The sequence below is a fragment of the Nocardia sp. IBHARD005 genome (assembly GCF_052814245.1).
In genome coordinates this window covers 1,713,367-1,771,037 of sequence record NZ_CP199935.1, presented here as the reverse complement: position 1 = coordinate 1,771,037, position 57,671 = coordinate 1,713,367, and the positions used below count along the sequence as shown (strand labels likewise).

Below are 57,671 nucleotides of genomic sequence, written 5' to 3'. Positions count from 1 at the left end.
GCCGGGCTGCCCCTGGCCCGGCTGGCCGTCGCCCTCGGCAGTCATCACGGCAGCCCGACCGCAGTCGCCGTGCTCGAAGACGCCACCCCGCAGCGGGCCGAAGCGAGCGCGCGCATTCTGCGCGCGGCGGCGGGCGGCGCCGAGGTGATCGTGGTGGCCGCGGAGTCGGGAACCATCCCGCGAACCACGAGCGGAAAACCCCGTCGGCGCGCCCTGTGGCAGTGGTTCGTATTCCGGCAAACAACCTCGTAGACAGGCGATTTCGACCGATCCTGGCAGTAGCCTCGGTGAGGTGGAAGAACGATCAGAAGCCGAAGTCAGAGCCACCATCCGCGATTTCGTGAAGGCGCTCGCGCCAGCCCCGCGTACCGATGATGTCACCGGCGCGCACCTCGTCGACGATCTGGGCTACCACTCGCTCGGGTTGGTCGAGCTGGCGTTCGCTCTAGAGGACGCCTTCGACCTACCCCCGATCGACGAGCAGAGTGCGAGCAGCATTCGCACCGTCACCGATATCGAGGACTACTGCGTCGGGCAGCTCGTCGAGCTCGACGCGCTGGTCCCCGGAAGTCGATGAGCAGAAAGGCCGGACCGTGACCACTCCCGCACGCCCCACCGCCTCGGTCGAGGCGATCGAACGTTTCACCGAGCTCGCCGATTACGTCATTCCCTTCACCATTCGCGCGGTCGGCGAACTCGGGGTGGCCGATCAGCTGCGCGACGGCAGCAAGACCATCGAGGAACTCGCCGTCGCCACCAACAGTCATTCGCCGTCGCTGTATCGCGCGCTGCTCGCGCTGGCCAGCAAGGGCATCTTCACCGAGGTTGAGCCCGGCCGTTTCGGGCTGACCCCGATGGCGGAGCTGCTGCGCAGCGACACCATGCTGTCGCTGCGGGACGGTTACCGTCTGCTCAGCGCCGATATTCAGGCCTGGGCCCGGTTCGACTACAGCCTGCGCACCGGCACCGCCGCGTTCGACCTGGTGCACGAGCAGGGGTACTGGGACTACCTGGCCACCCATTCGGCCTACAGCCGCCGCTTCGACCGCGCCATGCAGACCTTCACCAAGCTCGAGGCACGCGCGATCATCGCCGCCTACCCGTGGACCGGCGTGGAGACGGTGGTCGACATCGGCGGCGGCAACGGCGCGTTCCTGAGCTTCCTTTTGCGCACCTACCGCACCATGCGCGGCACCCTGTTCGATCAGCCGCACGTGGTCTCCGGGGCCGACGCGGTGCTGGCAGCGGCGCGCGTCGAGGACCGCTGCACCGTCGTCGCCGGCAGCGCCTTCGAGTCGATTCCCGCTGGGGCGCAGGTCTACACGATGAAGCGGGTGCTCTACGACTTCGACAACGACGAAGCCGTCACCATCCTGCGCAATGTGCGCGCGGCCATGACCGACGATAGCCGGTTCCTGCTGTGCGATCCGGTGCTGGAGCCCGGCGACCGTTCCGATATCAGCACCACCTACGGGCGGATCTACGACCTGCTCATGCTGGCGATGGTCTCGGGTCACGCGCGCAGCGTCGACGAGCTCGCCAAGCTGTTCTCCGAGGCGGGCCTGCAGTTGACCAGAGTTGTTCCGACCCATGTGTTTCCGATCGTGGAGGCACGGCCGGTCTGAGAGGGGAAGCTTTCGTGACGACCGTTCCCGAGCTCGACGATCTGGCGATCATTCGCGTAGACGGCGCCGAGATCGATTGCACAGCAGTCGAAACCTCCATCGTAGTCGGCGTCGAGGAGATCGCGGCACTGGGCTGCTGTCTCGTGCAGCCGGTGTTCGGTGGCGGGCTCGTGCTGCTCGCCGAGATCGCGGCGCCGCTGTCGTCGGCCGCATCGCGGGCGGTGGCACGCGCCATCCGGGGCGCGATGATCGCGGGGCATCGGATCGCCCCGGAGCACGTCGTGTTGCTGGCGGCGGGCGAGCTGGCGCGCCGCGACGGCGGGTCGATCATTCGCGCGGAGGCGGTAAACCGGTATCGGCGTGCGGATTTCGCGCCGATCCACACCGACGCCGGTGCGCAGGCGTCGGCGGGGGTCGCGCTCGCACCTGCCGCGCCGGACGAAGCACAGAGCCTGGGCGAACGGACCGGCGGACCGCCGATGGACATCGACGCGGTGCGTGCCGATGTCGCCGAGCGCTGCGCGGTCAATCTCACCAAAGCGCGTGCGGCCGAGGATCTTACGCGGTTCGGCGTGGACTCCGTCGGCGTGATGAGCCTGGTCGGCTACTGGCGTATCCGGGGCTGGGACGTCCGGTTCGCCGAGCTGATCGAGGATCCGACGCTGGCCGCCTGGTCCAGGCTGCTCACCGGCCGAGGGGGCGAACCGACCGATCAGTCACGATTGCTCGACCCGACTGCCATGCACACCGGCAACGGGCCGCTCCCCCGAGCTGCCGACTCGACGGCTCCTTTCCCGCTGACCCCGGTGCAGTACGCCTACTGGCTCGGCCGCGCCGACGACCAGCCGCTGGGCGGGGTCAGCGCGCACTACTACGTCGAATTCGACGGTCCCGCGCTGGATCCCGACCGGCTCGAGCGCGCTGTGCGGGCACTACTTGCCCGTCAGCCGGGCCTGCGCACCCGCGTGCTCGACGACGGCACCCAGCAGGTGCTCGACCGATCGCCGTGGCCCGGCCTCACGGTCGCGGATCTGCGCGAGCACGACGACGACGCGCGTGTGGCCGAGCTGCTGTCCCTCCGCGCCGACCTGGCGCACCGTCGCCTCGATGTCGATGCGGCGGAACTGATCGATCTGCGACTATCACTGGTACCCAACGGATCTCGGCTGCACCTGAATGTCGACCTAATCGCCGCTGACGTCCTGAGTATCCGCATCATGCTCACCGAGCTCGCCGCGCTCTACTCCGAACCCGAGGCCGCGCTCGCGCCCTTGCCAGTCGACGTGGCCGGGTACCTGGCCACGCGGGAGGCCCAGCGTGCGGTGGCCCGCGCCGCCGACCAGCAGCACTGGGCCGGCCGGCTCGACGATCTCCCGGGCCCGCCGGATCTGCCGCTGGCCTGCGACCCGGGAACGATCCGCCCGGTCCGCTTCCGCAGGCACAGCGTCCACATCGCCGCCTCCGCCCGCAATCGCTTGGCCGAGCGCGGAATCGAGCGCGGCGTGACCCTGCCGATGGTGCTGATCACCGCGTACGCGGAGGTCCTCGCCGCCTGGAGCGGCAGGCAGCGCTTCCTGCTCAATATTCCGCTGTTCGATCGCGCCGCCGACCAGTCGGGCCTGGACGCCCTGATCGGCGACTTCACCAATCTGCTGCTGCTCGACGCCGACATGTCCGGGCCGGTCGGTTTCGCGGAGCGAGTCGCCGCAATACAGGCGCGTTTTCGCGCCGACGCCGCGCACTCGGAGTACTCGGGCGTGGACGTGCTACGCGATCTGCGCCGGCTCCGGCCCGATACCGCCCTGCCCGCTCCGGTAGTGTTCACCGGCGCGGTCGGCATGGGCGACCTGTTCGGCCCCGATGTGCGGACGCGGCTCGGCGATCCGGGCTGGTCGATTTCCCAGACGCCCCAGATCTGGCTCGACCACCAGGTGCTCGACGCCGCCGGCGGACTGGTCGTGAACTTCGACGCGGTCGAGGGACTCTTCGACGACGGTGTCATCGAAGGCATGGCCGAGACTTACGAGCAGCTGATCACCTTGCTGACCGGACCCGACGATCTCGCCTGGGCCGCGCAGGTCCCCGCGCTCGTGCCCGCTGACACGCAAGCGACCCGCACCGCCGTCAACGAGACGACCGCACCGATGTCGGCAAAGGTGTTGCACGAGAACTTCTTCGACCATGCCCGCCGCGCGCCGGATCGTCCCGCCTTGCTGTGGGGGCTCGACGGCGAACCCGGCAGCGGGCGCTGGACTTACGGCGAGCTGGCCGGGCGTGCGCTGCACCTGGCCGGCGCGATCGCGGCTCAGGCCGAACCCGGTGCGATGGTGGCGGTGCAGCTGTCGAAGGGCCCGGATCAGATCGTTGCCGTACTCGGTGTGCTCGCGGCCGGCTGCGCCTACGTGCCGATCGGTATCGATCAGCCGATCCGGCGCCGGGATGCGGTGCTGCAAGCCGCGGGCGTACGCACCATCGTGGACGCGGAATTCGAGGTGTCCGGCGCGACGCCGCTGCCCGCACCGCGAGCGGTCGCCACTGCCGAAACTGCCTATGTCATCTTCACTTCCGGCTCGACGGGCACGCCCAAGGGCGTGCAGGAAACGCACCGCGCGGCCATGAACACCATCGAGGACATCAACGAACGATTCGCGGTCGGCCCGGAGGATCGGGTGCTCGCGGTCTCAGCGCTGGATTTCGATCTCTCGGTTTATGACGTGTTCGGCGTACTCGGCGCGGGCGGCGCATTGGTGCTGATCGACGAATCCGAGCGACGCGAGGCCCGGCGCTGGTGGGATCTCGCCCAGGCGCACGGCGTCACGATCTGGAACACCGTGCCCGCCCTGCTCGAGATGCTGCTCGAGGGAGCGCCCGCAGATGTGCCCACCCCCGCACTGCCCGCCGCCCTGCGGCTGGCCATGGTCTCCGGCGACTGGGTGCCGCTGGAGCTACCGCACCGCCTCGCCGAGGGCGGGGCGGGGCGCTGCCGCCTGATCGCGATGGGCGGGGCCACCGAGGCCGCGATCTGGTCCAACGCCTTCGACGCGACGGGCGGTGCGCCGCCCGGGTGGCGTTCGATCCCCTATGGTCTGCCGCTGCGCAATCAGCGGTTCCGTGTCGTCGACGAGCAGGGCCGTGACCGCCCCGATCAGGTACCGGGCGAGTTGTGGATCGGCGGCGTGGGTGTCGCGCAGGGTTATCGCGGTGATCCGGCGCGCACCGCCGAGAAGTTCGTCACCATCGCGGGCGAACGCTGGTATCGCACCGGCGATCTCGGCCGCTATCGGCCGGGCGGCCTGCTGGAATTCCTCGGCCGGACCGACCATCAGGTGAAGGTGCGCGGGCATCGCATCGAGCTCGGCGAGATCGAATCCGCGCTGCTGTCACATCCGGCGGTGACCGCCGCCGTCGCCGTCGCCTTCGGTCCAGGTTCGGCGAATGGGCAAGCCACACGCGGCAATACCGGCACGCAGCTGGCCGCGTTCGTAGTCGCCGGCGACAAGCTCGACGCCGACGGCTTGCGCGAATACGCGCGGGCGCGACTGGCGCCGTATGCCGTGCCCGCGGTGCTGCGCGTGGTCGACGAGCTACCGCTGACCGCCAACGGCAAGGTCGACCGTGGCGGGCTAATCGCCCGCGCGGCCGCCCGTGGGCTCGCCGCCCAGCCCACCAGCACCGCACCGCACGGAGTGGTCGAGATGCAGGTCGCCGCGAGCTGGGCCGAGGTACTGGGCCTCGAATCGGCTTCGCGCGAGGACCATTTCGTCTCCCTCGGCGGTGACAGCCTGACCGCCACCCGCGTGGTCAGCCTGCTGCGCACCCGTGGCTACCCGAACGCCGGTGTCGGTGCGCTGTTCGCCGCGCCGGTGCTGCACGAATTCGCCGCCACACTGCGGGCCGAATCCGTAACCGAAAGCGCGCAACGCGAGCCGGCCCGGCTGATCCCCGGCGACCCCGCGACCCGGTTCGATCCGTTCCCCGCCACCGAGGTGCAGCGCGCGTACTGGCTGGGCCGCTCCCCGGAATTCGTACTCGGCGGCGTCGGCTGCCACTGGTACACCGAATACGACGGCACCGACGTCGACGTGCTGCGGCTGGAACTGGCCTGGAACCGGCTCATCGAGCGCCACGCCATGCTGCGCGCGGTCTTCGACGACGAGGGCGGACAACGGATCCTGCGCGATACCCAATGGTTCGCGATCCCCGAGATCGAGGCCGAAAGCGCCGACGGCGCAGCCGAACTGGAGTCTCTACGGGCCGAGATGTCCGAGCAGGTTTTCAACCCGGGATGCTGGCCGCTGTTCGACATCCGCGCGGTGCGCTACGGGACGCGCACCCGCATCGGCATCAGCTTCGACAATCTCGTCACCGACGCGATGAGCATCGCCATCCTCTACCGCGAACTCGACACCCTCTATCGTGACTCCCGGGCCGCCCTCGACCCGATCGAGATCAGCTTCCGCGACTACGTGCTCGGCGTGCGCCCCGACCCGGACCGGGAACAGGCCGCACGCGACTACTGGCAGCGCCGGGTACCCGAACTGCCGCCGCCACCGGATCTGCCGCTCGCCGCCGACCCGGCCGAAATCGGCATACCGCGCTTCACCCGCCGGGAAACCTTCGTACCCGCCGCGCAGTGGCAGCGGATCTGCGCCACTGCGCGCAGGCACGGGCTCACCCCCTCCTCGGTGCTGGCCACGGCCTTTGCCGAGGTGCTCGCAGCCTGGAGCGGGCAACCGCGAATGACGTTGACCGTCACGTTGTTCGATCGCCGACCCGTGCATCCCGACGTCAACGCCGTAGTCGGCGACTTCACCTCGCTGCTGCTGCTGGAATGCGCGCCCGCTCCCGGCGACGACTGGGCCGGGCGGGCCCGGCGCCTGCAAACCCAGATGGCCGCCGACCTCGAGCACAGCGATATCCCGGCCACCTGGGTGCTGCGCGAGCAGGCCCGCCGCTCCGGCGTCGCGGCCGCGGGCGCTCCGATCGTGTTCACCTCCACCATCGGCATGGGCACCGGATGGAGTCTGGACCGGGCCTTCGGGGACCGCGTCTGGGGCCTGTCGCAGACCCCGCAGGTCTGGCTCGACCATCAGGCGACGGAGGTCGACGGCGGCCTGTCACTGGTGTGGGACGCGGTCGAGGACCTGTTCGCGCCCGGCATGCTCGACGAGATGTTCGCCGAGGAGCAGCGAATCCTGTTGTGGCTGGCCGAGTCCGAGCACTGGGGCGGGTCCGGCCCGGCAACCTCGGCACGCGCGGTCGCCGGCACCCGCGCGGCCGATCGTGCTGCCGCGGCCCCGGCCGCCGCGGCAGGCGGCGGTCCACCCGAGGGCCCGCTCGAGGAACAGCTCGCGGCCCTGTTCGCCGATATTCTCGAGCTCTCGGCGGTCGGACGCGACGACAATTTCGTGGTCCTCGGCGGCGACAGTCTGGCCGCGACCCGGCTCATGCGCCGGGTCCGCGAAGCCACCGCCGCCGAGGTGCCGTTGCGCGCGTTCTTCGTCGCGCCGACGGTGCGCGGTCTGGCCGAGGCGGTACAGGCCCGGGCGGGTGTCTGGATGGACGAGGCCGAGGTGGAGGAAGGGACGCTGTGAGCATCGAGGACTTCGTCGACGAATTCGCCGCACTCGGGGTACGGCTGTGGGTCGAGGACGCGGCACTGCGGTTTCGCGCGCCCAAGGGAGTGATGACCGCCGAGCGCAAGCAGGCGATCACCGCCCGGCGGGCCGAACTCCTGGAATACCTTGCCGCGGAATCGGTTCTGTCGATTAACCCGACGCCGACCGCCCGCTTCGAACCGTTTCCGCTGACCGATGTGCAGGCCGCCTATCTGCTGGGCCGGCACGCGAGCCTGGATTACGGCAAGGTCGCCTGCCACGCGTATATGGAGATCGAGTACGAGGATCTCGACCCGGTTCGTTTCCAGCGGGCCTGGCGCACGGCAGTGCACCGGCACGACATGCTGCGCGCGGTGGTGCACACCGACGGCTATCAGCGGGTGCTGCCCGAGGTGCCGGATTACGAGATCGCCGTGGTCGACGTGCGCGGCCTGGACCCCGAACAGCAGCGGCGCGCCAGCGCGGACACCGCGGCGGAGATGTCACATCGCATGCACGACCCGCAGCAGTGGCCGCTGTTCGAACTGCGCATCGTGCGCGGCGAGCGCCGCTCGGTACTACATCTGTCGATCGATCTGCTGATCGCCGACTTCGTCAGCTTCCGCGCCCTGCTCGCCGAAACCGATCGGCTGCACCGGGATCCGTCCGCCGCTCTGCCCGCGCCGCCGGTCACCTTCCGTGATTACGTGCTCACCGAGCGCGGCATGCGCGACGGGCCGGGCTACCGGCGCGATCGCGACTACTGGTTCGAACGCATCGGTGAACTCTCCGGCGCACCGGAGCTGCCCATGCTGCCCGGGGCTGCCACCGATGACGCACCCGTGCGTTTTCAGCGCACCCAGTTGCGCCTATCCCCCGAGTCGTGGACCCAATTGCGCAACGCGGCAGCGCAACACGGCGTGACCGCCGCGGGTGTGGTGCTCGCCGCGTTCGCCGAGGTGATCGGGCGCTGGAGCCGGACACCGCGGTTCACCCTCGATCTCACGCTGCTCAACCGGCTGCCGCTGCATCCGGCCATCGGCGATGTGGTGGGCGATTTCACCTCGCTGAGCCTGCTGGAGGTGGGCCGCGAGGCCACCGTGCCGTTCGCCGAACGCGCCGTGGGTCTGCAGCAACGACTCTGGGCCGATCTCGACCACCGGAGCTTCTCAGGTGTGGAGGTGATGCGCGAGATCGCCCGCCGGCGCGGCCGCGGCGCGGCGCTTATGCCCATCGTGTTCACCAGTACCATCGGGCTTGCCACCGAAAGCCCTTCGGGTGCGGGCGAACCGGAAGGTCAGCTGCTCGACGGCATCACCCAGACGCCGCAGGTCTGGATCGACTGCCAGGCCATGGAGCGCGCCGACGCCCTCGAGGTCAACTGGGACTTCCGCCAGGGGTTGTTCCCGGACGGGCTCGTCGAGGAGATGTTCGGCGCATTCGCCGCACTGCTCGATGCGCTGCGCACCCGGCCGGACAGCTGGTCCACTCCCAGCCCTACGGCGTTGCCCCAGGCCCAACTGCGACGACGGGCCGACACCAACGACACCGTCGCCGCGGTGCCGGAGGGACTGCTGTGGCAGGACTTCCTGGCCCGCGTGCAGGAACAGCCCGACCGCCCGGCGATTTTCACCCCCGACGACCGCGCGACCTACGGTGAACTCGCCGCCCGCGCCTTCGCGGTGGCACAGGCTTTGCGCGCCAGAGATATTCGCCCCGGCGAGCTGGTCGGCGTGCGGATCGGCAAGGGCGTCGACCAGATCGCCGCGGTGCTCGGCGTGCTGCTGGCGGGTGCGGCCTACCTCCCGATCGATCGTGCGCAGCCGGTGCTGCGGGCGGCCGACATCCTCGACACGGCCGACGTGCGCGTCCTGCTGATCTCCGGCAGCCCACCGGAACCCGAATTGCCCGAGCAGCTCGAAAAATTCGACATCTCGGCGCTGGCCCCCGCCGCAGAGCTGCCGGAATCCGCACTCCGGGTCGTCGACCCGCGCACGCTCGCGTACACGATCTTCACCTCTGGCTCCAGCGGCAAGCCCAAGGGTGTGATGATCTCGCACCGGGCCGCGCTCAACACCGTCGCCGATATCAACCGCCGCTTCGGCGTCGGTCCCGGCGACCGCGTGCTCGGACTCGCCCAGCTCGGTTTCGACCTGTCGGTGTACGACATCATCGGACCGCTCTCGGTCGGCGGCGCCCTGGTGCTGCCCGCCCCCGATCGCGGGGCCGATCCCGCGCACTGGGCCGACCTGGTCGCCGAATTCCAGGTGACCGTGTGGGATTCGGTGCCCGCCCAGCTGCAGATCCTGCAGCACTACCTCCGCGCCGAGCCCCAGGTGCGCCTGGATACGCTACGGCTGGCGATGCTCAGCGGCGACTGGATCCCGGTCGGCCTGCCCGACGCGATCCGCGACCGCCTGCCCGAGTTGACCGTGGTCGGGCTGGGCGGTGCGACCGAGGTCTCGATCTGGTCGGTCTCCTATCCGATCGACGTCATACCCCCGGAGTGGCCGAGCATCCCCTACGGCGCGCCGCTGACCAATCAGAGCCTGCACATTCTCCATCCCCGGCTGGCCGACGCCCCCGACCTGGTCACCGGTGAGCTGTACATCGGCGGCATCGGCGTCGCCGAGGGCTATCTCGGCGATCCGGTGCGCACCGCGGCGCGGTTCGTGCCGCATCCGCGCACCGGCGAACGGCTCTATCGCACCGGCGATCTGGCCCGCTGGCTGCCAGACGGGCTGACCCAGTTCATCGGCCGCGCCGACAACCAGGTGAAGATCCGCGGCCATCGGATCGAGCCTGCCGAGGTGGTGACCGAGCTGGCCGAGGTGCCGGCGGTGGCCGACGCCGCGGTGGTCGTCACCGGCGAGCAGCTCGATCGCAAGCTGGTGGCGTTCGCCGTGGCCACAAAAGTGCCAGGCCAGCCGGCGGATTCGAGCCGTGACGAGCTTGACGCCGCACTGGTCCAGGCGCGGATCGGGCGCGGGATCGATGCGGCGGGCCTGGTCACGCTGACCGACCTGCTCGACCGCGCCGCCCTGCTGTCCATGCTGGCCGCCCTGGTCCGAACCGGGGTCGTGCACGCCGAAAGGATGACCGCCGACGGCGGCCCGCCACCCGCGTCCCGGCACGCCCGGCTGCTGCGCCGCTGGCTGCAGGCGCTGCGCGCCGCCGGAGTCGTGTCCGAGAACGCCGATCGCACGGGCAGTTCGGCGGAAGAACTCGGCGCCGAACTCGCGCAGCTGTGGGCGCGGATCGAAGACCAGCGTGCCGCGGTCGACTACGGGCGCGAGCTCGTCGACTACTTCCGCCGCAGCTGTGAGCACGCGGTCGCACTGCTACGCGAGGAAAGCGATCCGGTGGCGCTGTTGTTTCCCGAAGGGGACGTGACCACGGCCTGGGCCGCCTACAACGACAATCCTGCGGTCCGCTACGCGAATCGAGCCGCCGCGGCCTGGATCGCCAGGCTCGCCGCCCGCCGTGACCGGCCATTGCGGGTCTTGGAGGTCGGCGGCGGCGTCGGTGGCACGACCGCGGAACTCCTTGCCGCGCTGACCGATCGAGATGTCGACTACACCTTCACCGACGTCTCGCAGTTCTACCTCGCGCGCGCCGAGGAGCAGTTCGGCGCCGAGCCGGCGCCGGGCGTGCGGCTGCGCGCCGCCCTGCTGGATCTGGAGCGCGACACACGGACCCAGGGATTCGCTCCGAACTCCTTCGATGTCGTGGTCTGCGGCGATGTGCTGCACGCGCTGCGTGACGTCGACGCCGCGCTCGGCCGGATCCGGGAACTGCTCGTACCCGGTGGCCGGCTGGTGCTGCTCGAGGCCGTGCGGGAACACCTGCAGGCATTGACCTCACTGGAGTTCATGCTGCGCCTCGATCCGGGCAGCGCCGACTTCGAGGACTCCCGGCGCGGCCGCGACCGCACCTTCCTGCCGGTCACCGAGTGGCGCGAGCTGCTGACGGCGGCGGGCGCGGACGCGGTGTGCCTGGCGCCGACCGAGGACGACCCGATGGCCCGCGTCGGCATCGCGGCTCTCACCGCGCGCTTCAAAGCCGATATCGCGGAGTTGGATCCGGCGTGGTTGGCCGAGCAGGTGGCCCAGCGCCTGCCCCGCGCCATGGTGCCGGCGCGCATCGAGATCGTCGACGCGCTGCCGCTCACCGGCAACGGCAAGATCGACCAGGCGCGGTTGCACGAATGGGCTGGCGCCGCAGCCGAACCCGCCGCCACCGTGGACACGCCGCCGGTCGGCGAACTGGAAACCGAGCTGGCCTCGATCTGGGCGGCAGCGCTCGGGCTGGACGCGGTGGGCCGCGGCACCGACTTCTTCACCCTGGGCGGCGATTCCCTACTGGCCGCGCAGATCGCGGGCAAACTGCGCGATCGTGTCGCCGTGGCGGCGGGCACACCGTTCGACGAGCTGCTGCGGCTCATGCTGGAAGGCCCGACGGTCGCCGAGCTCGCGACCGAACTCACCGCGGGTGCGAGCCAAGGCCCGGCGGCGAGCGCGGAGTCGGCGGAGATGTGCGCGATGGTCGAGCTGGATGTGACGTCCACGGGCCCGGTGCGGCTGTTCGTGCACGACGGCACGGGACTGCTCGGCGGCTATCAGGGCGCGGTCATGGCAGTGCGGGGCACCGGCACCGCCCTGGGTCTGGGGTTGACGGATTCGTCTGGGCCACAGGGGCTTCCGACGGCGGGGCTGATCGACCGCGCGGCGCTGGACTATGTGCGGCTGCTCGACGGCAGCCTGCCGCCGGGTCGGCCGGTGGACATCATCGGCTGCGCGGCCGGTGCGCCGGTGGCCACCGAGGTCGCCCGGCTGCTCGGCGAGCGCGGCGGCGAGGTACGCACGCTCGTCCTGGTCGAGCCGGAACCCGTTGTTCTGGAACAGGTGCTGGGCTTGGCAGCGGACGCATCCGAGGAGCAGTTGGCCGCCCTGCTCGCCGAGCTGGCACCCGAATCCACCCTGCACACCGGGGCTTTGCGCGAGCGCTACGCGCACGGTGCCGCGGCCGCCGACGCCTACGTCCCCGACGCGTACGCCGGTGACATGGTGCTCGTAGTGCGCGAGCCGTCGGCCGCCGAGCGCTGGAGCGAGGCCTGCCTCGGTGAGCTACGCGTCATCGAGGCAGACCCCGCGCTGACGGTCCCGGAACTACTCGACGACCTTGCCGCGCTGACCGATCCGAGTCCGGCGGAACCGCGATGACCGACGTGCGCGATGAGTCCGGCATCCGGGTCTCCCCAGGCATCCCACGCCACATGACGGTCGCGGTGCTCGGCGCCACCGGCGCGGTCGGGCGCGAGGTCTGTGGTGCGCTCTCGCGGGCCGGGCTGCCGGTGCGCGCCGCCGCCCGCAGCATCGGCACCGCCGACCTGCCGGCCTGCATCGAGGCACGGCCAGTCGACATCGCGGATCCGTGTGCGCTGCAGGCATTCTGCGCCGGATCACGTCTGGTGGTGAACTGCGCCGCTCCGTCCTCGCGCACCAGCGAGCCGGTGGCGCTCGCAGCGGCGCGATGCGGCGTGGACCTCGTCGACGCGGGCGATCACGATGTCTCGGTCCGGGGAGCGGCGGTCGTGGTCCGGGCGGCGGGCATGGCGCCCGGGCTCTCGGAGTTGCTGGTGCGCCGGGCCGCATCCGGGCTGGGTGCGGTCGCGCGGGTCGTCACGCATCTGGGCGGGCTCGACCGGTTCGCCGCAGGCGGTGCCGCGGACTATCTCGCCGGGATCGGACGCGACTCGGGTGCGGGGTTGGCGTGGCGATGCGGGGCCAGCGCGCCCAGCCCGTCGGGTGTGCACCGCGCCGTCGACCTGCCGCCGTTTCGTGAGCGCGTCGACGTGCACCCCTTCCTCAGCGCCGATCTCGTCCGGACGTTGCGCGCGCTGGGCATTCCCGAAGCAGACGCCTACGCCGTGTTCCCCGGCGAGGCCGTACGGTCACTGCTCAGCCGTCTGGGCGCGCGGATCACCGACCCGCGCCCGGAGGACGTGGCGGCACTTCTGCGCGCCGCCGAGCTGGACCTCGCGGGCCGACGGCCCTACCACGTGCTACGGGCCGAAGCCCGCAGTCCCGCCGGAGAATCCCGGAATACGCTGCGGCACACCGTTGTCGTCCGGATCCCGTCGGCGACCGTCGCCACCGCGGCGACGGTCGCCCAGACCGCCGCCGCCGTCCTGGCCGGCCGGGTACCGCCCGGCTGCCACCACGCCTCCGACGTACTCGATCCGCACACCGACCTGGACGCGGCGGTTGCGCACGCGGGCGGCACCATCTGGGAGTCGACCGAGCAGATCACCCTGGACGACACCGACCCGGACGCCGATGCCGTCGAGGAGGGCATGCTGTGACCGATCCGCTGCGAATCCTGGTGTGCGGCACCACCTTCGGACAGGTCTACCTCGACGCCATCGCGTCGGACCCGGAATCCTTCGCGCTCGCAGGCGTGCTGGCGACCGGCAGCGGTCGTTCGCGCCGCATCGCCGACGAGCGCGGCGTCCCGCTCTACACCGCGGTGGACCAGCTGCCCGCCGACATCGATGCCGCCTGCGTGGTGGTGCGCTCCGGACTGCTCGGCGGCCCCGGCACCCGGCTGGCCGAAGCGCTCCTAGAACGCGAAGTACATGTGCTGCAAGAACATCCGGTGCACCACGACGAACTGGCCGATTGTCTACGCCTGGCCCGCAAACACGGCGTGCAGTACCGCCTCAACACCTTCTATGAGCACCTCGAGCCGACCCGCAGGTTCCGTGGCGCGGCCGCGGAACTGCTGCAGCGCCGCGAACCGCTGTTCATCGACGCCGCCGCCGGTTTCCCGGTCGCCTTCGGGTTGCTGGATCTGATCGGCGGGCTGCTCGGCGGGGTCCGACCGTGGTGGTTCGGGCCGCTGGCCACGCCGCCCGAACAGCACACCGGCCGACCCGGATTGCGGGTGCTGACCGGATCGATCGCGGGCGTGCCGGTGTCGCTGCGAATCCAGCATCAGCTGGATCCGGTGCACCCGGACAATCCGGCCGAGCTGCTGCACGGTCTCAGCCTGACGGTCGAGGGCGGAACCTTGCATCTGGTCACCACGCACGGCCCGACCGTGTGGGCCAGCCGCCCGCGACTGCCCGCAGCCGCCGCACCCGGAATCCCGTGCGCCGCCGACCCGCCCGCCGCGACCGCGGTGCTGGGCCCGGACCGCACACCGAGTTTCAGCGACTGCGTGGCCACGCTCTGGCCGGAGGCGGTCCGGCACGCGCTGCACGACCTGCGCACCGCGGTCGTCGAGGAACACGACGTAATGCGCCGGGGCCGTTATCATTTGAGCCTCTGCCAAGCCTGGCAGGACCTGGCCAAACGACTCGGCCCGCCGGAGCTCGTCAGCTTGGATTCCGGCGCGGAATTGACCGCCACCGACCTGCGCGCGGTGTTCGACGCCGGAACGGGGCAGCCGTGACGGCGCACGCCGCTGCCGCCACGCACGCGAATTGGCTGCGTGGACTCGAGGATCCCGCCCCGCGCGGCCGGCTGGTGTGCTTCCCGCACGCGGGCGGTTCGGCGGCTTTCTTCCACCCGTGGCGTCGGCATTTGCCCGAGGGGCTCGGGCTGCTCGCCGTCCAGTACCCCGGCCGCGCGGATCGCATCCGGGAACCCTGCGCCACCGACGTTGCCCAGCTGGCCGTTCCTATCACCCGTGCGCTCGATATGTTGCCCGATCCGCTGGTCCTGTTCGGGCACAGCATGGGTGCGACCATCGCCCACGAGGTCGCGCGGCGGATCGGGCGCCCCATCACACTCGCGGTGTCCGGCCGGCCCGGTCCAGCCCGGGCGCGCCGCACCGCCTGGCATCGCACCGACGACGCGACACTGTGGGACCGGGTCCGCGAACTCGGTGGTCTGCCAACCGAAATCGCAGATCTGGCGGAACTGCGCGATCTCATGCTCCCGATCCTGCGCGCCGACTACCGGCTCAGCGAGCGGCATAGCTATCTGCCCACCCCGCCGCTGCCCGGCCGGGTCGTCGCCATGATCGGCGATCGCGACCCCGAGGTCACCGCCGCCGAGGCCCGCGAGTGGGAGTCGAGCACCACCGGCGGCTTCGACCAGCGCACCTACGAGGGCGACCACTTCTACCTCGTACCGCACCGGGACACGGTGGTGCGGGATCTCGCCGCGCTCGTCCTGGCACCGTGAATCCAGAAAGGTAGCGCCTCATGTCCACCACCGAAGCCGGCCCCGCGTCGGTCGGCCAGCGCCAACTGTGGCTGATGGACCACTATCTCGGCGCGGGCGGCGCGCTGAACTGCCCGATCATCCTGCGGATCAGCGGCGACCTCGACCGAGACCGGCTCGCCGGCGCACTCGAGCAGGTCATCGCACGGCACGAGGCGCTGCGCACCACCTTCACCGGGCGCGGACGCTGGTTGGCCCGGAAAGTCGCCGCGCCCTTCGCGATCGAGCTACCCGTCGTCGACCTGACCGACAGCGCCGATCCAGAGGCCGCAGTCATCGAAGCGCTGCGTGCGGAGCTGGCCACCCGATTCGACGTTACCGAGCAGACCCTGCGCGCCCGGCTGTGGCGGCTGGGCCCGCGCACCCATGTGCTGTGCCTCAACCAGCACCACCTGATCACCGACGCCTGGTCCTGTGGCATCGTCAGCCGGGAACTGGGACAGTCCTATTCGGGCCGGGACCTGCCCGAGGTCAGTGCCGCGTTCTCCGATTTCGTGCGCGCGGAGACCGAGGAGCTCAGCGGCGACCGGCTGGCCCGGCTACAGGAGTATTGGCGCACCCAACTCGACGGCCTCAGCGTGCCGCGCCTCCCCGAGCGCGACCCGAACCGCACGCGCAGTATCGCTTTCGCCCGCACCCGTCTGAACCGCCAGACCAGGGCGGGCATCACCACCACCGCCCGGGCGCACCGAACCACGCCGTTCGCGGTGCTACTGGGCGCGTTCATGTCGGTCCTGCACGCCCACACCGGGCAGCGTGATCTCGCGGTCGCCTCCCTGCTGGCCAACCGCGCCCCCGGCGCAATGGACACCACCGTCGGCTACCTCGCGAATATGGTGCTGCTGCGCGTGCGTTTCCCGCAGGCCCGCAGCACCGGCGAGGTGGTCGAGGCCGCGCGCAAGACCGTGGTCGGTGCGCTGGTGCATCAGGCGCTGCCCTATCAAATGTTGCCCCTCAACACGATTCGCGCTCAAGCCGTGCGCGATGTGGTGTTCCAGGTCTTCGCCGAGGCTACCCATCAGACCACGCTCGGCGTCTCCGATCTCACCGTCGAGCCGGTGGATCCGCCCGCCGGCATGGGCGCCCGCTTCGACCTCGACTTCGTCGTGATGCCGCATCGCGACGGCGGCTTCGAGGTGGTCGTCGGCTACGCCAGCGACCGTTTCGAGGACGCCTGGGTCCGCGGCTTCGTCGACCGCTTCGCCGAGGTCGCGGCGGGGCTGGCCGAATCACTCTCGGGGACAATGCTGCCGGGCTGACCCACCTCCTCCGGCGCCACCGCCCGCAGTGACGCGGCGGCCTTCACCAGGATCTCGTCGAACTCGTCGTCCGGATCGGAGTCGAGCACGATGGCCCCGCCCGTCCCGATCGTCAGGCGGCCTTCGGTCAGCACGATGGTGCGGATGACGATGTCGAGGTCGGCCGCCCCGCCCGGCTCCAGGAAACCCAGGGTGCCCGAGTAGACCCCGCGCGCCCGGTCCTCGAGCTGGCCGATGATCTCCATGGTGCGTTCCTTCGGCGCGCCGGTCATGGAACCGCCCGGGAAGCAGGCGCGCACCGCGTCGAGCGCGGTGTGCCCGGTGCGCAGGCGGCTGCGGACCGTCGAAACCAGTTGGTGCACAGTGGCATAGGTCTCGACATGCATGAGCTTGGGCACCTCGACACTGCCGGCCACCGAGACCCGGCCCAGGTCGTTGCGGACCAGATCGACGATCATCAGGTTCTCCGCGCGAGTCTTCGCCGACGCCGCCAGTTCGGTGCGCAGGTGAGCGTCCCGGACCGGGTCGGCGGCCCGCGGCGCGGTGCCCTTGATCGGTTTGGACTCGACGATGCCGTCGCGGTCCACGCGCAGGAACCGCTCCGGTGAGGAGCTCAGCACATGCACGTCACCGGCGCGCAGATACGCCGAGTAGGGCGCCGGGTTGAGCCGTCGCAGGCGGCGGTAGACCGTCAACGGGTCACCCTGGAAGGGCAATTCGAGTTCGGCGGTCAAGCAGATCTCGTAGCTCTCCCCTACCCGCAGTGCCTGCTGGCACTGCGCGATCTCCTTGACGTAGTGCTCGCGCGAGCGGTTCAGCCACGGCTCAGGGTCCACGGCCGCGGTGGGCAGCGCGACGGGATCGGCCGGGCTGCTGGAGGTTTCGACGACGGCGGTCGCTTCTTCGACCCACGCCCGCACCTGGGCACAGTGCTGGGGATCGCCGTCACACAGGCCAAGCACCCACCAGGCATCGGCCTGATGGTCCACCGCCAGCAGTCGGCTCGCCGACATCCACACCGCGTCCGGCGTCGCCGCGGCGTGCCGATTCGGGGAGCCGGACTCGGCCTTCATCTCGTAGCCGAACCAGCCGACGTAACCCCCAGCAGGCGTGACCGGCAGGGACGGATCCACCACCCCAGCCCGGTCCGCGAGCCGCATGCGCAACGCGTCGAAGATCGAGGCGTGCTCGACCGTGGTGCCGTCGGTTTTTTGGCACTGCAGAGCATTTCGTCCGGCCTCTGCGGTGAGCACCTCACCGCAGGGACCACCGGCGTCGCCGAGAAAACTCCACCGTGACAGGCCCGGCTCCACCCGGCTGCTGTCGAGCCAGAAGGCGAACGGCCGCGACCCGAACAACTCCTCGAACAAACGCTCGGCGCTCGGCCCGGCCGAACCGGTGCGGGCCCGGTTGGCGTGCACCCGCCAGCCGGTGTGATTCGCCTGGTCTGCGGCATTCCCGTTCATCGCCAGATGCCGGAAGTTCTCCAGCAGCCGGGCGCCGTATTCGGTGGCCACCGATTCCGGGTGGAACTGCACGCCCCACCAGGGTCTGCCGCGGTGCCGCAGCGCCATGATGACGCCGTCGGCGCCGCGCGCGGTGACCTCCAGCTCGTCCGGCACCGGATCGGCGACGCACAGCGAGTGGTAGCGCACCGCGGTAAACCCTTGCGGCAGTCCGTGAAACAGGCCCGTGCCGTCGTGGGTGACGCTTTCCAGATAGCCGTGGCGCGGCTGCGGCGCGGGCTGGACGGACGCGCCGGTCACCATGCCGAGCACCTGATGACCCAGGCACACCCCGAGCACCGGCAGACCGAGCTCGCGCACCAGATCGGGCCCGGCGCCGACGTCGCGTGCGGTCTGCGGCCGGCCCGGCCCCGGCGAGAGCACCACCGCGTCGTAGTCGGCCGCGTCCACCGCGCGCAGGGCCGGATCGTCGTTGCTGAACACCGCGGGCTCGACGCCGTAGGTCGAGGCGATGAGCTGAAAGAGGTTGTAGGTGTATGAATCGTGATTGTCGATCAGTAAGACGCGCATTCGACGGGCCCTCCCTCGATGTCGGTTCCGCACAGCTCAGGCTCGGACCTGGGCGAACCCGGACAGTCCCAGCTTGTCCAAACCCTCGCGAACCCGATCGGTGAGCAACCCGACCCGCCCCAGCGCGACAATGACCCTGGAGAAGATCGCCTTGCGGTAGAGCACCATCACCTCGTCGTGTTCGGCATAGGAAACGCCTTCGGCCGCAACCACATCCAGGCGCTCCCAGATATCGGTGAGCAGGAACCGCCGGCGCGTGGACTCAGCCGCATCCAGTACCAGTTCCTCCCGGTCGGCCAGTTCGGCGGTGGTCAGCTCGCGATAGAGCTGTTCCAGCGACAGCACCCCGACCGATACATGCCGGGCCTCGTCGCGCGCCACCAGCCGTGCGATCTGCCGGATCAACCCATCATGAAAAGTCCGGTCCGCCAACCGGAACGAGGCGAGCGCGAGCGCCTCGACCATGATCTGCATGCCGAGCGCGGTGATATCCCAGCGAGAGTCGTCGAGGATGTCGCCGAGCAGGGACTCGAGCGGGCCGGACAGCGGATACGGCTCGGGCACGTGCTCGCGAAGGTAGCGGGCGAAAACGTCGACGTGCCGGGCCTCGTCGACGACCTGGGTCGCCAGGCAGAGCTTGGTGTCCATGTCCGGCACCAGCTCCACCAGCCGGCCCGCGACGATCAGCGCGCCCTGCTCACCGTGCAGGAACTGGCTGACCAGCCATGACTGCACCTCCCAGCGGAACACATCCCACATCCCGCGTCCGCGCGCGGCCAGTGGCGAGTTCTCGAAACCCGCCATGGCGAAGGCGGAGTCGTCGGGCAACGGCCGACCGAACTCGACCTGCTGGGTCCAGTCCACGTCGTTGACGGCGCTCCACTGCGATTGCTGGGCGTTCTCATAGAGGGTGCGCAACTGCGGATGGTGTGGTTCGTAGTCCACCAGCAGCCGGGACGAGGAGCCGTCGTCGAAGGTCAGTCCGGCCATGATCTCGACCCTACGGCGCGCTGCGGCCGGCATCGAGGCTCCGGCACCGAATTCCCGGATGCGCCGGGCGAGCTCGGGAAAGCCGATGTCAGGGGTGGATATCGTGGCGTTCATGACCGCACGCACCGGTATCACGATCGATCCGTCCGCGTTCTTCGACACGGTGCGGACACCCGGATTCCGCACCGACCCCTACCCCTTCTACGCCGCGCTGCGCGAGCAGCTGCCGGTGGTGCGGGTGGAGTCCGGGGGTTGGCTGGTGACGCGCTACGCCGATGTCCTCACCGTGCTGCGCGACCCGGCGCTGAGCACCGATCCGCGACGTTCGGGGTTGCACGAGAAGTACGCGAGCGAGCGCACCGAGGGCACCCTCGGCGAGCAGGCGTTCAGCCACTTCCAGTTCCTGGATCCGCCCGCGCACGACCGGGTGCGGGCCGAATTCGCCGTGCCGTTCGGGCCCGGCGAGATCAAAGCCCTTGCGCCGCTGGTGCAGCGGCACACGCACCGGCTGCTCGACGAGATGGCGCGGGCGGGCGGAACCGTCGATCTGGTCACCGTATTGGCCGAACCGCTGCCGATCGCGGTGATTCTCGATGTTCTCGGGCTACCACAAGCCGACGCGGCCGACGTGGCGGCGTGGGCCCAGCATCTGATCGCCAACGACGATCCGGATCTACTGGTCGCACCGGAACGCCGCGTCGCCGCCGCGACGGCCGCCACCGAGTTCGGCCGCTATTTGGCCCGGCACGCGGTCTCCGGCGCGGGGCGGTCCGGAAACGGTTTGCTGCGTATGGTTCTCGACGCGCACCGTGGGGGGCGGCTGAGCCTCAACGACGTGCTGGTGAATCTGATGTTCGTGGTGGTCGCCTCGCTGGAGACCAGCGCCGGATTGATCGGGAACGGGGTCGCGGCGCTGCTGGATGCGCCCGAGGCGCGGGGAAGGCTGGCCCGCGAACCGGAACTCGCCGCCCCGGCGGTCGAGGAGCTGCTGCGGCTGGACAGTCCGATTCAGTACACGCCGCGGTTCACCGTCGCCGACTACCGGATCGGCGAGACCATCGTGCCTGCCGGTTCGCATCTCATGGCGATGGTCGGGGCAGCCAATCATGATCCCGAGATCTTCACCGCCCCAGACACTTTGGATATCGATCGGCGCGGCCGCCGGCACGTGGGGTTCGGCGGCGGCGTGCACTATTGCATGGGCGCCGCACTGGCCCGGATGGAAGGGTGCACGGTGTTCCCGGCGCTGTTCGCGCGCTTCCCCGAGCTGCGGGCGGCCGGTGCGCCGCAGCGACGGGAAATGTTCACGCTGCGGTCGCTGTCGAGCCTGCCCGTGCACCTGGGTCAATAACGGCTGGGACCGATCGTGGCGGCCACGCGCGGGCCGTAGGGCGCGTGTTCGAGCCAGCTGCCCAGGCGCGGCACCAGCGGTGCGAGCAGCGCCGCGCCGGATTGGGCGAGTCGTTCCGCGGCCGACGCCGGGCGCATATGGCGCAGCGCCGCACCGGCAGCCGCGCAGTTGAATTCGGCCGCAGCCCCGCGGATTCGGGAGTAATCGAGGACCGCGGCCTGGGCGCGCCCAGGGGTGCGGGCCGCCATTGCGCAGGCCACCGCGCAGGCCGCGGCATCGGCATCGGCGATTGCGCTGTTCATGCCGCGCGCGCCGAACGGCGCGAACAGGTGCCCCGCCTCACCGACCAGCAGCACTCGGCCGCTGGGATCGGCCATGGACGCGGCCACCCGTTGCAGGAACGGGTATCGGGCGCGCCACAGCACCCGATCAGGGCCGTCGTTGTCCAGAACCAGTGGTAGCCAGCGGGATACCTCGTCCATCCCCGACCACTGATCCGGATCGTCGTCGGCCGAGCACTGCAGGTCGACCTGGCAGCCGCCCGCGAACGGCACGATCAGCACGTGCCTACCGTCCAGTTTCGGATGGTGGTAGTGGAAGATCCGCTCTTTGCGCGCCGGTTCGCCCGCCACATCGATCACCACGTGGTGGCTGTCGGAGCGCGCGCCGAGCAGGGCGATACCCAGGCTCTCGCGCACCTCGGAGCGGGAACCGTCCGCGGCGACGAGGTAGCTGCTGCGCCAGCAGCGTCCGTCGGCACTGCGCGCCACCACCCCGGTCGACTCTGGCTGCACGGCAATGACATTCACGCCGTAGACCACCTCGATCCCCGCTGCGGCCACCGCTTCGCGCAGGATCGCCTCCGTGTCGACCTGGCGCAGGCTGGTGAACGGCGGCAGCCCGTCCTCCGCCGCCGTGGGCAGCTCCTCGGAGTACACCGTGCGTCCCCGGTACATCGTGGTCCGGCGCTGCCACACCAGCCCACGCTCGCCCAATCGCCGCCCGAGCCCCGCGCTGGCCCGCTCGAGCAGCCGCAGCGAATCCCGGTGCAGGAACAGCGCGCGGCTGCCGGGCCTGGCCCGGTCCTCCGGATCCCGTTCCAGCACAACCACATCGACGCCGAGCGCGTGCGCGGCCAGCGCGGTGCTCAGGCCGCCGGGGCCCGCGCCAACGACGACCAACTGGCGGCTCACCGGTCGGCCAGCTTCCGTAAACGGTGCCGATCGACCTTCCCGACACTGGTGCGCGGGAAGGCGTGCAGCAATTCCAGACGCTCGGGCAGCTTGTATCCGGCCACGCCGCGGGACACCAGAAAGCCGGTGAGCTCCCGGAGTTCGAGGCCGGGCTCGCGCGCCACCACCCAGGCACAGACACGTTCGCCCAGGCTCGCGTCGGTCATGCCGGTGACGATCGCGTCGAGGACGCCGGGATGGGCGAGCAGCTGTTCCTCCAGCTCGTCCGGCGCGATCTTGTCGCCGCCGCGATTGATCACGTCGTCGGCGCGGCCGGTGATCACCAGATGCCCGGAAGGCGAGCGGCGCACCAGGTCACCGGTGCGCAGGTAGCCGTCGGCGGTGAACGCGGTGACGTTGTAGGCGTCGGCGCGGTAGTACCCCCGAATGGTGTAGGGCCCACGCACCAGCAACCGGCCGATCTCGCCGTCGGGCACGTCGCGGTCGGCGTCGTCGACCACGCGGACCTCGTCGCCGGGTGAGATCGGCCGGCCCTGCGCGATCAGCAGCTGTTCGGCGGTGTCGCCGGGACCCGATTGGCTGAGCAGGCCCTCGGCCATGCCGAAGGACTGCTGCAACCGGCAACCCAGCGCCGAGCCGATGATTTTCGCCGCCTCGGCGGTCATTTTCGCGCCGCCCACCTGCACCAGGCGCAGGCTGCCGAGCTCGCCGGTCGCGGCCGCCTGCGCCCACACCATCGCCAGCGGCGGAACCAATCCGGTCACCGTCACGCGTTCGCGCGCGATTGACTCGAACGCGTCCTCCGGGCTCGGGGTCGGCGGAATGACCACGGTGCCACCGGCATCCAGGGTGCCGAGCACGCCGGGGCAGGCCAGGGCGTAGTTGTGCGCGATGGGCAGCGCGGCGAGGTACACATCGGCGGGGCCGAGCTCGGCGTTGGCGGCGCTGGTGCGCAGGTTGTAGATGTAGTCGCGGTGGGTGCGCGCGATGAGTTTGGGGCGGCCGGTGGTGCCGCCGGAGAGTAGGAACAGCGCGACGTCTTCCGGCTTGGCCATGTCCTGCGGTGGCGGCCCGTCGAGGTCGGCCAGGCGGGGCAATTCCATGGAATCATCGGCCGCGATGGCGACCAGCTCGACGGTGTCGATCAATTCCCGTGCGAGCGTTCGATGGTCGAATCCGGCGACCTCGCCGGCGGTGATGTAGGCGCGGGCCTCGGATACGGCGATCAAATGGTCCAGGTCGACCTTGCGATGAGGCGGCAGCGCCAGTACGGGATGTGCACCCAGGCGGCAGAGCGCGAGGATGAGCAGGATCAGGTCGGCGGAATTGGGTAGGTGCACGACCACCCGATCCTCTGCCCGCACACCGAATTCCCGCAGGCCACCGGCCATTCGGCCGACGCGTTCTGCGAGTTCGGGGTAGCCGATGCGCTGGTCGCCGTCCACGATTGCAGGGTGCGCATGACCGGCTGCCGCCCAGCGCGCCGGCAGACTCCCCAGGGTTTCCGTGCCCCAATATCCGGCATCGATATAGCGCTTTTGGAACTCCACCGGCCAGGGCGTGCAGCCTGCCAACATCATTCGTCTCCTCGATCTCGAATATGCCGTCGAATCAGATGAAATATCGAGCCCCCCGCTACGCTCCGAGAGTATGCCAAGCTCACGCGGCCCGGACGATTCCGCGAATGCCATTGCCGCACTGGCCGATCGCGCCGCGGCGCCCGACCGGCGCGACCGGCCCGCGTACTACCTCGACGGCCGTCACTGCACGCACGGCGAGCTACATTCGCTCGCGGCCCGGATGGCCGGTGTGCTCGCCGGGCGCGGGGTGCGGGCGGGTACACGGGTGCTACTGTGCGCGCACGACAGCATCGGCTGGATCGCGACGTTCCTGGCGATCGGCCGGCTCGGCGCGGTAGCGATCCTGGTCAATCCCGGGCTCGCCGAACCCGAGCTGCAGGCGCTCGTAGCGTCGGTGCGGCCGCTGCTGACCGTGGGGCGCGGCGCCGGCGGGCTTGCCATCGGACTGGACGAACTCGAACACGACGCTGCCACGGCCCCGGAAGCCCCTGCGGCTCGAGTTGATTCGACGACTCCGCTGTACGTCCAGTTCACCTCGGGAACCACCGGTGCGCCCAAGGGCGCGGTGCACTGCCACGGCGATCTCGCGCACCATTTCGAAGCCGTCGGCCGCCGGATGCTGCGGATCGAGCCCGACGATGTCACCTTCTCGGTGTCAAAGCTGTTCTTCGCCTACGGTTTCGGCAATTCACTGATCTATCCGCTCTACTCCGGTTCGGCCGCGGTGCTGCTCGCGGCGAAGCCGGGTCCCGCCCAGGTCGCCGAGGCCGCCGACCGCTACGGCGTCACGGTGCTGCACGCAGTGCCGTCCGCGCTCGCGCATCTGGTCGCCGAAGCCGATGCCGCTGCCTTCCAGCGGGTTCGGGTCGTCGTCTCGGCGGGCGAACGCCTGTCAACCGCGCTCGGCGAGCGCGGTCGCGCCCTGTTCGGCGTGCCCGTTCTCGACGAACTCGGCTCCACCGAAGTCGGCGGGGCTTGGTGTGCGAATACGTTGTCCGACAACATGCCCGGCACCGTCGGCCGCCCGCTGCACGGCTACCGCATCGAAGTCCGCGACCGCGACGGCCACCCGGTTCCCGACGACACTGAAGGTCAGCTGCACGTCAGCGGACCGACTTTGCTCACCGAATATCTGGACCGCCCCGAGGCCACCGCCGCGGCACTGAAGGCGGGCTGGCTGGCCACCCGTGACACGGGCATCCGCCGGGCTGACGGCCGCTTCGTGCACACCGGCCGGGTGGACGACATCGAAATCGTCGGCGGTATCAACATCGCACCCGCCGAAATCGAGGACCTGCTCACCGGCCACCCCGGCGTCCGGGAGGCCGCCGTCGCCGCCTTCCCGGATCCCCGCGGCGCCACCCGCCTGCGTGCCTTCGTCGTCACGGCCACCCAGGACCGAACCGCCCTTGCGGACGAACTCACCGCCCTGGTCCGCAGCCGCCTCGCCCCCTTCAAAGTCCCCCGCACCATCACCTTCGTCGACGCCCTCCCCCGCACCCCCACCGGGAAATTGCGTCGGCACGTGGTGCGAACCGGGGATTGGTGATGGTCTGCCCCGGCTTTTCCGGAGTCGCGTTGCTAGATTCTTGTGCCACCCTGATGTGAAGGAGTGGTATGGGACGGCATGGGTATCCGCCGGAGTTTCGGCGCAGGGTCCTGAATCTCGTCGAGGCCGGGCGTCCAGTCGCTGACGTCGCGCCTGGCCTGGTTCACTGAGCACGACGCCGCGGCGACCGACTTCGCCTACGAAGACAACGCCATGCTGACGACGTTCTTCACCACCTTGCCCGACCCGACCACCACGACCCAATAGCGCCGCCGTTGGTGACTGTGGCCCGGACCGATCAACGCCGTCGTCACGCCGTGGGGTCGGCCTGGGCCTGCCCTCCGTCGATTCGCACGTGCTCGAAGGCACTGCGCGCGAACAACTTCAGAGTGTCGGTACCCCGTGCCACACTGGCTTTCGAGGTAGTGAGCGAGACCGGCCACGTCGACAACGGCCGGTCAACACGGGAGGTCGCTGTGCTGTTGTTGGTCAACCAGAACACCGAGTTGTCAACCGCGGAACAGCGGTTCGCCGAATGGGTGCGGTGGAGCCCTGCTCAGCCGGGGGTGGCGTTGCTCAACGTCGACGTTCCCCACCGTGGTCGCAGCCGCCAGCTCGACGCACTGATCTGGACCAGGCAACGCTGCATCGCGTTGGAGATCAAGGGGTTCCGCAGCCGACAGCACGGCACACTCGTCGTGCCGCCGAACGGGCCCTGGTTGATGGACGACGGGCAGATCGCCGACATCTACGGCAACAGCTACAACCACAACCCCATCAGCCAAGTCCGCACCAACACCCTGGCGATGAAGAACTGGGCAAGCCAGGTGACTCACCGAGGATGCTTCGTCTACGGCCTGGTCGTGGTGATGTTGCTACCCGGACAGCAGGTTCTGTCGTTGGACGTCCACGCTCACCCGGAGAAGACCGACATCGTTGTCGAGGACTTCGATGTGTTCCGCTACTACCTACACCGCCTGGAAAACCACAAAGTGCAGTGGAGTGCCGACCAGGTCAACACGATGCTGATCCGCCTGGGCGTCGCACATCTCTACGGCGGCCGCCGCGACGTGATCGCCACCGCGCTCGGCGAATCGACCCGCACCCACCTCGCAGGTGTCTCCGATCCGTTCTAGCCTCTATGTCACGGGAATAGGCCATTTCCGGAACACTGAACTCTTGGATGGCGTTCCACACCGTCGCGGCTGCCGATTCAGGTTGGCGAACAGCTCGCGGTTGGCGGAGCGGGCGGCGGTGAGCTCCTGGTCGCGTTTGTCGAGTTGTCGGTGGAGTTCGACTGCTTGTTGCTCGAGCTGTGTGATTCGGCGTTGGAGTTCGTCGATGTCGGTCGGGGCGCCAAGCCCGGACTCGCGCCATGCTTGTTCGCCGAGCATTTCGGACAGCTTGCGTTCCAGCTGCTTGTTGTGGGCGGCGAGTCGGTCGTTTCGGTGACTGGCGTTGATCAAGTCCGCCTTCAGTGAATCCAGCGTCACCCCAGCCTGATTCGTGTCGGATGAGATCGAGGTCTGGGCGGTATGCAGCATGGCCAGCAGGTCGGGGTGCCGGTAGAGGTAGCTGCGGTCCACGCCCGCAGGTCGCGCCACGGCGGACACGCTGGTGTCGCCACGTCGCTGCGAATCACGTTGATCGTCTTGACGACTCGTTGATGCCTCCGTACTGAGTCATCCTGTCGGCCTTGCGCTTTCGCGGTCACCATCAGGCGCTCCCATCCGGTCTGATATCGGGTGAAGTTGAGCGGATCTGAGGAAGTCCGAGGTTCGTCATGCGAGTTCGAGCGCTGCGGACGACCGTGATCGCTTCCTCAACACCGGCTCGGTCCTGGTCGGGAAGTTCGTCGAGGTCGGTCTCGATACGGGAGATCAGACGGCGGACGCGGGCAATCTCCTCGTCGGAGGGCATCGCCTCGGCCTTGGCCCAGGCATCGACGGTGAGGCTGCGTAGCCGTTCCCGGCTTGCGCAGCAGTGCGTCGAGATGGTTCTGCAAGTCTGGAAGGTAGGACACGTCGGTGCTGACCTCACGCAGGACAACGACTTCGGTGGGCTATTCGACGCGGTGGTGTGCAGCATGATGCTTCCGCACGACCCCCAACTGGCGAACCGCGATGCGTACGTGCGTCCAATCGGCCAAACCAGGCGGGACCGTGGTCATTTCGGTCAACCACCCGCCTTCGAGCAGCTATCTGGCACCTGGCGTGAACACGGCGAGTTCCGGTTGCGGAGGTACGGAGAGGAGTACGAGATCGACGGCCGCTATGCCCTAGACTTCCACCGACCGCTGTCGACCTACCTCAACGCCCTTACGAGTCTGGGCTGTCGGCCCGTAAGGCGCTGGGGCAGACCCTTCATCTCCCCTGACAACCAGATGTAGTTGAGATTCTCGCCGAACGTGACCGCCCGGCGCTGGCCGGCGAGGACTGTGTCCTCGACGGGCTAGTGCGGGTTGAGATTCTCGCCGAACGTCACCGTCCGGCGCTGGCGGCCTGCCGGTCATGGCGACCGGGATACCGGTCCGCGTTGAGATTCTCGCCGAACGTCACCGTCCGGCGCTGGCGATGCCTGCCGTAGCCACAGCGATCGGACCGACTGTTGAGATTCTCGCCGAACATCACCGTCCAGCGCTGGCTGTGATCGACGTACGGCCGTCGCCGGAACGGGCGTTGAGATTCTCGCCGAACATCACCGTCCGGCGCTGGAGCCGACCTTGGATGCCGTTGGGGCGTACCCGTTCAGTTGAGATTCTCGCCGAACATCACCGTCCAGCGCTGGCGTCCATCCTCTCACCCTCTCCGAGGAGATCCACATGTTGAGATTCTCGCCGAACGTCACCGTCCGGCGCTGGGGCGGAGTCGCTCAAGCGGCAGGCCCTCGTGTGGGAGTTGAGATTCTCGCCGAACGTCACCGTCCGGCGCTGGCTGGTCGGCCTGGTACACCCACCCCTACGCCGACGTTGAGATTTTCGCCGAACGTCACCGTCCGGCGCTGGCGCTCACCACCCATCCACCGTCGAGTCGGTACTGCTTGTTGAGATTCTCGCCGAACGTCACCGTCCGGCGCTGGTGGCCGTGGTTGCGTGCGCACTTGTGTGTGGAGGGTTGAGATTCTCGCCGAACGTCACCGTCCGGCGCTGGGCCAGGGTATGCCGCGACCGCGGTGTCCTGGTCAGGGTTGAGATTCTCGCCGAACGTCACCGTCCGGCGCTGGCGGGCGCGGGCGGCCAGCAGCTCGGCGGCCATCGAGTGTTGAGATTCTCGCCGAACGTCACCGTCCGGCGCTGGGGTGACGCGCTGCTCGAACGGGTGCGTTTCGTCGTTGAGATTCTCGCCGAACGTCACCGTCCGGCGCTGGTTCCTTGAGCGGGACCGGCGACGGCTCCGGCCGGGGGTTGAGATTCTCGCCGAACGTCACCGTCCGGCGCTGGCCGTAGAGCCGGACCCCAAAGGCAATGGCTACAAAATGTTGAGATTCTCGCCGAACGTCACCGTCCGGCGCTGGGGTGTGAGCCATACCGTCGAGGCAGCGTCCCAACCGTTGAGATTCTCGCCGAACGTCACCGTCCGGCGCTGGCTGCGACCAGCGATCGCACTCAGCCGCCGGTGACCGTTGAGATTCTCGCCGAACGTCACCGTCCGGCGCTGGCCTTTTTGTCGAGTGCCATCGTGAATGCCATGGCGTTGTTGAGATTCTCGCCGAACGTCACCGTCCGGCGCTGGTCCGCTGGTCCGCAGCTGGCGCGCCGACGCCTGATCCGTTGAGATTCTCGCCGAACGTCACCGTCCGGCGCTGGCCATGCCGGATCGCTACCCAACGTGCTTGAGCAACTGTTGAGATTCTCGCCGAACGTCACTGTCCGGCGCTGGCCGATCTCTGCCGACATCGGACCGGTGTCATTGTCGTTGAGATTCTCGCCGAACGTCACCGTCCGGCGCTGGCCGCGCCGATACCCTCGTCGCCGTCGTCGTAACCGTTGAGATTCTCGCCGAACGTCACCGTCCGGCGCTGGTCAAGGTTCCCGCCGTGCCGAACCCATTCTTCTTGTTGAGATTCTCGCCGAACGTCACCGTCCGGCGCTGGTGGCCGCGACCCCACGGTCTGCCGCGCCGGAGGAGTTGAGATTCTCGCCGAACGTCACCGTCCGGCGCTGGCCCGTCGCACCACCAACAACCCGCCCACCAAGAAGGAGTTGAGATTCTCGCCGAACGTCACCGTCCGGCGCTGGCCGGTTCGGCACCGGCAGCCATATCGGCCTGACATCGGGTTGAGATTCTCGCCGAACGTCACCGTCCGGCGCTGGCGGTGTTCCGGGTCGAGTGGGAAATGACCGCACTGTTGAGATTCTCGCCGAACGTCACCGTCCGGCGCTGGGATCACTCGATCCGCGTGGACCGCGCCGACGTGATGTTGAGATTCTCGCCGAACGTCACCGTCCGGCGCTGGATGCTGGCCGGGGCCTTGCCGTTGGCCACGATGAACTGTTGAGATTCTCGCCGAACGTCACCGTCCGGCGCTGGCGGCGGCGGGGAGGTCGCTACAGGTCGCGCACGTTGTTGAGATTCTCGCCGAACGTCACCGTCCGGCGCTGGTAGCCGATGGCCGGTGGTCTCACAGGGCGACCTTGTTGAGATTCTCGCCGAACGTCACCGTCCGGCGCTGGATGCCGTCGCGGTCCCACTCCGGGACACCCTCGGCGTTGAGATTCTCGCCGAACGTCACCGTCCGGCGCTGGATGCTGTTCGGATCGCCGTTGAACTTCGTCTGTACGTTGAGATTCTCGCCGAACGTCACCGTCCGGCGCTGGGCCAGAAGCTGGGCATCGACGGCTTCGACCCCAAGGCGTTGAGATTCTCGCCGAACGTCACCGTCCGGCGCTGGCGGTCGGCCGTGGTGAGCATCGGCTCCAGCGCGGCGTTGAGATTCTCGCCGAACGTCACCGTCCGGCGCTGGCTGGCCACTACCTCCGTTGCACTACTGCCACAGCTCGCGTTGAGATTCTCGCCGAACGTCACCGTCCGGCGCTGGGGGGCGCGGACCAGTGGCAGGGGCACCACGCCACCGAAGTTGAGATTCTCGCCGAACGTCACCGTCCGGCGCTGGTCACGGTCGGTGGTTTGTGGTCGGGAAGAAGTTGGGTTGAGATTCTCGCCGAACGTCACCGTCCGGCGCTGGTCGACGACCCGGCGACATAGCAGGTCGAGATGTGGTTGTTGAGATTCTCGCCGAACGTCACCGTCCGGCGCTGGGTAGCGGCTGACCTGCGCAGCGATGTCACCCGGACTGTTGAGATTCTCGCCGAACGTCACCGTCCGGCGCTGGGGATGGTGCGCGCCAAATGCCGCACCACTCCCACAGTTGAGATTCTCGCCGAACGTCACCGTCCGGCGCTGGCTGTTCAGCCGAGCCGTTTTCAGGGCATGGCCGACAAGGTTGAGATTCTCGCCGAACGTCACCGTCCGGCGCTGGCTGAGCACGAACGCGCTGAGAAGCACCGCCAGGAGATCGTTGAGATTCTCGCCGAACGTCACCGTCCGGCGCTGCGCCAGTGCCAGACCCGCCCCGACCGGGCAGCGACCAAGTTGAGATTCTCGCCGAACGTCACCGTCCGGCGCTGGACACCCGGGTCGGGCGTCACAGCGTGCGCCAGGTCGTTGAGATTCTCGCCGAACGTCACCGTCCGGCGCTGGTTTTGTGTAGGAGGTGGGTTGTAGGTGGAGTAGTGGCGTTGAGATTCTCGCCGAACGTCACCGTCCGGCGCTGGTCCTCCCGTGCTGCCTTTCGACGAGAGCATCGCAGGTTGAGATTCTCGCCGAACGTCACCGTCCGGCGCTGGATGTCGGCCCGGTCGGTGCGCCCCACCACGGAATGTTGAGATTCTCGCCGAACGTCACCGTCCGGCGCTGGCCCGCTCACCAGCGACGGGTCGATCTCGGTCACGGTGTTGAGATTCTCGCCGAACGTCACCGTCCGGCGCTGGTCGATCGAGCCCAGCTGCTGCTCGACCTGGTCGATGTTGAGATTCTCGCCGAACGTCACCGTCCGGCGCTGGCCGGGTCCATCGGGTCTGTGCCGCGGTCGGCGCTGTTGAGATTCTCGCCGAACGTCACCGTCCGGCGCTGGGTACCGGTGGACGCTGGACCGGCGGACCCACGGGCGTTGAGATTCTCGCCGAACGTCACCGTCCGGCGCTGGTCGGTGATTCGGTCCAACAAGTCGATGTGCGGCTCGTTGAGATTCTCGCCGAACGTCACCGTCCGGCGCTGGTCCAACCTGGCCGGGTGTCTCTCCCATCCTTACCGTTGAGATTCTCGCCGAACGTCACCGTCCGGCGCTGGGCATCCGCCACAGAACCAACACGAAGGCGGCGAAGCAGTTGAGATTCTCGCCGAACGTCACCGTCCGGCGCTGGGCCGCCGCTCGTGCTCGTTCCGCCGGTGCCACCGCCGTTGAGATTCTCGCCGAACGTCACCGTCCGGCGCTGGACGGCTGCACGAACTGATCTCCGACGCCGACCGTGACGTTGAGATTCTCGCCGAACGTCACCGTCCGGCGCTGGCACCAGTCGGTCACGGGACCGGCGGAAGGTAGGCCGTTGAGATTCTCGCCGAACGTCACCGTCCGGCGCTGGCGGGGGCGGTTGGTTGGCCATTGATACCGGAGGTGCGGGGTTGAGATTCTCGCCGAACGTCACCGTCCGGCGCTGGTGATCGGTTGCGAGTTCGCCGGGGTGGTCGAGGAAGTTGAGATTCTCGCCGAACGTCACCGTCCGGCGCTGGGAGGACGATAACGCGGTCTGGACGGGACCGTTGTTGTTGAGATTCTCGCCGAACGTCACCGTCCGGCGCTGGAACCGACGGCGCGATATGCCAACCGCAGTGTTCGCGTTGAGATTCTCGCCGAGCGTCACCGTCCGGCGCTGGCACCGGCGGCGAAGGTGGTGAAGGCCGGCGGCCAGTTGAGATTCTCGCCGAACGTCACCGTCCGGCGCTGGCACCGGCGGCGAAGGTGGTGAAGGCCGGCGGCCAGTTGAGATTCTCGCCGAACGTCACCGTCCGGCGCTGGCGGCCGCGACATCGCCACCATCGCGGCCGGAACCGTTGAGATTCTCGCCGAACGTCACCGTCCGGCGCTGGGAGCAGGAAGCGGCCGATGCGGCCGCGCCCGGATCGTTGAGATTCTCGCCGAACGTCACCGTCCGGCGCTGGCGTGCCATGGCACCGAGCATACGACCGCGCTGCACCGTTGAGATTCTCGCCGAACGTCACCGTCCGGCGCTGGGGACCGTCAGCTGACGGTGACTGCGCAGGTGTCGGTGTTGAGATTCTCGCCGAACGTCACCGTCCGGCGCTGGCACCCCCGCCGAGCGTGACGCTGCCGACCGGCTCGTTGAGATTCTCGCCGAACGTCACCGTCCGGCGCTGGCGGCCTTGCCCGCCGTCGACGGCGCCGAGACCGAACAGTTGAGATTCTCGCCGAACGTCACCGTCCGGCGCTGGTGTTGTCGGCGTCGACGGACTGCTCGTAGGTGGTCGTGTTGAGATTCTCGCCGAACGTCACCGTCCGGCGCTGGGACGTGCCGTCGATCGGATCGAGGATCCACCGCCAGTTGAGATTCTCGCCGAACGTCACCGTCCGGCGCTGGCGCCGGTGCGGCAGTGGCCGGGCGGTTGTACCGGTTGTTGAGATTCTCGCCGAACGTCACCGTCCGGCGCTGGGACCACCTCGCTGACCAGCGGGGCCGGGCCCGGCGTTGAGATTCTCGCCGAACGTCACCGTCCGGCGCTGGTCGCGGCGGCTACACCGGAGCCGAGCAGCGCGGCGTTGAGATTCTCGCCGAACGTCACCGTCCGGCGCTGGCGGTGCGCTCGTCGGCGGCCACCATCTCGTCCATGTTGAGATTCTCGCCGAACGTCACCGTCCCGCGCTGGGCATCATCGGAGCGGATGCCGGGCGGATGCCGCGAGTTGAGATTCTCGCCGAACGTCACCGTCCGGCGCTGGAGGCTCGCTGGCCACCGCGTTCGGCGCCACCGCCGGTTGAGATTCTCGCCGAACGTCACCGTCCGGCGCTGGGAACCCGGCGCGGATGGCCGACAGTGCCGACAGTGAGTTGAGATTCTCGCCGAACGTAACCGTCCGGCGCTGGCGCCGCCGCCGGTGTTGGTCCCGCCGTTGAGGCCGCCGTTGAGATTCTCGCCGAACGTCACCGTCCGGCGCTGGAGCGCCACCACCGGTCCCTCGCCGACACGATCACGTTGAGATTCTCGCCGAACGTCACCGTCCGGCGCTGGCTTGTCGGCCTCGGTGGTCCACGGGACCTCGGCGTTGTTGAGATTCTCGCCGAACGTCACCGTCCGGCGCTGGGGTTCCAGTCGATCGGCTTGCGGAACTTGTAGAGCGTTGAGATTCTCGCCGAACGTCACCGTCCGGCGCTGGAAAAGCTGCTCTCCGGTGTCGTTCGCAACGGGTGGTTGAGATTCTCGCCGAACGTCACCGTCCGGCGCTGGCCTCACGCGGTCACCGTCGTCACGTCCGATGGAGCAGGTTGAGATTCTCGCCGAACGTCACCGTCCGGCGCTGGTCCGGTCGCCGATGGGCTTGCGCTGGGCGATCACCAGTTGAGATTCTCGCCGAACGTCACCGTCCGGCGCTGGCATTCGTCGGCCTGGCTGGTCGATTCCCAACCCATGTCGTTGAGATTCTCGCCGAACGTCACCGTCCGGCGCTGGGCTCGATGAAATGCCGTTATGTCGACAAGCGATCAAATTTCATCGGCTGTCGAAGTCATCAAGCGGTGTTCCTGCAGGTGGCAGGTTGGGAACCCTCCGGGATTTCTGGTCGCATTTAGGGTTCCGAAGCTCATAGAACCAGCGGCGTGTTGTGGGGTGGTCGTGTCGCGGCGCCGATGTGCCGGGCGTTGTCAAAGGTGCCTCGGTCGAGGTGGTAAATGCGGATGCTGTCTTTCGCTGGGTCGATCGTGTTGGCGAGGGCAGACCCCAGTAGCAGGCGCGTGACCGGGGTACAGGTGACCTCGAATACCGACTTCTGTACGCGATGGCCGTATCCTTCGCAAATTTTCGCTACTTCGCGAAGGCGGCGTGCACCTTCCGGGGTCATGGTTTCCACGTCATAGGTCACGAGGAGTTCCATCTAGGACACCGTCCATGGGGTGTAGGTGGTGATGTCGCCGCGTAGGTGGCGGGCGAGCAGGCGTGCTTGGACAAGCGGCAGGAGAGCGGCTGGTACCTCGCGTTCGAGATAGGCGTGTGGCCAGTGCCTTTCGCGGGCGAGTGACCACTGTTCGAGGAAAAATTTGCGGCCGGTTTCGGTGAGCTGTGTTTGTCCGCCGGGCAGTTGCTCGGTATAAGCGGGCGCGATCTGTCCGCGATTGGTCAGGGTGAATACCAGCCGGTCGACCAGTAGCGGACGGAACTCCTCCATGAGATCGAGTGCGAGCGCCGGTTTCGCGGGTCTGATGCCGTGGAGATAGCCGACATATGGGTCAAGTCCAACCTGTTCGAGCGCGCCGTGGACAGCAGAGCGCAGCAGACCGTATCCGAAGGAGAGCAGGCAGTTCACCGGATCGGTGGCCGGGCGTCTCGATCGACCGGCACCAGCGCCCGGCACTAGCGAAGGCAGAGCCTGGAAGTAGTCGCGTGCCGCGCGGCCCTCGACTCCACGGGCCTCGTCGAGAGTCTCGGTGTCGCGGAGTGTGGACAGGGCGGCGGCGTGACGTTCGGCCACGGTTCTTAGCGTGGCCTGGCGGGTGCCGGTGGTGTCACGCGCCGTACGCAACAGCAGTTGCCGGTAGTTGTGAAGTTTTCCCGCGATCATCGATTGTGCGAGTCCTAGCCGTTGCCCGGGATCGTCGTGGACTCGGATCTGCTGAATGCGCAGGTGCGGGTTACCGGTGCGCGGACCGACGACGCGGGCGAGAAATCGCCCGTTGCCGGTAAGCCAGGTGACTCCTCGTGCGTCGGCGGCGCAGCGGTGCACGAGATCGTCGGTCACGGTGACACCGTTGAACACGACGATGTCATCGAGCCGAATCAGCGGCAGCAGGTGACGACCGGGACGATCCGGGTGATACACACGCAGCGCGTCGCCGTCGAGATGCAGGCTGGTGCCTGGTGTCGTGACGAAGAGGGTTTTCAGCAGTTCACTCATCATGGTCTCGGACTGGTCGGGGTGCGAACAGGTCGGTATGTTCACGACTCGCGGTTTCGGGCATGCAGCCCGGACGCAGCGAGCAGCGAACGCATCGGCGATCAGCGATCAAAGGTGGCGGCAACCTCGTGTCGGCGATCCGGTCGCGGAGCTGTTCGACAATGTCGCTGACCTCGGCGGCGAGTGCGTCGTCGATCGCAACGGCATATCGGCGTCGGGAGGCCCCAGCGAAGATCTCCCCGTGTGGCACCGGTTCTGTGAACATCTCGCGCAGGCACAACACTTGGGCGGCCACTTGGAGATCGGCGGGGCCGCCCGGTGTGTATTTGCCGGACTTGTGCTCGACCGGAATCAACCCTTCCGTGCCCCGGTACACGGTGTCGCAGATTCCGTGGGTGCCGAGGCGGTCGCTGCGCACCGGCAGCGACCGCCACACCCGGGCACCGTCACGGCCGGTGAGGGTGCCGCCGCGATCGACCGCACTGTGGGCAAGGTCGCCACGCACAGTGTCGGTGCTGGATTCGAAATAGCCTTCCTGCCAGATCAAAATAGCTTGGCGCGGGCAGTAGGCCCAGTGCTCGATCGCTGAGATCGGCACACTCCACCGGTCCTCGGTGAGCAGCGGGTGCACCGTTGTCAGAAAACGTGTGTGTAGGTGACACCATCAGGCAGGGTCGAGAGATCCCCGCTGGCAATGATGTAGTCAGCGAGCCTGCGCGGGCTCCAGTCGGCATCATCGGAGTGTTCGAGGGCCGGTTGGGCAGTGATGCGGGAAAACAGCTTGCCGGCGGGCGCGTTGCCGAAGACGTTGTCATGGCTGAACACGTGCAACCCACACGCGGTCATCCGACCGCGGGCGGCTGAGCTGTCGTGGTCGAACATCATCTCGAGCACCTGGTAGAGCAATTCGAAGTCCTTGGTGTCTACGCCGGTTTGCGCGCCGCGGGCGGCGGAGTAAGTGACCTCTGCCCGGTACAGGGCGTACGGGATCGTCCATTTCGACCCCATCTCGGTGCTTTGGCCTTCGTCGATGTCTTGCTGGCGAGTCTGGGTGACTCGGGTGATGGTGTGCTCGACCGGTACGACCGGTGAGACCGAGCGTGCCATCCCGAACTGCAGCGGGCCGCGGATGGAACCGAGTGCGTTGGTTTCACCGGTGGACAGCACCGCCCCGAACAGCCGGATATCGGCGTAGCGGTCACACAGCCAGGCCCGTGCTGCCTGGATTTGCTCGGGGGTCATCTTGGCTTTGCTCTTGCCGGGTTTCTTGGTGTCTTTGCTCCGGTCGACACCGGTCGCGTCCAGCGATTCGACGAGCCGAGTGTTGAGGGCGTGGCCTGCTTCGACGAAGATCCCGTAACGCGGGTGACCGGCCGCGGCCAGGGCGAGGGTGTCGCGGATCTTGCGCTTGATCGCGACGTCGGTGACCAGGCCATGGCCGCTGTCGATGTCGGTGCGGGGCGCGTTTCCTGCGTCGGGGTCACCGTTGGGGTTGCCGTCGGTGACGTCGAAATAGAACACCATGTCGTGACGGACGGAGGGGTCGAGGTGTTTCTCGTCGGTGAATGTCATGGTCACAGGTCCTGTCGGGTCAGTGTGGGTAGTGGTCACTGCTGGTTCTCGGTGGCGGCGGAGCGGGCGGCTGCCCGCTGGTGGTGGTAGCCGAGGATGAACTGCTCCTGCTGGCGCAACGTGTTGCGTCGTGGCGCGCCACCACCGACCTCGAGCAGTGCGTAGAGATCGTCGAGGCGCTTGAGAGCGCCGTTGCCCGAGCTGGCCTGAAGTCTGCGCAGCTTGGTGATCCAGGCGATGGATTCCTTACGCCCTTGCACGAGCACACTTCTCGGGGTGTCGATGGCGCGGCGCAGGTACCGGTCGCCGAAGGTCGAATTCACTTCCGAGCGTTCGGGTCCGCTTTCGCTGTCGGGCTGCGGTGTGGTGGTCCGTCGGATCGGGCTGTGCGCCCAGCGTTGGGTGCTTTCCAGGGCGGCGAACAACCGTCCCGACACATAGGCGGGGTCGGTGCAGGTCTCGTCCAAGGTCATGGGGATCGAGGGCTCCTCAGGTCGTGGGGTGGCACGGGCCAGCGCGAGTCGGGCCAACGCGGCCCTGCGGTCATCGATGCGGCCGTCGTTGCGGATTCGGTGGATCAGATGGGCGCGCAGCGCAACCGGCACCGGCCGGTTCAGGATCGCGACTCTGAAGAGCTGATGAGACGCGGTATCGGGGCGGTCGGCGTCTTTCGCACCGAACGGCCGGTACCCCTTTGTTCGCCGATCCCAGCGCCCAAGAGCCAGCACCAGGCTCTCGAACCGGTGCTCCCAAACCCCGGCCCGGATCTCATTGCCGTTGGCCAGAATTTTCGCTGTGGTGTTGCGCGGGGTATTGCGGTGGTCACGAAACCACGCGGCGATGTTTGCGTCGTGGCTGGGCGTGGCGCCGTCCCCGTCTGCCAGCGCGATGTCGACATATTCGCGGACCATGATGCGCGCGACGTTGCCGCCCACCGCAAGCCAGCAGAAACGCCCCCGCGATCGGCGGGCGGAGTGCCCGCTGCCTACCGACGCGAACAACCCCAACACCGCGGCCGGGTCCGGGTCGAATACCAGCCCGATATGGTCGGCCTCGCCGGGATCGGTGACCCACCACGCCAGTCGGCTGTTCTGTCCGGGAAAGCTCACGCTGTGCGGGGAGGAAAGCAGCGAGGTCAACCCGCCCATCATGTCATCGGCACAGCCGAAGCAAATCGGGATATGGGTGAGCTGAGCCGCCAGGTCGTAGCCGAACACCCGCTCGTTGACGCTGACCAGGGCCGCATCATTGCTGGCTCCCGGGATCAACGCAGCGGGCACCTTCGCGGGAATCGTGTTCGCCAGTGCGGCGCTGCGGCCGCACACCATGCATAGACCGGTCCGGCCGCTGCCTTTGGCTTCCCCGACACACTCTCCCCAGAACTTCGCGGCACTGCTGCTCTCGTGGACATACCTGCCGTCGAGAGCGATCACCACCCCGTCCTTGGCCCGTACCTCCTCGGGACGTTCTACTGTGGCCAGGGCACCGGAGCGCAACACTGCGGCGAGTCGGTGCGGCACCGCATCGGTCTCCACTGGAACCTCCGCCGCCCAGCGATCGATCAACGCCACGAATGCCGCGTGACACTGGCCCACCCGCACCGGGTTGGCGTCCTCATCGGCCCACCCGAGCACATACTGCACATCATCGGCACCCAGATGAGCAGACACACCCACCGTGCGGGTGGAAGCCGGAACCAGATGTGCCATACCGCGTTTGGGTCGCTCCGGATCCGGAGTCGCTATCAGCCGCACTCGGACTTCGGAGTTGGAGCGAGTGCGGATATCGAGTTTCCACCGGAATTCCCGCTCCCGATGGAAGGCCGGGATCACCTCGGAGTTCTCCCGTGCGTACGCGGTCAGCCGTTCGAGCAGCATCTAGATACCGCCCTGGTCACTGTCGGGGATCCCACGGGAGGGAACCTCGAGCACACCGGCTTTCAGCTCCGCCCGGAACCAGTTCGATCGGCGCGGGGTTGTGGCGTAGTCGATGCTGTGCAGCATCATCCCCAGATCTGCCCACATTGCGATCGGCGTGGTCTCGTCCGGATCACCGAAAGCCGCCGGAAACTCCCGCGTTCCCAGAAACGGCTGGCTGAAGCACTGCCCCCGGCTCACCCTGCGACGCAACTGATCCCGGTATGCCGAGACCGGCTTGTCCGCACGCGCCGCCAGGTCGATCTGCGCGTGGATCCGATACCCGACATCCTTGAGGCACACCGCATTACGCTGCACCCGGTGCGCGACCGTATCCACCGTTCGGGTACCCGACGCCGCATCTGACAGCGACACCAGATCCGAGGTCTCGTTACGACGCATCGTGAACATCCGGATCTCCGACAATACTTCGATCCGGGTGATCCGATACACGAACTCCGGCTTCCAATAGATCGATGTCAGCACCCCGATCGCCGCAGTAGGCGTCATGACCGGATACGTCAACCGTTCAGCAGACAGCCCTGGCCTCGTGAACAACGCTCCTGGACCCGATACCTGCACAACCAATCCCACAACTCACCACCCTTCCGATTGCGTTACCCCACAACGTATTCGCGCGAACCCTTAAGCACTCTCGCGTCGCCACGGATCATGCACGAACCCACCGACAAAAACCGGTGAGGCAAGGGATAGCTCGGCAATCAGCACGTTCCTGCGGGAGCGGCTGCCATCCGGGCCCGTGGAAATCGACAACCGCCACGGGCAAAAGTGCCTTCGGCCCAAAAGCCAGTCCGCAATCGCCTTGGCCAGCGCATCACAGCGACTCTCCTTGAACATCCGTTTAAAGACCGACCGGTCGCATTGGTTCGGCTCGGTTCGGCTGGATGACAGCAAAAATGCCGGACGCATCTGCGTCCGGCATTTTTTCGCTGATGAGGACTGATTGAGATTCTCGCCCGGCTTAGACATGCGCTGAGCTCCGCTTCGGGAACCGGTGTCAGAATACTGTGGTCATGTCGACTTCATCGAGGCCAACGCCACGTGCACTGCGCTCGGTCCAGTCGTAGGTTCCCCGCCATCGGCCGAGATCCCCGATGACCGGCTCGATCAGGGCAGCGACTTCGGGCCTTCTGACCAATTCCGACCGCAGTTGCACAATCCATGGTTGCAGCCGCCGCAGCGCCGCCCCAGCGCGGACCGTGCCCGCGGCGAGGTCAGCGAGGAGGGCTTCGATCTGTCGACGATGCCTGTCGTCGACGATGACGACAGGCATGGTGTCCTCGTTGATCATCCGGAATGCCTTCTTGGGGTCACGCGCTGTCCCGCGCGCCGGGTTGATCAGCGGGCCGTCGGTGACCGAACGGAAGTCCAGGCTTTCGCGATGGTGTTGAACGATTTGCCCGACAGGCATTCTCGTCCGATCCCGGAACCTCCGGTCCAGCCCGAGGTCTCGGTAGAGCTCCTCGTAGTAACGGGCCAGCACTTCCTGATCGTCGAGCTCCGCGCCATCGGGACCGAACAGTGCCGCCGTCAGCGAGCACGCCTGCGTGTACTCGGCCGGGCGATGCCCCTCGGCGGGGTCGAACACAACCACGACACCCTGACCGTGCTCACCGTGCCGGTTCGCCCGGCCCGCTGCCTGCTGCAACGAATCCGCCGGCGCCAGCGCCCGCCACACCACGGGGAACGACAGATCGACTCCGGCCTCGATCAGCTGCGTCGAAACCAGCACGATCGACTCACCTGATCGCAGCCGCGCCCATACCACTTCCAGCACCGCCCGGCGATGCTGTGGGCACATCCGAGTCGACAGGTGCCAGACATCGGCTCGTCGCGCCGACACCAACCGATACAGCAACCGGGCGTCGGCCACGGAATTCACAACCACCAGAACCTGATCCAGAACACCGACCTCCTCGGCGACCTCGTCCCAGGACGGTTTCGGATCCAGGCGCCACTCATAGCGAACCCGCCGAGCAGCGGCGAACAACGGTTGAGGATCGGCGATGACCTCCGACACCCTCACCCCGGTCCGTGACTCGTATTCCTGCCACACCGACAACGCCTGGAATCGGGGCTGGGTCGCCGAGGTCAGCAGCACCGTTGTCCCGAAGTCCTCGGCCAACGTCCGCAACGCGCTCAGAATCGGCAGCAACAGGCGCGACGGCAGCGCCTGCACCTCATCCAGCACCACCACCGCGTTCGCCAGTCGATGCACCTTACGTACCTGTGAAGGCCGACGCCCGAACAACGAGTCGAACAGCTGCACCGTCGTAGTCACGACGAACGGCGCATCCCAGTTCTCCGCCGCCAACCGCGCCCACCTCGCCGACCCGCCCGCATTCTCATCGAATCGCACGCTGGAGTGATGCTCCAGCACCGTCGGCTCGTCCTCACCATCGAGCAACCCGCGATACACATCCGCGTTCTGCTCGGTGATCGTCACGAACGGCACCGCCACGATTACTCGGGCCTTCCCCCACTTCGCCGCATGCCGCAGACCGAAAATCCCCTGCGCGAAGGTCTTCCCCAACCCGGTCGGCGCCGCCAACCGATATAACCCCGGCGCGCCCTCCGCCGCTGTCACCGCAGCCCGATACACCTGTTCCCGCAACGCGCCGATCTCACTGTCCCCCGCTCCGATCGATTCGGCCCGCCGCCGCTCGAACCGTTCCACCAGCCGCCCGAAATCTGTCGGCTCGGCCACCACCGGACCCGGCAACCCCCGCTGATGCGCCGCGGTGTCCAGGTGATCGGCATCCACCAACGCCGAGAACACCAGCCTCAACCGCATCTCCTCTACCAGCTTCTCCCCCACACCCGCCCAACGCACCGGAAACAACCCTCGACGCACCCACGCGGCCGAAGCCTCCGGCACCACCTCGAAAAAGCGTGCCAGCGCCTGAGCATCCTCTATGGCTTCCGGATCCGACCACACGTCCGCCAAGTAGGCCCGGCTCTCCATCCCCCCGTGATGGCCTAGCACCGCCAACGCCGCCAACCCCACGACCTCGCCCAACGCTCGCGCGCCCACCTCCTTGTGCGGCACACCCACACGGCCCCGCGTCGACTCCACCTCCCTCAGCCGCCGCTGCCATACACACCCTGCCTTTCCTGCGTCGTGGAACAACCCCAGCACAAACGCCAACTCCCCCGAACCGAACGCCGACGCGAACCGACCCGCCCACCACGCAGTCGATCGGGAATGCTCATCCAGTCCATGACGAATACCCGACACATCACTGCGGCTGTGCGCCCAAATATCCACCACCACCACAACCTAACCGTCGTGTTGCACACCGAGCGACTACTGCACAGATAGGTCAAGCTCGGAACGCGAGAAGTGGGCTGGTCAGTGCGAGTCAAGACCTGCTCGCCCGCGGCGACCTCCTCGGCACCGCAACCTCGCGATGCTCGTGTTGTTCGGCAACGACCACCTCGACCACATCCTCGACGGCTACACCGAGACGACACCGCTGGCCGACGGCTGGCGCGCACGTATCCCCCTGCACCAACTCCATCCCCTGCTCGTGCACCTCGTCTGTTCGGTGGCCGTTACCGGACGGCTGTAGTCGAGGCCGCGAATGCCGCTCTGCGAGCTGGCTAGCCGCGCACTCCTCCGGCGAACCGGCTCCGCGCGCCGACCGCGAAAATCACTGGCCGCCAGATGATGTGTGGCACCAGGATGCTGGCATGGCAAACGAGATGAACACCCACCGGATCATCTGGCGCTACCTCCCCGATCCGACACGCCACGCTGTCGAACAATGTGTCGGTGCGCGGGTACGTTCCGCGGTGACCCAACCCGGCGGATTCAGCCACGGGCTAGCGACCCGGCTGATCCTCGATGACGGCCGCACGGTGTTCGCGAAGGCCATCACCACCGATGACCCGCTCATCACGATGTACCGCACCGAAGCAACCACCGCCGCACGACTGCCATCGCGTGTACCAGCACCGAAAGTGTTGGCCACGATCGAGACCGACGGCTGGCTGGTCATGATCTTCGAGCACATCCCGGGCGCTCATCCTCGCATCGAGGATCCGGCCGAGCTGTCCGCGGTGCTGACCGCGGTCGAACAGATGTCGGAGGCGCTATGCCCGAGCCCACTGCACGACGTGCCGACCATCGATGACCTTTATGGAGTCAAGCTCACCGGCTGGCGGCGCTATGCCGAACAGGGTCCACCCGCTGACCTCGACGACTGGTCACGACGCAACCTCGACAAGCTCGCAGACCTAGAAAGCGACTGGACTGCTTCGGCAGCGGGAGAAGTACTGCTGCACACCGATCTTCGCCCAGACAACATGCGAATGCGCCCCGATGGAACCGTGGCTGTCGTAGATTGGGCTTGGCCCTGCACGGGCGCGGCCTGGGTCGATCTCGTCATGCTCACCCCAGCCATCGCCGACAAAGGCATCGAACCGGATCCGATCCTGGCAACCCACCCGGTGACCCGAGACACCGATCCAGCCTCCATCAACGCATTGCTCTGCGGACTCACCGGCTACTGGGCCGGTACCAGCCGTCAACCCCCGCCCCCACGCGCACCACAACTCCGCGAGCACCGCGCCCGCGCGGAACAGGTAACAACGCAATGGCTGCGCCGCAGACTCGGCTGGCCATAGCCAGCGGTCGGACCTTCGCGGATCGGGGAAGGTGCGAAGAAGCAGTAGTCGCGGGGGTGCCGAGAGACTGCGTCGCGCGGAGCCGACCTCGACGTTGCTGATGACGTCCTGCTGGATTCGACATCGGAACCGCCACTAATAATGCCCTACCGCTGGTTTCGGTTCAGCTGACCGGTGCCAACAGCCCCACACCGCGGCGTCCACGGGCGGACAATGCACACATGCCCGAGTTGATGTCGGCCGTGGTCGATCCCGGCACGTTCAGCACCGACCAGCCCACCCTCACCGCCGAAAACGGCCTGGCGCTGCGCCCCTGGAACGAAGCCGATGCACCTACGGTGTACGAAGCCTTCCAAGACCCCGCGATCCGTCATTGGCACGTGCGGACCGCCGAGTCCGTCGAGCAGGTTCGCCAATGGATCTCCCGGTGGCGCTCGGCCTGGTCTACCGGCAACGGCCAATGGGCCGTCACCAGCTGCGGAGAAGTCGCCGGCCGTATCGGACTGAGGTCCTCGGACCTCATCGAGGGTGTCACCGAACTCGCCTACTGGACCCTGCCTGCCTGGCGCGGACACTCCATCGCTCCCCGCGCCGCGAACACGTTGACCCGCTGGGCTTTCGATGACCTCGGGTTCGACCGAATCGAACTCACCCATTCGGTCCAGAATCTGCCGTCATGCCGGGTGGCAGCCAAATGCGGTTTCGCCTTCGAGGGCACACTGCGTGGAGCCGGTCGCCACAGCGACGGCCGCCACGATATGCACCTCCACGCACGGCTCCGCACCGACTGAAACCACCTGAACAGCGCATCGTCGCCTGGATGTCAGAGGAGATCAAAGAGATTCTGGCTGCCTACGATTTGACGGGCAGTTACCGCAAAGCCGCCGAGTTGGCCGGCTGCGATCACCACACCGTCCGACGCTACGTACAACTGCGCGGGACCGGAATCGATCCCGCAGTCCGACTGCCGCGCACGAAACTGATCGACTTATACATGCCCACAGTCGAGGAACTGATCGAGGCGTCGCACGGGCGCATCGGTGCCAGGGCAGTCGCCGGAGACGGCGCTCAGGCCGGTATCCATGAGCACCCCCCGACTCGGGCCCTCGAATGAGGTGACACAGATGTCAGTCTCGAAACGTCAACGTGCGCCTGCGGGTACACAGTAAATCACCCTGGCCATACCCAATCCGATCGGCGCGAGGACGATCAGGAGACCTATGCCCGCACCTCCGGTATCAATGGCCAACCAACCGCCCGAAATCAGGAAGACTGACGTATTCAGTACCACAATCGATAATGCGGCATAACGAACAACTCGCCGGAGGCGATGCCCCGTCCACAATACAATGATACTGAAGAGCGATACCACAACAGTGATCGAGGATATCGCCACGAACGACACCTGAACTCGCGACGGAGGGGCGGCCCCAGTATCGATCAACTTCCAGGTAAAGAGGGCCATTACTCCCGCTATGACCGCACCGCCGAGTGCGTACACCGTGCCCTCGGCTTGTCGGGCGCGTACTGGAGCATCCACTATCCGGTCCTTATCGACCACTCCGGGACTCCGTCCAAGCGCGTCGCATTATTAAATGTCCCAATATTCGCGCCTGGCCATTTTCCATCCGGGAACACAGTAAGGTCGGTGGCGGTCGCCTTGATCCCGAGCAGGGCAGTGGCCTGAGTGCCGAGCAACGCAGTTACCGCAGTGATAGCCGCCACGACGGCCGCCGAGTCTCCTGCCGCTTCCAGCACAATCAGCCCCGCACCAGCCCAGGAGAAAATAGCGGAAGCTATTGCCGCCAGACTGCCGGTCATCGCAATCCCAGCTTTGACAACAATGCCGAGAATCGCCCCATAGAACACAAGTCCCCCGACCGCTGCCACTCCGAGAGAAGTTGCAGTGTCCTTTCCTATATCGCCGACTCGTTTCGCGGCCGAATTATGTGCCGTTGCGGCATTGCGGTATGCCCACTGCGCATCGCCTTTCCACTCGCTGCTCGACTTCAGCACGGCCGGGTCGACATTGGCGGCCAATTGGGTCGCGTCCCCACGGACCTCCAGCCAGTCCCAGGCGCATACCGCCATGTACACCGGTGCTGCGACGCCCTTCAGAAGGTCTATAACCGTCTCAACGAGCCACTTGCCGAACTCGACTGTCTTGTTTGCGGTCCATCGAATAGCAGCCGCCATTCCTTCGGTGACCCACCAATTGTCGACGGCGTCCGCGACAATTCCCGGCACCGAGTCTATCATCTTTCCGATCTCCCCGAGCTTGCGCTCGATTTCATCGATGACGCCTTCGAAATGCTCGATGCTGAAGTCGGTCATGCCGGAACCTCCCAGGATTTGGCTCGCTTACCAGATATTTTTGAGTTGATCTGCATACTTCTGGTCTTCCTCGTCATAGCGACATCGACATCGAGCGCGACCGGCTGACGAGCCGCTCCACCCCGCAAATGCCCACACAGGATGCGCTAGCCGAAATCGATCGATATTCGCATGATGCCGCAGACCGTGGCATCGACGCCCTCACCATCCGCAGGGTCATCGAGCTCGTCAGCGCGACCGACTTACTCGCTGCCGAGTCGCTGCGCGAACTACTTTCACGCGAGCGACCCAACAGGTTCCGGCCACCGCTCTACGCCTCGCGCCGAAGCTAGCGCCGGGTTCGGTGCGGAGTGAGCCAGCGAAAATCGGCGTTCATGTATCCGGCTGTGGTCACCGTCTACGCCGTGAAGGGCTTGTCGAGGTGAGCCAGGGCGGTAACGGTTCGCGGGGAGTGAGCCATGCTTGGGGCACGCCGTTCGCAGCGACGGTGCCGGTGTATGCGGCGACGATTCCGCCTGTGATCGCGCAAGTGGTGTCCATGTCACCGTCTGCCTCGATGCAGGCGGCGACAGCGGCCGGGTAGTCGTCGAGATAAGTTGCGGCACACCACAATGTGAACGGGACTGTATCTCGCGCCAGCACCCGGGAGCCGTTGCCGAGTTCGTGTGCTGCCTCGGCGACGGTTGCGCCGAGCAGGGCGCGAGCACGATGAACGCCGCGGGTTGTCTCGCCGGGCTCGAGATGGCCCAGGACGGTGGTGAGGAACTCCGTTGGGGCGACCCGGGTTTGGGTGGTGCGGGCGTGCGCGGCCTGCCCCGCGGCGACCGCAACCGCGACCGCGCCGGTCACACCTTCAGAGTGTAAATGGGTGACCTGCGCCGACCGTACAGCTTCAGCCACCGCACGTTGCGGATCGTCGAAGTAGTAGGCCCCCAACGGGGCAACCCGCATGGCGGCACCGTTTCCGCAAGAACCCTGCCCCTCGAACGTCGCCCCGGCCGCCTCCCGCCAGGGCATGCCGTTACCGATGCGCCGAAGTGTTGTGACCGTCGCATGCCCGTAGTCGCGCTCGGGCGAGAATCTGCGCGCGAACCCCGCCGCTAGCCGATCCTGGTCGATCCGCTGATGACGCTGGAGCTCGGCGACCACGCCGCAGGCCATCTCGGTGTCATCGGTCCAGTCCCACTGTCCCGCTGGAGGATTGCCCGACCGAAGATCGCGAAGTGAGCGTCCCATGATGAAGAACTGCGCTCCGAGTGCGTCGCCAACGGAAAGGCCAGCGAGCGAATCGAGCATCAGATCGACACGGCCGATGGCGGGTGCTGAACGCCACTTCCACCTGATCATGGTGTTGTCAAGAGTTGATCGGATTGCCGATGGGGTCGAACACGCGCCGTCCATCGGGGCTGAGCCAGTAGCCGTCGCTGTCGCGGAGGTAGACCAGGGCTCCGTTCTCGTCGCGCCATTCACGTCCGTCGGGAGAGATCGTCCAACCCTCCTGGTCGCTGCCGGACAGTCCGTCGTCTTTGATGTGGGTGACGTTGCGTGGGGCTGTGGGATCCATGGCTCGCAGGCGTACACCGGCGCGCATCTCCTCGAAGGCGGCCAGTTGCCGCGCTGCGCGCTCGTATTCTTCGTCGTGGGGGGTCGTCATGACTACCGGCTACCTTTCGACCATCTGGACCACGACGCGGCCCGTCGTGGGGTCATAGAACTTGTTGTGCACCATGAATTGAGTGTTCGACGGGAACAGTACTTCGTCGTCGGTGCCGAATGGCATGCCCGTGTCGGGGTCGGAGTAGGTCCGGCCGTTCTTGGACACAATCTGCATTTCGACGTTCCGATTGTTCGCGAAGACATCGGAGACGCCGTCGGGCTTGTTCGAGGTCGACATGAACCCGGCGTCGGCCCATGGCTTGTCCGGTTCGAGCTCCGCGAGCTGCTGCGGGGACATATTGACGTGCCGAACGACGGGGCCCTCATGTTTGGGTAGCTTTTCCAGCGCTTTGTTCAGGTCGTCGATCTGGCGCTGTTGTTCCGGAGTCGGGGTCTCACCACGGCGCAGTACACCACCGAGGTCGGTGCCGTACTGGTCGGAAGGCCCACGTGCCAGGATGTCGCGATTCTTCGGGTCGAGAACATCGGGCGCGAGTCCGTGTCTGCGGGGAGTGCTGTTCTTGGCGCGCATGTCGAGGATGCGTTGCATTTCCTGTTTGTGGTTGGAAAAGTCGGGCACGTTGGTGAACCTGCGTGCCAGTCCGCTGGATTGGAATACCGCGATCAGCGGCCGGATCTTCGGCGCGTACTTCGCCACGATGTGGGTGACACGGCCTGCGAGGATCACCGCACCAGCGACGGCGGCGGCACCGAAGGTCACGAACGACGCGGCGACCGAGATGGTCGCGGTGACCCCCGTCTCGATCGCGATGTCTTTGGCCATGTCGATGAGAAATTGCTCGATGGCCTCGCGCATGGCGACCAGCGCGCCGCGATGTGTCTCGGTGCTTGCGCCGACCTCGGCGAACCCAGCTACGACATCGTCCGCGGCGGCCTTCATCGCTCGGATATCCTCGTCGATGGAGTCGTATTCCTCGGCGGTGATCTCGGCGAACAGGCCGGCGATTCGATGGAGTTCGGCGACGTAGCCGGTCACGGCCTCGTTGGTTGCGAGGTTCTTCCACAGGTTGGCGGCGTTGGCGAGCTTCCCGGTATCGCCATCGGGCACGGTGATACCGACCTCGGAGGCCAGGCCGATCGCCTCGGACAACCCGCTGCCGGGCCCGCCCGCCGTGGGCAAGGGCACCCGGCAGACTGCGATAAGTTCAGCGGGCATCTGTGGCCGCGGAGGCAAGGCGGCACCGAATTCTGAGGTGGCGAAGTAGTCGCCGATTTCATGGTTGTAGCCGAGTTCCATGAGTACCCGGCCGTAGGCGTCACCGGCGGAGGCAACCTGGCGAACCGAGTTGATCAGCTCGTTTGCTTTGGCGTCGTACTCACCGGCCCAGGTCTTGGCTTCCTCATAGGAGCCGCACATACTGCCGCATTCGGCCAACGCCGCCCATTGGGCGTCGATCGCGGTCCACCACGACTCAGCGGCGGCGCACAGCGCTTTACCCGCGGTGTAGTAAGTCTCGGTATCGACATCGACGACGGTCACGTTTGGCTCTCGCTGCCGGTGGTCTGTCCACCACCGCGTCCGAGCAGGGCTCTGTTCGCGACGATGGTTGCGGTGTAGGAGTCGTGGGCGCTGCGGGCGGCGGCCCGCATCTTCTCGATGCCAGCGGTAGCGGTCCGCGCCGAGGCGATCCAGTCGACATGCGCTGCGTCGTAGGCCTGGGACGCGGCCCCGCTCCAGTCGGCTCGCATTGTGTTCACTCGCTCATCGATCTCGATCAACGATTCTTCGAGGAAGGTCTTCAACGCGTTGATTTGGGTCACCGCGTCATCCAGTTCGGTCAGATTCACCCGATACCGCAAGTCTCTCCTAGCGTTGTTGTCGGCGCGCGCCTCAGCTGAGTCACGGCAGGTCGAGCGACGACCCTGCCGAGAGATCCCCAGCCCAGTCCCGGTCTTGCTCGGAGAGCACCACACTGGTCACGCCGAGCGCGTCCGCCATCTCTGTCAACGCGCCCAGGACACCGGCGACGCCGGTGCATACTTCGGTCCACCCGGTCCGAAACGATTCCGAGGCCGGGCCCTGCCATCCCGTCAGGAGCCCGTCCACGTCGGTGTCGGTGGCGCGGACCCCCGTCAGCAAGGATTGAGCGGTCTGCTGGATGTAGAGGCCCGCGTTCTGGACGTGCTCGGGGGTGATCGAAAACGCCCCTTCCGGCACCTGAGCCGTCATCTACTCGCCCTCCCTTTCCAGCCTTGATCTCGCACACCGCGACCATAGCCGACGCCTACTACCCCGCCGATGCCGTGGGTACGGCAGACCCGACCTCTTGTCGACGCGGTCCCCGGCACTCTGGTCCTGCGACCCCGAGCCGGTTTCGAACGACGGTTCGACGCCCGGCCACCCTCCTTCGGTGGCTGGTAACGTACCGGTCTGACGACACGGATCTGGGGGTTGTGGTGCAAGTCGATTACGGACAGGCGCAGATTCAGGCGATGAACGACGCGGTCGCGGCGGGGACGTTGAAGTTGGACCCGGCTGCGGTCACCGACGTTATGAAGGTGCTCGACGGGGTGCGCGAAGAGCTGAATCAGCAGCGCCGGAAGATCCAGAGCGGCGGGAAGAACACCGGTCTTGCCGGATTCTCGTCCGCTCAGCAATTGGCCGTCGGATTCGCTGGCAAGGCCGACCAAATGGTCGCGACCATCGACCAATACATCGTGGGGACCATCCGACTGCAGGAAACGTTCCTTCGGGCCGCAGGGAAAGTCGCAGAAGCCGACCAAATGAGTGCCCAAGCGATCGCAGCAGCCTCGGCAGGGATCCCTGGAGGCGGTGCATGACCAGGGCAACCGTCGGACTAACGGCGCTGAGCACTCTCGTCATAGCTGGAGCGCTGAGTGGGTGCACCGATCAGGAGTCACCTCAAACACCGGCCCCCAAGACTCCGGGTCCGATCGCTGTGCAGGTTGCGGCACCACCCACTCGCGACAACCCGGGCAGAGCGCCCGTCACCTATGACCCCTGCCGGTCGTTTGATGATGACGCCGTCGTACGTGCCGGATTCACGCCCCGCACCAGGGAACGAGCCGACTTCGTCGCCGATAAATATTCGGTCGTAGGATGCGCGTTCGGAGATCGCGAAACCGGTCATCTCACGAGAAGTCTCACTATCGACATCAGTAATGTTCCCCTCCGGGAACAGCCCTATTTTGCGAATGCGCTCGAACATCTCACAATTAACGGCAGGGAAGCGATCATATTCCGCCTGTCCGGGTCGATGGAAAAAGGGGCGTGCTTCCTTGCGATGTCGACAACCGATGGGTCCGCTAGTGTTCACATCTCAGAGTCGCTCGAATATTCAACTGGCGACCCATGCGGTCAAATCAAAGAAGTAGCTGCGGTGTACGAGGCCGAACTGCCAGCCTGAGCGAATCCGACTCTCACTTCGGCAAAACAGCTTCGACTGCCCGTGCGGCCTCCTCAATCTGATCGCAGGGAACCCAAGTCGTTTGCCCGATGGCGTTTAGACGCACTCCGATTGAACCGTTTGGTAGCGCCATGTAAATCCAACATCCGTTCCCGTAGGATTCGTAGACGCGTGCAGCCTCACGGCCGTTAATCGTGATCCGTCGTGCGCTTCGGTCAATTTGACCTAACCCGTCGACGTTGACACCTTCGGCGACAACCCTCAAAAACCCGCGCTCTTGCGGCTGCCCTGAACCCTTACGACTTGGCATAATACGATCGAATTCACATCCAGAATATCCGTCCTCATCCGAGGATAGATTGGAAACCCTGTTCCGCGTCGCCGGGTCAAAACCTAGCTGGCGAGGAATGGAATCAGCCAGCTCGAGACACGGATCCCAATCTACTGGAAGCGGTTCTCGATCAGGGCTCACACGGACAGCTATCGGTCGGGAAGGGCTACTGCCTGACGCACACCCGACCGTCAGCGAGATCATCAATGCAGATAACACTGCACGCCCCAACCCGCTAACAATATGTCGACTCAAATTACCCATCCTCAACTGCCCCGTGCAATGTGTGCATAACCGAACGCATCAAAGAGATTGTTCGGCATCCACTTTGCCGACAATGCGAACAAGAAGGCTGACGACACTATTGATTTGCTCGTCGGAGATTTGCATATCCTGCCCGCGCCCTGGAGACAAATGAATGGAGCCACTCCATTTTCCCACGAACACGATAATATTCGCAGGACCGTTCCCACGTGGGTAGTAATCTCGAAAATTTCGGCGATCCTCGAACCATACCTCGTGCCCGTGCCCGGGAACCTCAACGTAGCCGCGCGCTGTGTACCATTTACGTTTTTCATCCGAGGTCCAGTCCGCGTAAGCTGGTTCAACAACCGAGTTGGCGTCAAAGGGTTCACGTCCGTCGGTGTCCCAACCGCCGTTCGTGTCATAACTACAGCGGACGGAGTGATTGGTTTCTTCGCTCACATTGCGCTGCAAGCCAGATCGCCCCGATCCAGGAATGGTTGCCTCGGTGTCAGGGAGCGCAAAATCGTTCCGCAAGAGATCTCGGATAGGCTCACAGATGTCGCCTATGCGCAGCGAAGGCCGCGCCACGTCTTCTCGTTCACCACAACTAGTCCCGGCGATGACAATCGCGACCAGAGCCACTGCCTGGACGAATGGCGACGTCCTCATTTGACCGACGCTCGTCCGTTTGCGACTTCGTTCGTGTAGTCACTCAGCTGAGGATCGAGGACCCTGCCGTTATATTCTTCGAGCACTTTGGTGAGATCATTCCGAATCGTAGGGAGTGGAATGTTCATCTCCTCCGACAGTTGTTTGTAATCACGCAGGCTGCCGTTGGCATCGAAGTACTTGTCGAAGTCGGGGTGATGGTCGACCGAGCCATTGAGGTCTTGCAGGCTCTGGGTCAGCAGATATGTCGCGGCAGGGTCTTGATAGCCCGGCGCCATTGGTGCGTTCGGTTGGGCTGGGTCTGGCGCCAGGTAGACGCCCAAAACGGCATTCTTGATATAGGTGTTCGATACATCGATGGCGGGCGACAGCGTGTTGGATGCGATATCGGATGCGACGGGGCCAACGACCGGAAGGTATTTGATCGAGCCTGTCAAAACCCCCTTGGCGGCATCGTAGCCAGCACCCTGATCGGCGAAATTACGCGCTGCTGCGGCGGCTTCGTCTCGGGTCCGATCGGCGGCCTCCGCGGTGAGCCCACCATCGACGAGGCCTAGAATTGTTCCATATCCTGCCGCCAGGCGGTTGTCCCCGCCGTGCGGGTCTGTCAATGCCGAGGAAAGCCAGGCCGATTGCAGTCCTCCGCCTGCGGCGAGTGCGCTGACATTGAACTGCTCGGCAGCTTCCTTACTGGAATCCATCACGGTGAACACCGACTTCGCCCTGTCGAAGTTCGGATCCGCCGTGCCCCATTCAAATCCGCTGGTCAGAAGTGGCGGACCTTCTGGCACGCCCGCCAAGCGCGGAATGTAGGGGCTGAGTCCTTCAGCCATTCCTTGCAGCAATGCCGGGTTACGTTGACCGAGCGATTCGGTCCTGTCGCCGTCCAGGTTGAGTAGTTCACTCTTGTTGTCGGCGACGTAGTTGGCTAGGACATTCGCGGACTCGCCAGCCCTTGTCGCTACTTCCGGGTTCGGTGAGGTGGCGTCGTCGTTGATCCAACTGAACATCCCTGCCGCCGCAGCACCGTCGTCACCCCAGTCGCGGGTGATCATGGGGGCGACGACTTCTTTGAATTTGTCGCCATCGTTGAAGGTTTGGCCGGGTTCGCCGCTGCCGAACAGCTCGGGACTGCCCTCCCCTGTGATCAGTGCGTGGTTGGAATCGGTGTTGCGGGTTCCGACCTCGAGGAGGTCGCGGGCGGTGCTGTCCGCGCGGGCATCGCTCATGGCTACATCGTTGGGATTCATGACGCTGCGGTACTCGCCGCTGTCGGCGAGCCACGCCTGGTGTGCTGCCTGCCTGGACAGTTCCACACCGAGACGGTCACCGGGCTGGTACCCCTCGCCGGAGGAGTTGAGGAAGTCGCCGAATTTGCCGAGGTCGTCCTGGTACTCCTTGTAGGACCCGGTGATGTTGCGGCTGTCCCATGCGTTGTTGCGGTAGTCATCGGGCAGGCGGCTGGTGTTGGAGTCGGGGGCATCGGTTCCCAGCGCGGGCCGGGTTCCGACGATCTCCTTCACCTCGGGGCTGAGTTTGTTCCAGCCGCCGCGATCGTCTTTGCCGGTGCGGTAGTCGCGGCCGACGACGTTCTCGTTCGACACCGTCAGCAGCCCGTTGGCCAGCGAGGACCGCAGCTGTTGCGAACCCGGCGTGGTATCGGTGCGGAGTTGTTCGGATACCCCGATCAGACCATCGCGCCCGGCGCTGCCGTAGAGCTCGGTCATATAGCTCATCGCTGACGCCGGCACAGTGACTTCCTCGCCGCGTTGCAGGGCGGCGAGCTGAGTGGGCGTCAGTCCGGCCGCTGTGAGGTTCTTAGAGATCCGGTCGATCTCTTCGGGTGAGAGCTTTCCGTCTGCGATGGTTTGACCGTCGAGTCGTCCCTGTTCAGCGGTCAGGCCCGTGGTTTGCTCAGTGCCAGCAACGTCTAGACCATTGCCCAGAATGTCACCGCGCGAACGGATTTCGCCCGCATTGGTGGTGACGGCGGTAGCGAATTCTTCGACCGCGGTAGCGAAGCTGAAGTAGGCGCTGTTGATCTGGCCCTGCCGACTGTCGGTCTCGGCCTGGATCTGGCGCACGATGTCTTCGGTTAGGTCCCGTATGGCGGTGTAGTCGGCGAGCACGCGCCACTGTGCGCCGACTGAGAACGTGATCGCCTTCCCGTCGATACTGAACGGCAGGGTTTCGGCATCGACGACGCGTCCTAGCAGGACTTCTCGTTCCCGGGTGATGCGGTCGGTGCCGGTACGGACAGCGGTGATCAGCTCGCTGGTCTCGGTCGCGAGGCGACGGCCCTGATTGTTCTCCTCGTCCATACGCCCATAGGCGGCATCCGCGGCTTTGCCTGCCCATGAACCGTGCAGGTCCTGGAAGTGGGACACGGTGCGCCCGAGCTGATACTCGTAGCCCTGATTGGCGGTCTCGAGGTTGGTGGCCCATTCCGAGAGCCGTCCCAGCTGCCATTGCTGGACCTGCGGCAAGGTGATCTGCAGCATTACTTCGCTCCGGGGATCTGGAACCGCATGGTGTCGAGAGCTTTTTGGAAGTCCTCGTCGGTGGCCTGAATGTTGTTGGCGCACTGGGTAGTCGCTGTGGAGATCTGCTGGATTCGTTGCGCCACACGCAGCCACGCGCCTTCGGTGAACTCACCCGCCTGCGCGCACGCGGCCGGGATGGGGCAGCCAGGCAGCGCGGCGGCCATGGTGTCAGCGACGGTGCGAACGTCGAGTGCGTCGATCTGGGTCGCGACGTCGTTCAACGTCCCCACGAGTTGACGCATCTGGGCGATATCGGCTGAGAGCAAGGTGGTCCCCCCTTGTTGCGGCTGCTGATCGACAGCGACGATACAGAGCGGTCGTCGCACCCGCTATCGTCCTGCGGTCACTTCCGAGGCCCCGGGCATCGGGCGGGCCCGGTGTAACCTACATGCAAGACGCGTGGGGTGTGCGCGCCACGACTGCCGATGACCTGCAGGTTGGTTGTACGAAACGGGGATGTATGACGAGCGATGGCAACCGGCTCATCGAGGAAATGCTGGGTGTGCCGGGTGCGCAGGCCGTGGCCGCTGCTGTGGGGAAGCAGCAACGTGCTGATGCGTCGCAACAACAGCGCAGTCGCCACGATGAGCAGTTCGATGGTGGTGTCGACCCGGCTTATGTGACCTCGCAGGAGCCTCCGCCGGAGGCGATGACCCATCAGCAGATCTGGGATGACGTCCAGAGTCTGGATCAGCAATCGATCTGGAACGCCTGCCTCATCTGGTCACAGGTGTCTACCACGATCACCTCTACGTTCCAGCTGGCCCGAATCGGTCTGAACCGGGCGGTGGAAGGCCGGTGGGAAGGGCAAGCAGCTGACGCGGGCGTGGCGGCGATGTCGGCGTTCGCTACCGGCGGCGAGCACATGGGCGAGGTCGCGAAGTCGGTGGCGATGCGGCTCGACACTATGTTCTACGCCGCCCAGGCATTGGCCGGCGCGGTGCCGCCACCGCCAGTGGCCACCGTCGCCGATCCGGACAACGCCTCCGAATCGGTACTGCCGTGGTTGATCAGTGGCGAGAAAGCCCGCGCCGACGACGACAACGCGACCCGATTACGGGCGCTGGCAGTCGCGGCCGTCAACACGACCTACCTGCCGACGTTCCCACCGTCGGGGGCCGATGTTCCGTCGTTCGTCGCGCCGCCGCAGGTCGGCGAAGGAATCGACACCGGTGGAAACGGTGCGGGTGCGCCGACACCCGGCGGTGCGCAGAGCCCAACAGCCCCCGGTTCCGCTGATCCCGGAACTGGCGCGCCTACTGACGATCAGCCCAGCGCGACCAGCCCCGAATCGACGGGTGCAACCTCCGAGGGCGACGCAGGCACGTCGGAACAGGCCGGTTCGACCGAGTCCGGCGCGGATTCTGACACGGCGACGACGGCTGCAGGCGCGGCACCGACCACCGCAACTCCCTCGGCGGGGACGCCGCCGAATGTGAACGGCCAGTCCCCGGTCGGCGGCGTACCAGGCTCGGGTGGTGGCGCGCCTGGTTCGGGCGGCGGCTTGCCTGGTTCTGGGGGTGGCGGCCCCAGCGTCGGTGTGGGACAGCCGGTCCGCGGGAGCGTACCCGGGGTCGGGGCGGCGGCGAGCGCTTCCACGGCCGGGTCCTCGGCGGGACGTTCCGGTCATGGGCCGATGGGACCGATGGCCCCCGGTGCGGGGGCCCGCAAGGGTCAGGGCGACGAAGATACCCATCAGAGCCCGGACTACTTGCGTCGAGTGCAAGAGGAACTCGTTGGCCATCAGTCGGCGATCTCGCCTGTTATCGGTGATCACACCACCGAAATTTCTGCGTCTGCACCCGAATCCCGGCCGGAACCACTTCCCACCCCGGCGGCAGATCTGGCGTTGCCGCGCTCGCTGTTCAGCGCGGACGACCGACCCCATCAGCAACCGGCGCAAGCTTCCGCACCTTCGACTACCGCCGTTTCCGTTCCGACCGCACCCCCGGCCGCTGCCGAACCAACCGCGATGGTTAGCGCTGCTGCTACGCCCACCCCGGCGCCGGGAGGGTCGGCCCCCGAGCCAACCGGCGACGTTCTCGATTCCGCCCAGACACAAGCGCCAGCGGCCCAACCCCGATACGAGCCGATCGCCGGCAGCGGCCCGTGGGATACGCACAACCCGGCTACCGAACCTGACGCACAGCGCGAGGACCAACCACCCGCCACGGACTCCGGCGGCCGACCCTGAACACGAGAATGACCTCGAATACGCAGTGGCGATTCACGCCCGACGAGTTCGCGTGGGTGTGGTTGCAGACCGAGCGCGAATACCCTTATCCGCTGAGCATTCTCGAATCCGCAGCCGATCTGGACGCCTATGTTCAGCAGCGCCACGCGATCTCTTCGCGTTACCCCCATCGTGCCGATGCGGATCTCACGCACGCTCTGGAGATCCTTGCCGACCCCGAGGTGCGGATCGTTTGTACCGGCCAATCCCGAGGCCAACGAATCCGTTGCCTCGCGGCCGCGGTGGGCGACCACGCTGTGATCGCCCACCAACTCGCTGGCAGCACAAGAGAATTCGGGGCCGACGTCGAGATCCTGGCCACCCGCCGGGCCAACCTCGGCCGCGCGGTTGTCACCACGATGCCCGCGACACCCGCCGGCACGGCGCCTCGGCTAGTGGGCTACACCCCGCGCGTACGCGGCGAGGCGGAGACGTCGTATTTCATCAACGCGAACGGCCACGAGGTCGCCGAAAACCGTATCCTCGCGCTCTTGCGAGCGCCACGAAGTGCTGACGGGTACCTCTACATCGAGCACGACGTCC

General features: G+C 66.9%; 44 protein-coding genes and 1 CRISPR repeat array (2 of these 45 only partly in view). Of the genes, 20 read left to right on the top strand and 24 right to left on the bottom strand.

Annotated elements, in window-relative coordinates:
* The 9 genes in view from ACTWPB_RS08275 to ACTWPB_RS08235 are tightly spaced (at most 40 nt apart) and all read left to right on the top strand, a layout consistent with a single transcriptional unit that may run on beyond the window.
* Positions 1-252: the 3' end of an AMP-binding protein gene (locus ACTWPB_RS08275; RefSeq protein WP_446225094.1), read on the top strand. Its footprint begins 1,386 nt before the window's first position; 252 of the gene's 1,638 nt are visible here — the last part of the coding sequence; its start codon lies off the left edge, out of view; the stop codon is at positions 250-252.
* Between the two features lie 40 nt (positions 253-292).
* Complete coding sequence (locus ACTWPB_RS08270; protein WP_446225093.1) at positions 293-577, top strand: phosphopantetheine-binding protein; 285 nt, start codon at positions 293-295, stop codon at positions 575-577.
* 16 nt (positions 578-593) lie between these two features.
* Positions 594-1,625 carry a methyltransferase gene (locus ACTWPB_RS08265; protein WP_446225092.1) on the top strand — a complete coding sequence of 344 codons (1,032 nt, stop codon included), beginning with the start codon at positions 594-596 and terminating at the stop codon, positions 1,623-1,625.
* Between the two features lie 14 nt (positions 1,626-1,639).
* A complete protein-coding gene (locus ACTWPB_RS08260) occupies positions 1,640-7,219 on the top strand; it encodes an amino acid adenylation domain-containing protein (protein ID WP_446225091.1) in 5,580 nt (1,859 codons plus the stop codon).
* A complete protein-coding gene (locus ACTWPB_RS08255; protein ID WP_446225090.1) occupies positions 7,216-12,444 on the top strand; it encodes an amino acid adenylation domain-containing protein in 5,229 nt (1,742 codons plus the stop codon). Before ACTWPB_RS08260 ends, ACTWPB_RS08255 begins: the two co-directional genes overlap by 4 nt.
* A complete protein-coding gene (locus ACTWPB_RS08250; protein WP_446225089.1) occupies positions 12,441-13,586 on the top strand; it encodes a saccharopine dehydrogenase NADP-binding domain-containing protein in 1,146 nt (381 codons plus the stop codon). Before ACTWPB_RS08255 ends, ACTWPB_RS08250 begins: the two co-directional genes overlap by 4 nt.
* Positions 13,583-14,677 carry a Gfo/Idh/MocA family oxidoreductase gene (locus ACTWPB_RS08245; RefSeq protein WP_446225088.1) on the top strand — a complete coding sequence of 365 codons (1,095 nt, stop codon included), beginning with the start codon at positions 13,583-13,585 and terminating at the stop codon, positions 14,675-14,677. Before ACTWPB_RS08250 ends, ACTWPB_RS08245 begins: the two co-directional genes overlap by 4 nt.
* Positions 14,674-15,414, top strand: a complete 741-nt coding sequence (locus tag ACTWPB_RS08240; RefSeq protein ID WP_446225087.1) for a thioesterase II family protein — start codon at positions 14,674-14,676, stop codon at positions 15,412-15,414. Before ACTWPB_RS08245 ends, ACTWPB_RS08240 begins: the two co-directional genes overlap by 4 nt.
* A gap of 20 nt (positions 15,415-15,434) precedes the next feature.
* Entirely contained in the window at positions 15,435-16,712 is a 1,278-nt protein-coding gene (locus ACTWPB_RS08235; protein ID WP_446225086.1) for a condensation domain-containing protein, read from the top strand.
* Here the strand turns inward: ACTWPB_RS08235 and pabB are convergent.
* Both pabB and ACTWPB_RS08225 read right to left on the bottom strand, forming a co-directional pair.
* Positions 16,601-18,748 carry an aminodeoxychorismate synthase component I gene (gene pabB / locus ACTWPB_RS08230; RefSeq protein ID WP_446225085.1) on the bottom strand — a complete coding sequence of 716 codons (2,148 nt, stop codon included), beginning with the start codon at positions 18,746-18,748 and terminating at the stop codon, positions 16,601-16,603. The two genes, ACTWPB_RS08235 and pabB, sit on opposite strands and share 112 nt — an antisense overlap.
* Before the next feature lie 36 nt (positions 18,749-18,784).
* Positions 18,785-19,852 carry a ferritin-like domain-containing protein gene (locus ACTWPB_RS08225; RefSeq protein ID WP_446225084.1) on the bottom strand — a complete coding sequence of 356 codons (1,068 nt, stop codon included), beginning with the start codon at positions 19,850-19,852 and terminating at the stop codon, positions 18,785-18,787.
* On the opposite strand from ACTWPB_RS08225, the gene ACTWPB_RS08220 reads away from it, so the two are divergent.
* Positions 19,851-21,089, top strand: coding sequence for a cytochrome P450 (locus ACTWPB_RS08220; RefSeq protein ID WP_446225083.1), 1,239 nt, complete (start codon positions 19,851-19,853; stop codon positions 21,087-21,089). The two genes, ACTWPB_RS08225 and ACTWPB_RS08220, sit on opposite strands and share 2 nt — an antisense overlap.
* Here the strand turns inward: ACTWPB_RS08220 and ACTWPB_RS08215 are convergent.
* Together ACTWPB_RS08215 and ACTWPB_RS08210 are read right to left on the bottom strand one after the other, a co-directional pair.
* A complete protein-coding gene (locus ACTWPB_RS08215; RefSeq protein WP_446225082.1) occupies positions 21,083-22,282 on the bottom strand; it encodes an FAD-dependent oxidoreductase in 1,200 nt (399 codons plus the stop codon). The two genes, ACTWPB_RS08220 and ACTWPB_RS08215, sit on opposite strands and share 7 nt — an antisense overlap.
* Entirely contained in the window at positions 22,279-23,859 is a 1,581-nt protein-coding gene (locus ACTWPB_RS08210) for a (2,3-dihydroxybenzoyl)adenylate synthase (protein WP_446226262.1), read from the bottom strand. The genes ACTWPB_RS08215 and ACTWPB_RS08210 overlap by 4 nt, the downstream gene beginning before the upstream one ends.
* Positions 23,860-23,932: 73 nt before the next feature.
* Here ACTWPB_RS08210 and ACTWPB_RS08205 point away from each other — a divergent pair, with 73 nt between their 5' ends.
* Both ACTWPB_RS08205 and ACTWPB_RS08200 read left to right on the top strand, forming a co-directional pair.
* On the top strand, positions 23,933-25,411 hold the full coding sequence (locus ACTWPB_RS08205) for an AMP-binding protein (RefSeq protein WP_446225081.1): 1,479 nt from the start codon (positions 23,933-23,935) through the stop codon (positions 25,409-25,411).
* Positions 25,412-25,800: 389 nt separating this feature from the next.
* Positions 25,801-26,547: a nuclease-related domain-containing protein gene (locus ACTWPB_RS08200; protein WP_446225080.1), complete on the top strand. Its 747-nt coding sequence runs from the start codon at positions 25,801-25,803 to the stop codon at positions 26,545-26,547.
* A 3-nt stretch (positions 26,548-26,550) separates the two neighbouring features.
* On the opposite strand, the gene ACTWPB_RS08195 is transcribed toward ACTWPB_RS08200, so the two are convergent.
* From ACTWPB_RS08195 to cas3, 10 genes are all read right to left on the bottom strand, one after another.
* Positions 26,551-27,015: a hypothetical protein gene (locus tag ACTWPB_RS08195; RefSeq protein ID WP_446225079.1), complete on the bottom strand. Its 465-nt coding sequence runs from the start codon at positions 27,013-27,015 to the stop codon at positions 26,551-26,553.
* 112 nt (positions 27,016-27,127) lie between these two features.
* Positions 27,128-27,499 carry a hypothetical protein gene (locus ACTWPB_RS08190; protein WP_446225078.1) on the bottom strand — a complete coding sequence of 124 codons (372 nt, stop codon included), beginning with the start codon at positions 27,497-27,499 and terminating at the stop codon, positions 27,128-27,130.
* A 300-nt stretch (positions 27,500-27,799) separates the two neighbouring features.
* A CRISPR array of direct repeats spans positions 27,800-34,151; the repeat unit is 37 nt; unit sequence GTTGAGATTCTCGCCGAACGTCACCGTCCGGCGCTGG.
* 130 nt (positions 34,152-34,281) lie between these two features.
* Positions 34,282-34,572, bottom strand: coding sequence for a CRISPR-associated endonuclease Cas2 (gene cas2 / locus ACTWPB_RS08185; protein WP_446225077.1), 291 nt, complete (start codon positions 34,570-34,572; stop codon positions 34,282-34,284).
* On the bottom strand, positions 34,573-35,592 hold the full coding sequence (gene cas1c, locus ACTWPB_RS08180; RefSeq protein WP_446225076.1) for a type I-C CRISPR-associated endonuclease Cas1c: 1,020 nt from the start codon (positions 35,590-35,592) through the stop codon (positions 34,573-34,575).
* Positions 35,582-36,187: a CRISPR-associated protein Cas4 gene (gene cas4 / locus ACTWPB_RS08175; protein WP_446225075.1), complete on the bottom strand. Its 606-nt coding sequence runs from the start codon at positions 36,185-36,187 to the stop codon at positions 35,582-35,584. Before cas4 ends, cas1c begins: the two co-directional genes overlap by 11 nt.
* 38 nt (positions 36,188-36,225) lie before the next feature.
* A complete protein-coding gene (cas7c, locus tag ACTWPB_RS08170; protein WP_446225074.1) occupies positions 36,226-37,161 on the bottom strand; it encodes a type I-C CRISPR-associated protein Cas7/Csd2 in 936 nt (311 codons plus the stop codon).
* A gap of 35 nt (positions 37,162-37,196) precedes the next feature.
* The gene (locus ACTWPB_RS08165) at positions 37,197-39,038 is read right to left on the bottom strand and encodes a type I-C CRISPR-associated protein Cas8c/Csd1 (RefSeq protein ID WP_446225073.1); all 1,842 of its coding nucleotides are present in this window, start codon (positions 39,036-39,038) and stop codon (positions 37,197-37,199) included.
* Positions 39,039-39,659, bottom strand: coding sequence for a type I-C CRISPR-associated protein Cas5c (cas5c, locus tag ACTWPB_RS08160; protein ID WP_446226261.1), 621 nt, complete (start codon positions 39,657-39,659; stop codon positions 39,039-39,041). It lies immediately after the preceding gene.
* Positions 39,660-39,722: 63 nt separating this feature from the next.
* On the bottom strand, positions 39,723-40,067 hold the full coding sequence (locus ACTWPB_RS08155) for a hypothetical protein (protein ID WP_446225072.1): 345 nt from the start codon (positions 40,065-40,067) through the stop codon (positions 39,723-39,725).
* Between the two features lie 28 nt (positions 40,068-40,095).
* On the bottom strand, positions 40,096-42,336 hold the full coding sequence (gene cas3 / locus ACTWPB_RS08150; RefSeq protein WP_446226260.1) for a CRISPR-associated helicase Cas3': 2,241 nt from the start codon (positions 42,334-42,336) through the stop codon (positions 40,096-40,098).
* A 172-nt stretch (positions 42,337-42,508) separates the two neighbouring features.
* On the opposite strand from cas3, the gene ACTWPB_RS08145 reads away from it, so the two are divergent.
* The 4 genes from ACTWPB_RS08145 to ACTWPB_RS08130 all read left to right on the top strand — a co-directional run bounded on the left by ACTWPB_RS08145 (position 42,509) and on the right by ACTWPB_RS08130 (position 44,841).
* Positions 42,509-42,670 (top strand): hypothetical protein, encoded by a 162-nt coding sequence (locus ACTWPB_RS08145; protein ID WP_446225071.1) that lies wholly within the window; start codon positions 42,509-42,511, stop codon positions 42,668-42,670.
* 121 nt (positions 42,671-42,791) lie between these two features.
* A complete protein-coding gene (locus tag ACTWPB_RS08140; protein ID WP_446225070.1) occupies positions 42,792-43,727 on the top strand; it encodes a phosphotransferase family protein in 936 nt (311 codons plus the stop codon).
* Between the two features lie 221 nt (positions 43,728-43,948).
* Positions 43,949-44,518: a GNAT family N-acetyltransferase gene (locus ACTWPB_RS08135; RefSeq protein ID WP_446225069.1), complete on the top strand. Its 570-nt coding sequence runs from the start codon at positions 43,949-43,951 to the stop codon at positions 44,516-44,518.
* Between the two features lie 29 nt (positions 44,519-44,547).
* Positions 44,548-44,841: a hypothetical protein gene (locus tag ACTWPB_RS08130; RefSeq protein ID WP_446225068.1), complete on the top strand. Its 294-nt coding sequence runs from the start codon at positions 44,548-44,550 to the stop codon at positions 44,839-44,841.
* Positions 44,842-45,266: 425 nt separating this feature from the next.
* Here the strand turns inward: ACTWPB_RS08130 and ACTWPB_RS08125 are convergent, their stop codons facing one another.
* The 6 genes from ACTWPB_RS08125 to ACTWPB_RS08100 all read right to left on the bottom strand — a co-directional run bounded on the left by ACTWPB_RS08125 (position 45,267) and on the right by ACTWPB_RS08100 (position 49,908).
* Entirely contained in the window at positions 45,267-46,061 is a 795-nt protein-coding gene (locus ACTWPB_RS08125) for a hypothetical protein (protein ID WP_446225067.1), read from the bottom strand.
* Positions 46,062-46,451: 390 nt separating this feature from the next.
* Entirely contained in the window at positions 46,452-47,408 is a 957-nt protein-coding gene (locus ACTWPB_RS08120; protein ID WP_446225066.1) for an ADP-ribosylglycohydrolase family protein, read from the bottom strand.
* A 7-nt stretch (positions 47,409-47,415) separates the two neighbouring features.
* Entirely contained in the window at positions 47,416-47,715 is a 300-nt protein-coding gene (locus ACTWPB_RS08115; RefSeq protein WP_446225065.1) for a hypothetical protein, read from the bottom strand.
* A gap of 9 nt (positions 47,716-47,724) precedes the next feature.
* A complete protein-coding gene (locus ACTWPB_RS08110; RefSeq protein ID WP_446225064.1) occupies positions 47,725-49,218 on the bottom strand; it encodes a hypothetical protein in 1,494 nt (497 codons plus the stop codon).
* Complete coding sequence (locus tag ACTWPB_RS08105) at positions 49,215-49,538, bottom strand: WXG100 family type VII secretion target (RefSeq protein ID WP_446225063.1); 324 nt, start codon at positions 49,536-49,538, stop codon at positions 49,215-49,217. The genes ACTWPB_RS08110 and ACTWPB_RS08105 overlap by 4 nt, the downstream gene beginning before the upstream one ends.
* A 40-nt stretch (positions 49,539-49,578) precedes the next feature.
* The gene (locus ACTWPB_RS08100) at positions 49,579-49,908 is read right to left on the bottom strand and encodes a WXG100 family type VII secretion target (RefSeq protein ID WP_446225062.1); all 330 of its coding nucleotides are present in this window, start codon (positions 49,906-49,908) and stop codon (positions 49,579-49,581) included.
* A 224-nt stretch (positions 49,909-50,132) separates the two neighbouring features.
* On the opposite strand from ACTWPB_RS08100, the gene ACTWPB_RS08095 reads away from it, so the two are divergent.
* Complete coding sequence (locus tag ACTWPB_RS08095) at positions 50,133-50,519, top strand: hypothetical protein (RefSeq protein ID WP_446225061.1); 387 nt, start codon at positions 50,133-50,135, stop codon at positions 50,517-50,519.
* Positions 50,516-51,106, top strand: a complete 591-nt coding sequence (locus ACTWPB_RS08090) for a DUF3558 family protein (protein WP_446225060.1) — start codon at positions 50,516-50,518, stop codon at positions 51,104-51,106. Before ACTWPB_RS08095 ends, ACTWPB_RS08090 begins: the two co-directional genes overlap by 4 nt.
* A 13-nt stretch (positions 51,107-51,119) precedes the next feature.
* Here ACTWPB_RS08090 and ACTWPB_RS08085 read toward each other — a convergent pair whose 3' ends face one another.
* The 4 genes from ACTWPB_RS08085 to ACTWPB_RS08070 form a co-directional block, all read right to left on the bottom strand.
* Entirely contained in the window at positions 51,120-51,641 is a 522-nt protein-coding gene (locus ACTWPB_RS08085; RefSeq protein WP_446226259.1) for a DUF3558 family protein, read from the bottom strand.
* Positions 51,642-51,740: 99 nt separating this feature from the next.
* Positions 51,741-52,352: a hypothetical protein gene (locus ACTWPB_RS08080; protein ID WP_446225059.1), complete on the bottom strand. Its 612-nt coding sequence runs from the start codon at positions 52,350-52,352 to the stop codon at positions 51,741-51,743.
* The gene (locus tag ACTWPB_RS08075; protein WP_446225058.1) at positions 52,349-54,853 is read right to left on the bottom strand and encodes a TPR repeat region-containing protein; all 2,505 of its coding nucleotides are present in this window, start codon (positions 54,851-54,853) and stop codon (positions 52,349-52,351) included. The genes ACTWPB_RS08080 and ACTWPB_RS08075 overlap by 4 nt, the downstream gene beginning before the upstream one ends.
* Positions 54,853-55,161 (bottom strand): hypothetical protein, encoded by a 309-nt coding sequence (locus tag ACTWPB_RS08070; protein WP_446225057.1) that lies wholly within the window; start codon positions 55,159-55,161, stop codon positions 54,853-54,855. The genes ACTWPB_RS08075 and ACTWPB_RS08070 overlap by 1 nt, the downstream gene beginning before the upstream one ends.
* A gap of 194 nt (positions 55,162-55,355) precedes the next feature.
* On the opposite strand from ACTWPB_RS08070, the gene ACTWPB_RS08065 reads away from it, so the two are divergent.
* Together ACTWPB_RS08065 and ACTWPB_RS08060 are read left to right on the top strand one after the other, a co-directional pair.
* A complete protein-coding gene (locus ACTWPB_RS08065) occupies positions 55,356-57,089 on the top strand; it encodes a hypothetical protein (RefSeq protein ID WP_446225056.1) in 1,734 nt (577 codons plus the stop codon).
* A gap of 8 nt (positions 57,090-57,097) precedes the next feature.
* On the top strand, positions 57,098-57,671 hold the 5' portion of the coding sequence (locus ACTWPB_RS08060) for an ESX secretion-associated protein EspG (RefSeq protein ID WP_446225055.1). It continues 170 nt past the right edge of the window; only the first 574 of its 744 coding nucleotides appear in the window; it begins with the start codon at positions 57,098-57,100; the stop codon falls past the right edge of the window.

What these genes read in the sequence shown, in the direction of transcription:
- ACTWPB_RS08250 (WP_446225089.1), top strand. Translation starts at nt 12,441, where the DNA reads ATGACCGACGTGCGCGATGAGTCCGGCATCCGGGTCTCCCCAGGCATC.
- ACTWPB_RS08235 (WP_446225086.1), top strand. Translation starts at nt 15,435, where the DNA reads ATGTCCACCACCGAAGCCGGCCCCGCGTCGGTCGGCCAGCGCCAACTG.
- pabB (WP_446225085.1), bottom strand. Translation starts at nt 18,748, where the DNA reads ATGCGCGTCTTACTGATCGACAATCACGATTCATACACCTACAACCTC.
- ACTWPB_RS08220 (WP_446225083.1), top strand. Translation starts at nt 19,851, where the DNA reads ATGACCGCACGCACCGGTATCACGATCGATCCGTCCGCGTTCTTCGAC.
- ACTWPB_RS08225 (WP_446225084.1), bottom strand. Translation starts at nt 19,852, where the DNA reads ATGAACGCCACGATATCCACCCCTGACATCGGCTTTCCCGAGCTCGCC.
- ACTWPB_RS08210 (WP_446226262.1), bottom strand. Translation starts at nt 23,859, where the DNA reads ATGTTGGCAGGCTGCACGCCCTGGCCGGTGGAGTTCCAAAAGCGCTAT.
- ACTWPB_RS08205 (WP_446225081.1), top strand. Translation starts at nt 23,933, where the DNA reads ATGCCAAGCTCACGCGGCCCGGACGATTCCGCGAATGCCATTGCCGCA.
- ACTWPB_RS08190 (WP_446225078.1), bottom strand. Translation starts at nt 27,499, where the DNA reads ATGCTGCACACCACCGCGTCGAATAGCCCACCGAAGTCGTTGTCCTGC.
- cas2 (WP_446225077.1), bottom strand. Translation starts at nt 34,572, where the DNA reads ATGGAACTCCTCGTGACCTATGACGTGGAAACCATGACCCCGGAAGGT.
- cas1c (WP_446225076.1), bottom strand. Translation starts at nt 35,592, where the DNA reads ATGATGAGTGAACTGCTGAAAACCCTCTTCGTCACGACACCAGGCACC.
- cas7c (WP_446225074.1), bottom strand. Translation starts at nt 37,161, where the DNA reads ATGACATTCACCGACGAGAAACACCTCGACCCCTCCGTCCGTCACGAC.
- ACTWPB_RS08165 (WP_446225073.1), bottom strand. Translation starts at nt 39,038, where the DNA reads ATGCTGCTCGAACGGCTGACCGCGTACGCACGGGAGAACTCCGAGGTG.
- ACTWPB_RS08155 (WP_446225072.1), bottom strand. Translation starts at nt 40,067, where the DNA reads ATGTCTAAGCCGGGCGAGAATCTCAATCAGTCCTCATCAGCGAAAAAA.
- ACTWPB_RS08145 (WP_446225071.1), top strand. Translation starts at nt 42,509, where the DNA reads ATGCTCGTGTTGTTCGGCAACGACCACCTCGACCACATCCTCGACGGC.
- ACTWPB_RS08140 (WP_446225070.1), top strand. Translation starts at nt 42,792, where the DNA reads ATGGCAAACGAGATGAACACCCACCGGATCATCTGGCGCTACCTCCCC.
- ACTWPB_RS08135 (WP_446225069.1), top strand. Translation starts at nt 43,949, where the DNA reads ATGCCCGAGTTGATGTCGGCCGTGGTCGATCCCGGCACGTTCAGCACC.
- ACTWPB_RS08130 (WP_446225068.1), top strand. Translation starts at nt 44,548, where the DNA reads ATGTCAGAGGAGATCAAAGAGATTCTGGCTGCCTACGATTTGACGGGC.
- ACTWPB_RS08125 (WP_446225067.1), bottom strand. Translation starts at nt 46,061, where the DNA reads ATGACCGACTTCAGCATCGAGCATTTCGAAGGCGTCATCGATGAAATC.
- ACTWPB_RS08120 (WP_446225066.1), bottom strand. Translation starts at nt 47,408, where the DNA reads ATGATCAGGTGGAAGTGGCGTTCAGCACCCGCCATCGGCCGTGTCGAT.
- ACTWPB_RS08115 (WP_446225065.1), bottom strand. Translation starts at nt 47,715, where the DNA reads ATGACGACCCCCCACGACGAAGAATACGAGCGCGCAGCGCGGCAACTG.
- ACTWPB_RS08100 (WP_446225062.1), bottom strand. Translation starts at nt 49,908, where the DNA reads ATGACGGCTCAGGTGCCGGAAGGGGCGTTTTCGATCACCCCCGAGCAC.
- ACTWPB_RS08090 (WP_446225060.1), top strand. Translation starts at nt 50,516, where the DNA reads ATGACCAGGGCAACCGTCGGACTAACGGCGCTGAGCACTCTCGTCATA.
- ACTWPB_RS08085 (WP_446226259.1), bottom strand. Translation starts at nt 51,641, where the DNA reads ATGATCTCGCTGACGGTCGGGTGTGCGTCAGGCAGTAGCCCTTCCCGA.
- ACTWPB_RS08080 (WP_446225059.1), bottom strand. Translation starts at nt 52,352, where the DNA reads ATGAGGACGTCGCCATTCGTCCAGGCAGTGGCTCTGGTCGCGATTGTC.
- ACTWPB_RS08075 (WP_446225058.1), bottom strand. Translation starts at nt 54,853, where the DNA reads ATGCTGCAGATCACCTTGCCGCAGGTCCAGCAATGGCAGCTGGGACGG.
- ACTWPB_RS08065 (WP_446225056.1), top strand. Translation starts at nt 55,356, where the DNA reads ATGACGAGCGATGGCAACCGGCTCATCGAGGAAATGCTGGGTGTGCCG.